The organism is Specibacter sp. NPDC078692, assembly GCF_040686835.1.
Lineage (GTDB): Bacteria > Actinomycetota > Actinomycetes > Actinomycetales > Micrococcaceae > Specibacter.
In genome coordinates this window covers 55,818-112,718 of record NZ_JBFBLV010000010.1, presented here as the reverse complement: position 1 = coordinate 112,718, position 56,901 = coordinate 55,818, and the positions used below count along the sequence as shown (strand labels likewise).

Below are 56,901 nucleotides of genomic sequence, written 5' to 3'. Positions count from 1 at the left end.
ACCGACGATGCCCAGCGCGGTGGTCTCGTCAATGCCGAGCCCGCCCTGAGTGACGGAGTAGTACATGTAGTAGGCAAGAATTCCCTGCATGCCGTAAAAGGAGAACCTTTCCCACAGCTCAACGCTGAAGAGGTTCAGCAGCATCTTGGGCTGTCCGAAAAAGGCGGTGTCGGGGTGTCTTGGGGGAGCCGTTGCCGGATCGGCGGGGCTGTTTTGTGAACTCACTTAAGCAATTTTGTCACTTCTGATGCCGATCGTCACATTTGGGTTTCCAGCAAGAAATAGGGTAGCTGCTCTTTATTGGTCCTCACTGCGCTCTCCCCGGTCCCCTCGAGCGCTAGGCTTAGCCCATATTGGAATCAAACTTTTTAGGAGAGCAAACATGTCAGACATCATGAGCGTCACGGTTGCCGAGATGGGCGAGGACGCTGTGATTTTGGATGTCCGCGAAGACTACGAGTGGGAGGCCGGCCACGTTGACGGCGCCGTGCACATTCCCTTGGAACAGTTGCCGGCGCGCCTCGAAGAGCTCGACCCCGACGTAGACGTCAACGTTATCTGCCGCACCGGTGGACGTTCATTCCGGGCTACCACTTGGCTGGTCCAGAACGGCTACAGCGCCTTCAACGTGGTGGGCGGCATGGGTGCATGGTTCGAAGCCGATAAGCCCATGGTCTCCTCCAACGGTCAAACTCCCCGCGTCCTCTAATTGTCCGCAACCAGCGGACGAAACCACGAAGCTACGCATCTACGAACGAGACAGGTTCTCCATGACATCCGCGCCCTTTGATACAACACTGCCCCTGACCTTTCTTGGGCCGGAGGGGACCTTTACCGAGGCCGCTCTGCTGCAGGTTCCGGGTGCGATCGAGATGGAACGAGTCCCGTCGACCAACGCAGCAGCCGCGCTTGCCAAAGTGCGCAGTGGAGAAGCTTTCGCGGCCATGCTCCCGATTGAAAACTCGATTGAGGGCGGTGTCCCAGCCACGCTGGACGCGATCTCCAACGGAATTGAACTGCGCATCTTGCACGAAGTGGTGGTGCCCGTCAGCTTCGTCTTAGTGGCGCCGGCAGGGGTGACGCTCGCCGATATCAAGGCCGTGGGCACACACCCGCACGCATGGGCCCAGACCCGGGACTGGTTTAGCGAAAACCTGCCACAGGCGGCCCATGTCCCGGCAAATTCGACGGCGGCTGCCGCCCACTCCCTAGTCACTGGCACTGACGCTTTCCAGGCCGCCGTATGCGCACCGCTGGTTGCTCAGCAAACAGGACTGAATATTCTTGCCGCCGCCATCGAAGACAATACGGGGGCCGTCACACGCTTTGTTTTGGTGGGTCAGCCGGGATCGCTGCCGGCACCTACCGGTGCCGATAAAACCACCCTTGCCATTCCGCTCCCCGAGGATCACCCCGGCGCGTTGATGGCCATCCTGGAGCAATTTGCCAGCCGTGGAGTGAACCTGAGCCGCATTGAGTCCAGGCCAACCGGGCAGTTCCTAGGTCACTACACCTTCAGCGTTGACGTTGACGGGCATATCAACGACGCCCGGGTAGCCGATGCCTTGCGTGGCTTACACCGGGTCAGTTCCGACATTCGTTTCCTGGGCTCTTACCCGCGTGCCGATCGGCAGCCGCCGGCGATCCGCTCCTACAACTCGGACGCGGCATTTGCCGACGCCGCGTCCTGGGTCGAATCTCTCATCTAGTCGCTTACCTGCTCACACACCTGGGAAACAGTACGCTGACGAGGGTTCCTTCTCTGTCTGTCTGGCTTTGTCTGGCCAGCCCGGGCGAAAGAATCGCTGCGCCGCGACTCTTTCGCCCGGGCACCGGCACGCCTATGCTTGGCCTATCTCCACAAGGTGACTTCTGTGCAAGGTCACTTGCCGGAGATGGAAAAGTTGCTCCCAGCAGGGAAGAGGCGAGTCAATCATGGATCCGCAGGTAGAAAAGAACAGCAGCCAGGACGGCACCATTGTGAACCCTGGCAGCAGTTCAGGCCGGGACACGTCCGTCGGTGACGAGGGCGACGACGCCAATGAGTTGCGCTTTGACGAAGAGGAACGCCTCATTAAGGAACAGTCGCAACGTCCCGAAACTGACTAGAGCGAACTTCCCCAGGCTGCCCGTGCCGTGCCGTGCCGTGCCCTGCCTAGGCCGGGTCGTTTGGTGCAGCCACGCGGACCAGTACGGCCTTGTGCTCCACGCTGACTCGCACACTGGTGGCGGGGCCGGAAGGATCCCCGTCAATTTGAGTTTCGACAGGCATGACAGTGCGGATGGTCAGATTCTGGGAACGGTAAAAATCAATGACGGGCAGGTGGTTCTTGTGTTGGAACACCACTTTTCCCGCCATCGCTAGCCAACCGAAGGCGCTGCGGGGGCTGATTACCACCACGTCCAGGACGCCGTCGTCGATCAGAGCTCCCGGAACAAAATCGATGCCGCCGGGGAGCAGCCCACAGTTGGCAAACAGCACGGAACGGACCTTGCGCTGCTGAGCGGGCTCGTTGTCGAGCGTGATGCTGACCTTCTTGCGTCGCCCGGCCATGTGGCGCAGACCGGCTTCGCTATAGGCGAGCCAGCCCACGTGCTCCTTGAGCTTGGAATTGGTGTCGTTCATGACATCCGCGTCCATGCCCAGGCCGGCTATCACCATAAACGAGTGCTTTGATTCGGCTCCTGTCACGGCGTTCTCGATCTCCATGAGTCCAGCGTCAATGTGGCGTTGGTGGCCAAAGAGCGCAATTTGCACGCAGGCGGCCATGTCGGTTGCATCGAGACTTAGATTGCGTGCCAACAGATTTCCAGTGCCCAACGGCACGATTCCCAGGGGGATTTCCGTGTGTCGCAGGGTCTGACCCACAGCGCGCACGGTGCCGTCGCCGCCGCCCACAATAACGACGTCGGCCTTGGCACCCAGCGCAGCTTCAGCCATAGCGAAACCTGGATCCTCCGCAGTGGTTTCGAAGAAGAGCGGGGCCGGCCAGCCAGCTTTGGAAACGGAGCGGCTGATGAGGGATTTGGCCGCCTCGGCACCATTTTTAGTGGGGTTATAGATGAACGCCACTTGCTGTTTAGCGATGTTGATCTTGTGGGGAGAATCGGCCACGGCACTGCGAGTGTGCTTTTGCGCGAGCTTGCGCACACCCACCCAGCTCGCGGCGGCAGCCAGCACAATAATGGCCACAATGATGACGGCAAGGAGTTCGGTTTGCATGATTCTCTAACCATAGCGGCTGAAGTTGCATTGATTGGATAGGCTTAGGGCGTGATCGATGTACGAGACCTCTGCGAAAATCCTGAAATTTACCGTGCCAGCCAGCGTGCGCGTGGTGCTGATCCGTCGGTGGTGGACGCCATCATTGCTGCCGACGCCGCACGTAAGTCCGCGATCACCTCTTTTGAGGCGTTGCGGGCTGAGCAAAATGCGTTTGGCAAGAAGGTGGCCAAGGCTAAGGGCGAGGAAAAGACCGCCCTGCTGGCCGAGGTGAAGGAGGTGGCTATTGCCGTCAAGAGCGCTTCGGCTGCTTCCGACGCCGCTGCCGCGGAGCAGGACGCTTTGGTGCGCAGCATTCCCAACCTGGTCTCTGACGGTGTTCCCGAAGGTGGCGAGGATGACTTCGTCGTGGTCAAGACCGTGGGTAGCCCGCGTGAATTCCCCGACTTTGAGCCCAAGGACCACCTGGAAATTGGTGAACTCATTGGCGCCATCGACATGGAACGCGGCGCCAAGGTGTCCGGTTCACGCTTCTACTTCCTCAAGGGAGTGGGCGCACGCCTGGAAATGGCGCTGCTGCAAATGGCCATGGATCAGGCCATCGAAGCCGGCTTCACACCCATGATCACCCCTACCCTTGTTTTGCCCGAAACCATGGCTGGTACCGGCTTTGATGTGGAGCACGACGCCGAGATCTACCGTCTCGCTGACGACGACCTCTACTTGGTGGGCACCTCCGAGGTAGCTCTGGCCGGTTACCACGGGAACGAAATCATTAACGTTGACGAGCCCGTCCGCTACGCCGGTTGGTCCTCCTGCTACCGCCGTGAGGCCGGTTCGCACGGTAAGGATACCCGCGGCATCATCCGCGTGCACCAGTTCAACAAGGTGGAAATGTTCGTTTACACCTCAGTTGAAAAGGCTGCCGAAGAGCACCAGCGACTGCTTGCATGGGAAGAGGACATGCTCGCCAAGGTTGAGCTTCCCTACCGCGTGATCGACACCGCCGCCGGAGACTTGGGCATGTCCGCCGCCCGCAAGTTCGATTGCGAAGCTTGGGTCCCTACGCAGGACGCCTACCGCGAGCTGACCTCCACCTCTAACTGCACCACGTTCCAGGCGCGCCGCTTGAACATCCGCGAACGTCAGGTTGCCGAAGACGGTGGCAAGGGCAGCACCCGCGCTGTCGCCACGCTTAACGGCACACTGGCCACTACTCGCTGGATCGTCGCCATTTTGGAACATCACCAGAACGCCGATGGTTCGGTCACTGTTCCGGTGGCCCTGCGCAAGTACCTCGGCGGCATGGAAGTATTCCCGGTCCTATAAGACTTTTGCGGTCTGTCCACACACCATGTGAACGTCGGATTAATACTCACACTGTGCAAACAGCTGTGGACATTAACCCGGCGTTCACGGCATTAACAGGTGGAATATGTGGCATTTTTCCCTGAATCTGTTTAGCTGGATGTATGACAATGACAGTAAATACTGCAATTGCCGGCATCGATGACCGGTCCACTGCAAGCCCAAAGTACTTAGTAGCCCTAGATGTAGACGGAACGTTGGTTGATCACGACGGTGTTATGAGTGATTCCGTCCGCACCGCGGCAACGGCCGTGGTCGACGCTGGTCACCACGTCATCATCGCCACCGGCCGCTCACTCGGAGCCCTGCTGCCCATCGTGGAGATGATCGGCATGCGCACCGGGTATGGGGTCTGTTCCAACGGTGGTGTGACCATTCGCTTGGACCCCACTCTGGAGAACGGCTACGAGGTCATAGACCGTGTGACTTTCGATCCGGCTCCCGCCCTGAATACTCTGCGTGACAAGATCCCCGGGGCTCGCTTCGCGTTGGAGGACGCTGAGGGAAACTTTCTGGCCACCTCCCGTTTCCAGGACGACAGCTTTGGCATTGAGGCCCGCGGTGTGGACTTCGAGCACCTGTTGAACACTGATGCTGTGCGCGTTGTGGTCAATAGTGCTGAAGCCAGCACGCAAGAATTCTCAGACGCCATCTCCGCCGCTGGCCTGAGCGGAGTCACCTACGCCATCGGTTGGAGCGCCTGGCTCGACATTGCCGCGGCGGGCGTCACCAAGGCTTCCGCACTTGAGGTGGTGCGTTCTTCACTGGACATTGATCAGTCGCTAACAGTGGCCATGGGCGACGGCTCCAATGACGTTGAAATGCTTCGGTGGGCTGGCCGCGGTGTAGCCATGGGCCAGGCTGAGGACAATGTGAAGGCCGCAGCCAACGAGGTAACCGCTTCTGTGTACGACGACGGTGCTGCCACCATCTTGCGTAGCCTGCTCTAGTCCCCACGCCTCGCAACCTCAGGGCGGGCCCCTCTCCGCACAGCCAGTTTTCCAAGAGCAGAAATGGCTGCTGCCATTGGGGTATGGCACGTGCCTCGCTCGAGGCTCCAGTGCGGAGGGTTGCCACCTCGCGGGCATTATACGACGTCTCGCCGCTTGAAAAAACCGTCAGGTAGGCTGGAAGAGGAATATGGACGATTAGTGAACTACCGACATGGAGGTACGTGCTCATGACCACCAATTCTCAGGGAACAGTTGATCCCCTTGATTTCAGTGCAGTATTCAAACGGGATGAAGGCAGCGGGCCGAAGGCCACGTTCTACATACCCTCTGACGTAGCCGGCACACAGGCCGACAAGTCCGCGAACATTCTCAAGAGCCACATCAAACTAGCTTCCGAACAATTCGTGGAATCTGGGATGAGCAAGTCGGACACCGAAGCTATATTCGCACCCATCGCCGACCTAGTCGCCGATTCATCGTATTGGAGGCTGCAGAGCCGGGGGCTCGCGGTGTTCGTTGCTCCCGACTTCCACTTGGCGGTGAGGATCCCGCTCGAAGTAAGTGAGTCTGTGACGGTCGCCGACCACTTTCAGGTTCTACCCTTAGTCCCCATCTTGGAAAATGACGGCAAGTGCTACATCCTGGCCCTGGCGAAAAACTCGCTGCGACTCTTCGATGCGACCCGTAACAACATCGAGGAGCTGCCGCTCGGAACGATCCCCGAATCTTTTGATGCCGTGATCGGCGAGCTTCCCGAACAATCGCTGCAGTCGCGCGCAATCGGCGGCGGGGACTCGGCCTTCTACGGTCAGGGCGGATCGGGTGAAACGGAGACCATGCTCACCGAGAAATTCATTCATGCCGTAGGTAAGGCGGTCGGCGATGAACTCGGGACCGCGCGGTCGCAACCACTCGTTCTGGCCTCTGTTGCGGAGTATCTGCCGATCTTCCGCGACGCCAGTTCATACCCTGCGGTCCATGGCCAGGTGATCGCGGGCAATCCTGAACATAAACATCCGGATGAGTTGCGCTCGGCAGCGTGGAAGCTGCTGCGTGAAAGCGAAGCCGCCCGCGATTCTGCAGAGCGTGAGCGCGCCCTATCATTGGTTCACAACGGCAAGGGCGCGTTGGATGTTGCTGAAATCGCGCGGGCAGCGGACGAAGGCCGAGTCGATTCCCTGTACCTGCCACGTGACGAGAAACGACTGACTTCACCAACAGTGCGCGAGTTGGTGAACCGAGCCGTCCTGTCGACCGTGCGAACATCCGGCACCTTGCGAACGCTGGGCGAATGGGACCGTGACGATGAGGTAATGGCCACTCTGCGGTACTGAGAGGGAGCCGCGGAGATCCTCAGGATCCGTGCCGACGTTACCGTCCCCAGGGAGACAAAGGCGGCGCACCCCGCAAAAGGGGAGCGCCGCCGTCGTACTTCATAAAAGCCGCAAAAAACTAGTGCTTGGTGTCCTCGAAGCGCTTGATGGAGGCTTCCAACTCGGCTTCTGCAGCTGCACGGTCGGCCCAGCCCTCAGCCTTGACCCACTTGCCGGGCTCCAGATCCTTGTAACGGGTGAAGAAGTGCTCGATCTCCTTGACCAGGAATTCATCCACGTCGGACAGTTCCTGGATGTGGTCAAAACGCTTGTCATCAACAACACACAAAACCTTGGCGTCGCCGCCGCCGTCGTCGGTCATGTTGAAGACAGCGATGGGGCGCGCATCCACCACTACACCGGGATGCAGATCGTAGTCCTGCAGCATTACGAGGGCGTCCAGCGGGTCGCCATCTTCGCCGAGAGTGTTGTCGAAGAAGCCGTAGTGAGTGGGGTACTGCATCGAAGTGAACAGCACCCGATCCAGGCGGACGCGCCCGGTCTCGTGGTCAACTTCGTACTTGACGCGTGATCCGCGGGGGATCTCGATGGTGACGTCGTGCTTCATCGTTAGGCTCCTCAAATGATGGGGTGTGCGCGGCCGGACACGGCTCTGCACGGAAAATCCGTCTAGTATGAGGATATAGGCGCTTTCGTTGCGCTAAAAACCCGCCCGGACTTTTCGGGCGCAATAATGCCCTTTTTAGTCCGATCGCGTGAGCCCGGACCACCTGCCTCGAAGGAACCGCCTGCTTCATGGGACGCACGTCAAAAGCTGTGACGAGCGGCTTGCTCATCTGCGCACTGGCCGCCGTAACCGTGCCGGCCGGGCTGCACCTGATCCCCGCATTCCTGCCCCAAGACCCCGCCGCTGTGGCAGTTATCCCCGCGGCCCAGCTGGCGCCCACCGGCATCAGCACGCTCACCGGAATTGACCCGCTGTCCGCGACGGCGCCGCTGCCGGACGCGGCTCAGCTCTCTGCTGATCTGACAAAAGCCCTAACGTTCGATGGCGAGGGCACCTTCAGCATGTATGTCGCCGACGCCTCTTCCGGGACGCCGCTGTTTTCCCAGGACGGGCAGACGGCGCGGATTCCGGCGTCGAACCTAAAATTGCTGACGGCCGCGGCAGCGCTCAAGACGCTGGGTCCAGATACGCACTTCACAACTGAAGTGTTGGCGGGCTCCAGTGCCACGGAAATTGTCCTGCGGGGCGGCGGAGATACCATGCTCGCCGCGGGGGAAAGCGATCCGGAGGCCGTCATGGGTCACGCCGGGCTCGCCACCCTAGCGCAGCAAACAGCCACGGCGTTGAGCAAGGCAGGAGTCGCCGGGCCCGTCACGCTGACCTTGGATGACACTGTCTTTACCGGCCCTTCGCTCAACCCCAAATGGACCAAAGGAGATGTGGACGCTGGAGAGATCGCGCCCATTTTCCCGATCGCCCTGAACGCAGGCCGGTTTCACCCTGAGGTACTGAGCGGCCCCCGCCCGCAGGATTCGGCGATGACCACCGCGCAGGCCTTTGCCGATGCGCTCGCAGACGCTGGTGTGGCCACCACGGAAACCATTGGCCGCGGTACTTCCACCGGCGCGGTTCTGGCCTCGGTTGAATCGGCCACCGTGGCTGGGCAGGCGCAGTACATGCTGGCTGAATCAGATAACTATGTGGCGGAAGCGTTAGGCCGGATGGTGGCGGTGAAAATGGGTAGTGAGGCCAGCAACGCAGGAGCCGTGGCCGCGGTCCGCCAAGTGGTGGAACAGCTGGGGCTGCCCATGAACGGGGTTGTCAGCACCGATAATTGTGGCCTCGCCGAAGGCAACTTGATCAGCCCCGAACGCCTTGTTCAGATGGTCTCGCTCATGCTGGCAGACCCCTCTTCTGATGTGGGTCAGGCCTTGGCTGGGCTGCCTATTGCCGGGCTGAGTGGTTCCTTGTCCCAACGCTTCGTGGCTGCTCCGCAACTGGATGGGGCGGGGCTGGTCCGTGCCAAGACCGGGTCCCTGAATGAGGTGACAGCACTGTCTGGTTACGTCATCAACTCCCACGGCCGGCTGCTGGTCTTCTCGATCCTGGGCAATGGGCTCACCGGCGGTGCCGCTGCGGCACGCCCCGTGGTGGACGCCGCGGCGGCGGTCCTCGCCGCGAGCTAGCCTGCGAGCTAGCCTGCGAAGGCTTTCTCCAGGGCCTCGCCACGCTGTGTCAGGAAGGTGGCCACGGTGGCGGACTTGTCCGTGATGTCATCCTGGCTCAAGCCATCACTGGCGGGGATGGACGCTGTGATGGTGGTCAGCAGCGATTGGGCAGTTCCGTCACCGAACACCTGCTGGTAGAGCTCTTGGTACGCGGACTTGTAGAGCGTCTGGAATGTGGCGGAGGCCAAGAAGCGGGTCTTGAGTGCATTGCCACCCATTCCGCCTCCGACCCTATTGGTAGCGCCCTTACCGCCGCCGCCCATGGACAAGGACTCATCCGGGCTGGCCGTGGCATTGCCGCTCAGAGCCAGATTCAGGTCCCAGGAGATGACGGAGATTTTCTTGGTGGTCAGGTTGTAGCTGAGGTAATAGTTTTGGCCAGGTCCAGCCATGTCATCGGAGTTGGCCAGCAGATTTTGGGTTGCCGTGTACTTGGCAAAGGAAGCTACATCAACCCAGTTGGCTAGTTCGGCGTCAAAGGTGGCGTCATCGGCTTCATCGAGCCACTTCAAGAAGCTGACAATGAGCGTTGCATCCTGGGAGTCTTCCTTGTTTAGCTGCTTGAACTGGTCCTTGTACGTTGCCAGATCATCGCCCTGGTAGCTGAAGCTGGAATCGGCGTCGGCCTTGAAGACCACGCTGTCACCGTCGTCAATGCTTTCCCCGTATTGCTCATCGGGGTTTTCCAGCAAGAGCCGGGTCTGCGTTGCGGACCCGTTGACCGAATAAGTGGTGTAGGAATAACGCTGGGTGGGCTGCCCCGTTGCCGCTGTGACGGACAGGGCCACCGCTTCATTGATAACAGGGGTGCCGGGGCGCAATGCCAGTTCGGTCAGACCGTCATATTCGGTGCCGTCAACATATTTATCAAAGCGGATCAGCAACGGCAACGACGCCGGATCATCTGCCGAAATGTCCGATGAAGCACCCATGCCGCCGCCTGGAGCGCCGCCTGCTTCGCCATCTGGACCTCCGGCCATGTCGGTTGGCATGTCGGTGGGCCTGGTGCCGTCCCCTCCCGGGCGAATGCCGTCGCCGGGAGTGCCGGCCATGTCGGTTGGCATGGTGCCATCCCCGCCCGGGCCCATTCCGCCGTCGCCACCTGGACCTCCGGCCATGTCGGTTGGCATGTCGGTTGGCATGGTGCCGTCACCGCCCGGGCCCATGCCGCCACCGCCGGGAGCGCCGTCTTGCGTGCCGCCCAGTCCACGCAGAGTGGAGTTGCCCTTGAGTCTTACGCCAACATTTTCAATCAAGGTGCCGTCGATGGTGATGTCGGCGCTGATCCACGCCTTATCGGAGTCCGTTTCATAAGCTGCGATCATGGCGTCGTAGTCATCGTCATCCCAGGAGAGGCTGACGGAGTGAGGCACCGTGGCATCGAAAAGCTCTACGGCCCCGGTGATGGAGGTTCCGCCCTTGCCGGTCACTGCCGTTTCGCCGGAGCCGGAGCAGCCAGCCAGTGATAGGGCCAGCACGGCTGCCGTGGCGCTGAATAATTGTGCTTTCTTGCGGAACGTTTTCAGAAGTGGCGTTTTGGCCATGGTTGGGTCCTTGCTGCCTTGCGGCGGTTGAAATTCAGGGGCCGGGAGGTGCGCCGAGACTAGCGCCGGCCCGGACCGCCGCCGGAGGTGTATTCCCCGGCAATTGCTGTCATTACTTCCGTGGCTCCTGTGGTGGAGCCGGTACCCAGGCCTGCTTTCACATCGGCAGTGCCGCCGGTCAGGACGGTGTACGTTTCACCAGCTGCCATGGTGGCGCTGGAGAAGACGATCGAGGACACCGTCTTGGTCGTGACGAACGTCGCCACTACGGCACCTGTTGAATTGGCGATGTGGATAATCGTGCCAGCGCTCACAGGAGAGTCAAAGGTGATCTGAACGCCTGATTGGGTTGAGGTCTCGCTAGGTGTGACAGCCATTCCAGAGCTACCAGCCGCTGCAATGGTGCCGCCGGTCACACTCAGATCGCCGTTCACATCGAGGGCGCCGTTACCGTCATTGCTTGGCCCGTTGACAACCACTGTGCCGCCGCTGATCGAGGCGGTGCCATTGGAATCAATGCCATCTCCTTCGGCGTTGATGGTCAGTTCGCCGCCGGTGATGTCCAAGGAGAAATCACCCACCGTATCCATGGCGCCGCCGCCGCCCATGCCGCCCACTGGGGCACCTTGCGGAGCGCCTTGTGCTTCTGCTTCTGCGCCGCCAGCTGCGGTATCAGTGGTGGTGCTGGAGCCGCCAGAGGCATTGAGGCCGTCGTCGTTGGAGGTCACGTTGACTGTGCCGCCGGAGATGGCGATGTGGGCTGCTTCCAGACCCTCCTCAGATTTGGAAACCGTGACGGTTCCAGCGCTTATGGTCAGCGAGGTGGCGGCCTTGACGCCGTCGTCACCAGAAGCCACAGTAAGTTTTCCGCCAGCTACGAGCAGCCAGCCACGATTTGCATCGCTGTCATTGCTGGCCTTGAAGCCATCCCCGCCTGCCGTTACGTCATAGCTGCCGTCGAGCAGAACGGTGTAGTCCTTGCCCATGATGCCGTCGTCGACAGCCTTGACGGTGACATTCCCCGTGGCCAGCACCAGGCCGTCCTTGGTGACAATGCCATCGTTGTAGTTGCCATTGACGCTCAGCGAGCCGCTGCCGGCAATGGTCAGGTCCGCTAATGAGTACACGGCCGCGTTGGCGGCATCCGTTCCGGTATCGGCATAGCTAGAGGCATCGCTGAGCGTGTTGGTGGTGCCATCCTCCAGGAAGAGGAGCACCTCATTGGCGCTTCGAATGTCAACGGCAGATCCGGTTGAACTTGTCATCGTGGCATTGTCTAAAACGATGCGAACCACGTCGTCTCCTGCGGCAACCACTAGTTCACCAGCGCTGAGCTTTCCCGACACTCGGTAGGTGCCGCCGGCGCTGATGGTGATCTTGTTTCCGTCAACAGCAACTGCGGCAGCGTCATTTCCGGCGGCGCTGCTGGCACCATCAGCCATGCTGATGGTGGTTTCTTTTGCCACATCCCAAGAGAGATCGTCTTCGTCGAAGTGGGTGCTCTCGGCGATGCTGCTAGCTAGTTCTGCCGCCGTTCCCGAGGTGGCCACGCTGGGAGCTGACGCCGTGGAGCTGGAGGAAGCATCCGCCGTCGAACTTGTTGATTGGGCTGAACAACCGGCCAGGGCCAAGGCGAGGGCGAGTGCTGCCACAGAGGTGGCGCGGTGTGCTCGGGAGAAGACGTTCATTGCTTGGTTCCTTACGGGTTCGGGGGATGCGGCATGTTGTGCAGCAGTGTGCGGTGCCAGCGGTTGGCGGGCAGTTCCGGCTTGAGGGTTGCCAAGCCGGTGGCGAATTTTGAGATTCGGGAGGGGCGGATGCCGTTCATCCACAGGTATTTGTCGAGCTGTCCAGGGGCGGATCCCGATTTGGTTTCCACCACGAGTTGATCGCGCATGACCAGGGGATTCGCTCCGGGCAGCGACCATGCGACGTCCACATCGATCGTGGCCCGGCTGTTGGAGTCCGGCAGGTACAAGGTGATCCGGCCGTAGACGGTTTCCAGGACCGGGGCCAAGTTTTCCGGTAGTGGCTGGCCGGTGCCGCCCAGGGTTTCGGCGATATACGCGGCGCCCTCATCGGTGATGGTGGAGCGATCCGCGAGGTTGTAGGGGATGCGTTCCTTGACGGTGACGTTGCGCGAACCCTCCGTTTTGACTTCCAGGAAGCTGACGCCGCTGTCCAGATAGCTGCGGGTACGGATCTTGTAGCGCCGCCGTCGGCCGTAGGCGGCCAAGTGGTAGCTCGCAAGGTCAGGGGTGTCGAAGTACACCGAATCGTAGGGGAAGATCTGGCGGCCATTGGCGTCCAGGACCTGCATCTGTGCATCGAACTGCTCGAAAATTTTGGTGAACTTCTCGGTGGGGACCAGGTATTTCCGATCGATGCGTTGTTGCAACGCAGCCTTGAGGTTCAGTTCTTCAAGATCAATGGTGGGCAGCTCTCCTAGCCGGTTACTCAGGGGAGTTTGGTAGCTCACCGTCACTAGGCACCGACCTGGTCAAAACTCCGGCCCTCTGCCGCTGGCAGCTGCTCTTGGAGCGGGCCCCGTGGTGCGGTGGTCAGGGTGTGCAGCTTGCGGGCCGGATCAACTGAGAAGCGCACATCCACCTGGGTTTTGTCGTTGACCAAGTCAAGACACTGGACAATGACGGTGTGCACGGTGCCGCCGAGGACCTCTTCGAGCCTGGCTGTGAGAACATCCGAGTCGCTGATGGCCTGGTCAAGGATCACAGTTTGCTGCCGGTAGCTGGGAAGCACCATGGCGCTGTCACCAATGAACAGAACAAGGAGAATCAGGGCCATCAGGGACAGTGAGATCCATACGGGTTCAACGCCCAGACCGGCAATCAGGCCCAGGGCCAACGCGGAGAAGTAGTAGGCCACCTCGTGCTGTGACAGTTCCGTGGAACGCAGACGGATGATGGACAGAACACCGAACAAGCCAAGGCCCAGGCCGACGCCGGCTCCCGACCCTGAGAGCGCGGTGGCAACTGCCAGCACGCCAACATTGATGGCGAGATAGGAGACCACCAGATCTCTGCGCCGGTGGCGGCGCAGGTACATGCCAAAGGTCATTACCGTAATAGCCACAAGATCGGCTGCTATAAAAATCCAAGCGTTCATGGTTCACTCCATATTCATGTTCAAGGGGTTCTACTCTCTAGATTTCCGCGCTAACCTGTGCTGAATCTGTGCTGGTGGGCAGCTGGGCTTGTGAATGTGAAGATGTTGGCCGATTCAGTTGCGGGCCGGAGGACACGGCGTCACGGGTACGGAACAGAAACCGCTTTTGTATGGCGAAACTCAGGAGGAACAGCACCAGTTCGGTCAGTAGTTTGGCCGGGAAGGTAGCCAAGCCTGCCTCGGTAAAGCTCAACAGAAGTCCATAGCTGGCGCCGAGCAGAAGGACCACCAAGGCAAAGTAACGCCCTGCTGATATGCGCAGCGGGAGGGACCTGCCCTCGGGGAATACCATGCGGCGGTTGACGGAAAAATTGACGCCGGCGCTGATGGTCCGGGCGCCTGCCACAGATATCCACAGGGATCCGGTGGCGGCCATCAGGAGCAGGAACGCTACCGTGTCAACCAGAAATCCCAAGAATGACGAGCCGGAGAACTTCAACAACGGCGCGTAAATACGCAGCGAATCCCGCAGCGGACGAAAATGCGAGGACTCATTTTTATCCAGATAAATGGTGGCGATGGGCACGCTGTCCAGACAGAACCCCAGGGACCGGGCCTCGAGGAGAACATTGAGTTCATATTCGTAGCGGTTCCCTCGGATGGACTGCAGCCAAGGCAGCAATTGTGCAGGGTAGCCGCGCAGCCCGGTCTGGGTGTCCCGCAACCAGGTTCCTGTGGCCAGTGCGAAGAACAGCCGGGTGGCTCTGTTTCCGATGCTGCTGCGCAGGGGCACCTGACCACTAAAGAGCCGTTCGCCCAGAACAATGCTCTCGTGGGCCCGCACCCGCTGCGCCACCTTGAGAATGTCCGCGAGTGAGTGTTGACCGTCCCCGTCGGCGCACACCACATGGTGCCCCGGGTAGTTGGCCATAATGTAGCCGAAGCCGGTCTTGAGGGCTTGGCCCTTGCCATGGTTGTTGGTGTAGCCGATCACGGTGGCGCCTGCCGCCTGAGCCTGGGCAAAGACCGGTTCGAAGGCGGGGCCGCTGCCGTCATTGACAATCAGGATCTTCAACTCTGCCTTGGCCTTGGCCTGTTTCAGGTTCCGGATCAATGAGGGGAGTTGAGCATCGGGCTCAAAGGACGGAATCAAGATGATCATGGTGCACCTACCTAGCCACATAGAGAATGTCGGAGGTTCCGCGTTCCTGGTTTTTGCCCAGTGGGTTGTTCACGAGCGAGCCGTTGAAATACATGGTTGAGGAGCCGCCACCGTCAAGGTTGTAGGCAGTAACGGCGCCCAAATCGAGCATGATCTGGGCCAGCTCCGTCATGGTGACGCCTGTGCTGTAGCCGGCGGATCGACCGTCCACCACCACAAAAACCAGGTGATTGGGGGCAATGACGCCAATGGCTGTCCGTGGCTGCAACCCCTGAATGGAGTGGTTGCCGAAGTTGGTGTCAACCTCTATGGCGTCAATGCCTGCCTTGACGCCGCCGTTTTCAAGCAGGGAGGGGCCAAAGGAGAGCGTGTTCCAGACGCCGGCGGCAAGGAGTGTGGCGACGTCCGTAGCAGTTTCGTCGTAAACCTCAACGGTGCCATCACGGTAAAAGGCGAGTCCTTCGCGGGCGCCTTTGTCACGGAAACTGACGCCGTTGCGAATCACGATTCCGGTGTCGCGGAAGCCGTAGTAGTCACCGTTCACGGCGAAAATCGCATCCTTGCCCGCGGCAATGACTGATGGTTTTTCAACGATGTTCTCGCCAAATTTGTTGTCCGCGAAGGCCGATTTCAATGCTGTGGCGTCCGTCAACTTCAGCGTGGCCGTGAAATAGCTCAGTGTTGACTCACCAGTGCCGTCGGTGACCTTCTCAATGGTCATTGCGGCGTTGTTGGAGGTAAATCCGTTGTTGGTGACCACAGCCGCTGTGCCTGCGGAACTGCTGCTGGCGCTCGCAGTGCTGCCGGTCTGGGACGCGGCGGCGCTGGCCTCATACGCGTCGACGTCGTTGATTTCGGTATGTTCCACCACGAACCGGTCCAGGGCCCAGGCCGTGGCCCCGCCGGCGGATACCAGCAGGCCCAGAGCGCCGCCAAGCACCGCGCGTCGAGTGGGGGTTTTCTTGGCGTCGCTACCGGCCGACGCGGCCAAGGGGTGGTCCGTTGAGGGAGGAGAAGTAGTCATACTACTTTTTTAGTGGGCTACTCTGTGCCCCCAACATGGTCTTTCTTGTGCCGCAGCTGTGAGCCTTAGTCGGTGGGCATGTGGAGAGGCAAGGTGATGGTGAAGCGAGTTGCCCCTGCCGTGCTTTCCGCCGTGATAGTTCCCTGGTTTGCGTGTGTCAGGGCTTCAACGATGGCTAGACCCAACCCGGAGCTGTTGTCGCCGTTGCCGCTGGTACGCGCCGGATCTGCCCGGCTAAAGCGCGTAAAGAGATTCTCGAGGAACTCTTCCGGGATGCCTTGGCCATTGTCTGCAATGGCCAGCTTGGCCACGCCAGCATGGGCGGCGAGACTGACACTGACGTGCGTGCCGGCTGCGGTGTGCTTGGCCGCGTTGGAGAGCACATTGATCAATATCTGCCGCACTTCAGATTCCACGGCGAAGACCAGCACGGGTTCCTCGGGGAGTTGCAGCGAGAACGAATGATCAGGAGCGGCAACTTTACTATCTTGCGTGGTCTCCATGAGCAGATCCGTTAGATCCACCGAGGCGGGGTCTTCGCGCTGGCCTTCATCGAGCCGGGCCAGCAGGAGCAGATCCTCTACGAGAGCTGACATGCGCCGGGATTCGCTATCAACCCGGCGCAACGCCGATGTCCCTGAAGGGGTCAACTTTTCACTCAGGAGCACAAGCTCGGTGTATCCGCGAATAGATGTCAGCGGTGTGCGGAGTTCGTGGCTGGCGTCGGCCACAAATTGGCGCACCTTGACCTCGGCCGCGTGACGGGCGGCAAACGATCGGGTCAGGTGGTCCAGCATGTTGTTGAAGGCCACCCCCACGTCCCCAATCTCGGTGCCCGGCGCGGAGGCCATGGCTGGGATGCGTACCTTGATGGCTGCTTCGCCAGAGTCCAGCGGAAGCGTGGCCACCGTGGTGGCCACGGAGGAAAGCTCATCGAGCGGGCGCAGCGACCTTCTCACAATGATGGTGCCGACGAACCCGATCAAGAGCAATCCTGCCAGCGAAACGCTGACAGTGGTCCACGCCAGCGAATTCAGAATTGAGTCCCGCTCTGAGGTGGGGAACCCCGTCACGAGCTCACCCCCGGCAGAGCTGGAAGCCGGCGTTGACAAGAGCCGGTACGTTCCTGTGGAAAGGGTCATTTCCGCGGTCTGCCCCGAGGGAACTGTGCCATGTAACTTTTGCAGATCGGAGGCAGTCAAGGCCACGGTGGAACCATCCTCTTGAACTACTGACGACGAGCTCAAAGAACCTGGAATCAAGAGTGCCCGCAACGTTCCTGGCCGTTGCCCCCGGGTATCCAGCGGGTTGGGCTCGGTGAAGGAAAGTGGGGGAACATCATTGGACCCGGGAGATAGTTTGGGTGGTGGCCCATTGGGACCGAAGGCGCGCGAGGCAACCTCCTGGAGGTTGCGATCCAACGCGGCGGTTAGATAGTTATTCATGGCCAGATGGCTGACGATCCCCACCGTGGCGCAAATGGTAGCCAACAGCACCAGCACGGCAACCACCAACTTGGTACGTAAGCGGTGACTCTTACGTTGCCGCCCGGGTGTCGTCACGAGGCGGCCGGCTTCAGGACGTAGCCCACGCCACGGACCGTGTGAATCATGGGTGAGCGGCCGGCGTCGATCTTCTTGCGCAAATAGGAAATATAGAGTTCAACGATGTTGGCTTGACCGCCAAAATCGTAATGCCACACTTGATCGAGGATTTGCGGCTTGCTCACCACGCGCCGAGCGTTTTCCATCAGATACCGCAACAGCTCCCACTGTGTGGCGGTCAGATCGATGTCGATCCCACCGCGCGTCACCTCCCGAGTATCAAAGTTCAGGACCAGATCACCCACCACAATCTCGGCATTGTCAGAGGAAGCGATGCCGGAACGTTGCACCAGCCGGTGTAGGCGCAGCATGAGCTCCTCCATACTGAAAGGTTTGGTGACGTAATCGTCGCCACCGGCGGCAAGCCCGGCAATCCGGTCGTGGACGCCATCACGGGCAGTGAGGAAAAGGGCCGGGATCTTAGGTGCAAATTCCCTGATCTTCCCCAGTAATTCAATCCCGTCCATGCCGGGCATCATGACATCGAGCACCACTACGTCAGGGCGGAAGGTGCGTGCCGTACGCAGCGCATCTGCTCCATTGCTCGCCGTGGCAACATCCCAGCTGGACATACGCAGACCCATGCTAATCAGTTCCGTCAAACTAGCCTCGTCATCCACCACGAGTGCGCGGATGGGGCTGCCGTCAGGATGGGATAACTGCGGAAGGTCTATGAAGGAATTCCGCGGGGTGTCGGTCATGAACTCGGCTTTCTTGTCATTTTTTGTTTCAAGTTTCTCATCAAGAAGGTATGTAGTGGCGTGCTGTGATTGGCTTCCCCCCCCTAGTTCTGCGTGAGCGCAACGAGGCCCACAATGAACTCACTATGACTTAGTCTGGCCGAGGTTTCCATGCGCCATCCAACTCATTCCTGTGCCGGAGCTGTGAATCCGGGCAAACTCTTGACGGCGGCACGTGAGCTGCGCGTCAATGCCTTCCGGCCAGCAGAAGTACAGGCACATGTGATCTGATGGTAAACATGAGCCAGAACAGCAGCGCCGCATCCGGAACGCCGTCAGCCCCCGCCATGGTCAATTGGGAACTAGCCGCAAAAACGGCAGCCAATTTAGCCCCTGCCGGGCCGGATTTGAGCGGCTCGGAAATCTCCGCTGCAGTGGAAAACCTGCGCCTCATGGCCGAAAAATCGGTGCCACACGTGCATGAGATCAGCCGTCTTGAGGCAGCGAAAGACCTCCACGACTCCGAGGTTCTGATTGTGGACAGGGCATCCTGGGCCAAAGCCAACACGCAGAGCTTTGCCGTCATGATGGATCCCGTACTGCGGGCGCTCGCAGCCAAACAGGCCGATTCTGCCAAGGGGTCCGGGCCAACGCCGGGCAGCCCGGGTGCCGCTTTCAGCGCCACTGTGACGGGGGCTCAATTAGGAGGCGCCTTGGCGTTTCTTTCCAGCAAGGTTTTGGGCCAGTACGATCCCTTCTCCGCACTCGGGCAGAGCGACCCCAACGCTGCCCGCCCCAACTCCGCCCACTCCAACGCTGCCCACTCCAACGCGGCGAAGTCCGGCGGCCGGCTGCTGCTCGTGGCGCCGAACATCATCACCGTAGAACGCGATCTGAAGGTGGATCCGGCCGATTTCCGGCTTTGGGTATGCCTGCATGAACAAACTCACCGGGTGCAATTTGCGGCGGCGCCTTGGCTGCGTCACCACATGATTGGTGAAATTGAGAAGCTCGGCACCTTGCTGGTGGGCGACTCCGAGAAATTCGGCGAACGTCTTCTCGAATCCGCCAAATCGCTGGGCCGCAAGCACGATTCCACAGCCGATTCCACCCCGGAATCCTCCCGTGGCAGTGTTTTGGACCTCCTCCAGGATCCCGCGCAAAAAGCGGCGTTGTCGCACTTGACGGCCGTCATGAGCCTCTTGGAGGGACACGCCAACGTGGTCATGGACGGCGTGGATAAGAGCATCGTCCCCACTGTGCGCACCATCCGCCAACGCTTCAATAGCAGGGGCAAGGACCGCGGTGTGATTGAAAAGTTCATCCGGAACCTGATGGGGCTGGACGCCAAAATGCGCCAGTACAGTGACGGAGCCAAATTTGTCCGCGACACCGTGGCCGTGGTCGGCATGGACGGCTTCAACCAGGTCTGGAACCAGGTAGAGAACCTGCCCACCGAAGCAGAAATTCACAACGCCCGCCTCTGGGTTGACCGGATGGGCCTGTAATGAGCCCCCGCGGCCGGCTCGATCCCACCGTGGGCAAGGCCCGGGCCATGGTCGGCGCCCTGCTCGGGATAAAAACCACGGGCAAGAACTTAGCCGTTGAGAACCCGCCGCTGATCCTGGTGGGCTGTAGCGGCGGTCCTGATTCCCTCGCCTTGGCGGCCGTCTGCGCGTTCTTTGCCACACGAGGGGAAGTACGGGTGGGTGCCGTGGTGGTTGACCACCAGATGCAAGCGGGCAGTGCCGAGGTCGCTCAAGCCACCGCCCATCAGTTGCAGGAGCTGGGCTTGGACCCCGTGGTGGTCCGGACCGTGGATCTGAAGCACGACGGCGGTGGACCGGAAGCCGCAGCCCGTGCAGCCCGCTTTGACGCACTCGAGGCGACGGCCCACGAATTGGGCGCCTCACACGTCCTCTTGGGCCACACCCTCGACGACCAAGCAGAATCAGTCCTCTTGGGCCTCGCCCGAGGCTCGGGAACTCGTTCCCTCGCTGGCATGCGCGAACGCCGCGGCATATACCTGCGCCCCTTTTTGGGGCTGCGCAGGGATGAGACATTGGCCATATGCGAGGCCTTGGCTCTGACGCCGTGGCATGATCCCGCCAACCAAGACCGAGCCTATTTACGGGTTCGGGTGCGCAATGCGGTGATCCCCTTCCTCCACGAGGAACTTGGCCCCGGAGTGGCAGAGTCCCTGGCCCGCTCCGCCACCATTTTGGGTTATGACGCCGACTTCCTGGATCAACTGGCCGAGGCAGAGTTTGCCAAACTGGCCGAACGTAGCGCGGAAAAAGGCCCAGATGCGCACATCGCCCTGCCAGAAGACGAGCTGAGGGTATTGGCTCCGGCCCTGAGGACGAGAGTGTTGGCGCTGGCCGTCGTCGAACTTGGGGGAGTGCAGCCGAGCCTTGAACGGCTCGGCGCGGCAGAAAATTTGCTGGCCCGGAAAGGGTCGGCGGGGCCGGTGCAATTGGCCGGAAAAGTCAGTGCTTGGCGGATTTCCCGGAATCAAAGTGTTCCCCACGAAGGCCGCAGCTATGGGAAGCTAGTTCTTAGGCGCAGCACCTAGGCGCACACAGCAGCAACAAAAGCAGCAACAAAAATGCACTAAAAACCAGTACCGATCCTTCACAAACAGGAGTCATGGGTGGATTCACAAGACGTCCAAGCCGATCTTAAGCATGTTCTTTACACCAAGGAACAAATCCAAACACGCGTAGCCGAACTGGCCGCGCAGATTGATGCGGACTACGAGGGCCGCGACGTCCTTCTGGTGGGTGTTCTCAAGGGCGCCGTCATGATCATGGCGGATCTGTCCCGTGCCCTGCACAGCCACGTCACCATGGACTGGATGGCAGTGTCCTCCTACGGTTCCGGCACCCAGTCTTCGGGAGTTGTCCGGATCCTGAAGGACCTCGAAACCGACCTCATGGGCAAGCACGTCCTCATTGTTGAAGACATCATCGACTCGGGCCTGACCCTGTCATGGCTGCGCGCGAACCTCATGTCCCGTGGCCCGGCCACCGTGGAAATTTGCACGCTGCTGCGCAAACCAGCTGCCGCCAAGGTGGAAATCGACGTCAAGTACGTTGGTTACGAGATCCCGAACGAATTTGTTGTTGGCTACGGCCTGGACTTCGCCGAGAAGTACCGCAACCTGGACTTCATCGGCACGCTCGCACCGCACATTTACGAGTAAGAGAAGCGTTCCAACGCTAGAAATGCCGCCGCTGCTTACTTTCTGCCAGGGTTTAAACCACGGCAGAAAGTAAGCGCGGCGGCATTTGTTGCAAATAACGTTATGCCCTCAGGGAACTAAAGGGCATTCCCGTGCGTGTAGCAAGGCGAACGGTGTAAAGCTATAACTTGGGAACGTGTCGGAAGCGTCCTGTACGAGTATGAATTGGTTGAGCGGGAGGGACGAGGCCTAGCCTCGAACACATGAAAGTCAAAAAACTCTTCAAGGGTCCATTTATCTGGATCATTGTGGTTGTGGTGCTCATTAGCGCCGGTCTGTTTACCCTGACCGGTACCAATCAGAGCCGCATTGGAACCTCTGACGGCCTAGAGCTGCTCACGAGCGACAAGGTGGCCTCCGCCAAGATCTTCGGTTCCGAAGGTCGGGTGGACATGATCCTCAAGGACAACTTTGTCAATGCCGACGGCAAGGACCAGGGCAAAAACGTCCAGTTCTTCTACGGCAACTACCGGGCCACCACGATGCCTGAGCTTATTGACAACGCCAAAATGACGAAGTTCGACGACCAACCGGCGTCCAACAACTTCTGGTCCAGCATCTTCTCCCTTCTGATCCCGTTCGTACTGATCGGTCTGATCTTCTGGTTCCTGTTCTCCCGCATGCAAGGCGGCGGCTCCAAGGTCATGCAGTTCGGCAAGTCCAAGGCCAAGCTGCTCACCAAGGACCACCCGCAAGTCACCTTCAATGACGTTGCCGGCGCGGATGAAGCCGTCGAAGAACTGCACGAAATCAAGGATTTCCTGCAGAACCCCGACAAGTTCACCGCGGTGGGTGCCAAGATCCCCAAGGGCGTGCTGCTGTACGGCCCTCCCGGTACCGGTAAGACTCTGCTGGCCCGTGCCGTGGCTGGCGAGGCTGGCGTGCCGTTCTACTCAATTTCCGGTTCTGACTTTGTGGAGATGTTCGTCGGCGTGGGTGCTTCCCGTGTCCGCGACCTCTTCGAGCAGGCCAAGGCCAACTCCCCAGCCATCATCTTTGTTGACGAGATCGACGCCGTTGGCCGTCATCGTGGCGCCGGCATTGGCGGCGGCAACGATGAGCGCGAGCAGACCCTCAACCAGTTGCTCGTTGAAATGGACGGCTTTGACGTCAAAACCAACGTCATCTTGATTGCTGCGACCAACCGACCCGACGTTCTTGACCCGGCTCTGCTGCGTCCGGGCCGCTTTGACCGCCAGATCCCTGTGGAAGCTCCCGACCGTTTGGGCCGCGAACAGATCCTGCGGGTTCACTCCAAGGGCAAGCCCATGGCTCCCGGCGTTGACTTGAACGCTGTTGCTAAGAAGACGCCAGGTTACACCGGTGCTGACTTGGCCAACGTGCTCAATGAAGCAGCCCTGCTGACCGCCCGTTCCAATGCCCAACTCATTGATGACCGGGCACTGGATGAGTCCATTGACCGCGTCATGGCCGGACCGCAGAAGCGCACCCGGGTCATGAAGGAACTGGAACGCAAGATCACCGCGTACCACGAAGGTGGACACGCGCTGGTTGCCGCAGCCATGCACAACACCGCACCGGTCACCAAGATCACCATCTTGCCCCGAGGCCGCGCCCTGGGTTACACCATGGTGGTTCCTGAGGATGACAAGTACTCGATCACCCGCAACGAATTGCTGGACCAGATGGCCTACGCCATGGGTGGCCGTGTTGCCGAAGAAATCGTGTTCCACGATCCCTCAACTGGTGCCTCGAATGACATTGAGAAGGCCACCGGAACGGCCCGCGCCATGGTGACCCAGTACGGCATGAGTGAGCGCATTGGCGCCGTGAAACTGGGTTCTGGCAACAGTGAGCCGTTCCTCGGTGGCGGCGGTGGGCAAGGTAAGGATTACTCCGAAGCCGTTGCCTCCATGATTGATGAAGAAGTCCGCAAACTCATCGATCAGGCTCATGATGACGCTTACGAAGCGTTGATCGCCAACCGCGACATCCTGGACCGTTTGGCCCTGGAACTGCTGGAACGCGAGACCCTGAACCAGGCCGAGATTGCAGAGATCTTCATCGGTCTGCGCAAGCCTGCCCCGCGCAAGGTGTGGCTGTCCAAGGACTCCCGCCCCGTCTCAGCGCTGCCCCCTGTCATCACCGACAAGGAGCGCCGCGAAGCCCTTGAATCCGGAGCTCCGAAGCCTGAGTCCGTCAGTCCCGAGGATCAGATTGCCAACGCGCACCTGAGTGGTGAACTCGATGCTCCCGGTAACCAGCCGGGTATCGAATTGGGCAAGGGCGATGCCCCGCAACTGCCCGGCCAGCCGTAACACCGGTAGGATCACATCCGTGACTGAATACGACGATGAACAAAAGGTGGACCTACCGCGCATTGAAGCGGCGGTCCGGGAAATTCTCCTCGCCATTGGTGAGGATCCGAATCGCAGCGGACTGCTGGACACACCCAAACGTGTGGCCAAGGCATACGGTGAAGTGTTCGCCGGCCTGCACCAGGACCCTGCGGATGTTTTAGGCACCACCTTTGACATTGCCCACGAAGAGATGGTGCTGGTCAAGGACATTCCGTTCTACTCGACCTGCGAACACCACCTGGTGCCCTTCCACGGCAGCGCCCACGTAGGTTACATCCCGTCGTCGGACGGGCGGGTGACGGGGCTGAGCAAGCTGGCGCGCCTGGTGGATATTTTCGCCAAGCGGCCGCAGGTGCAAGAGCGCCTCACCACCCAGATCGCTGATGCTTTGATTGAACATCTCAAACCTCGCGGCGCCATCGTCGTGGTGGAATGCGAACACATGTGCATGTCCATGCGTGGCGTGCGTAAACCAGGGGCCAAGACAGTCACCAGCGCTGTCCGCGGTCTGCTTCACGAGCCTGCAACCCGGGCTGAAGCCATGAGCCTGATTCTCGGAAGGTAACTGTAAACACCATGGATTCCCTCGCTGCTGCGCCCGGAACGGGCCCTGCCACCTCACCCTTGCCCGTTCTGCGGGCCCGCAAGTCGGTGGCTACCTTTGCCGCACTCCCCAAAGACCGCACCGTGGTCATGGGGATCTTGAACTGCACCCCGGACTCCTTCAGTGACGGCGGCGAGTACGACTCCACGGAAACGGCTATTGCCCACGGTCTGCGCATGTTCTACGGCGGCGCTGACATCATCGACGTCGGCGGCGAGTCCACCCGCCCGGGTGCTGCTTATGTTGACGAAGCCGAAGAGCAGGCCCGCATCCTGCCCGTTATTTCCACGCTGGCCAAGGCCGGCGCACTGGTCAGTGTTGATACCCGGCATGCCTCCACCGCCGCCTTGGCGCTGGACGCCGGTGCCGGGCTGATCAACGATGTTTCCGGTGCCAATGTGCACCCGGACATGATCGCTTTGATCGCCGAACGCCAGGCTCCGTACGTACTCATGCACAGCCGTGGTGACTCACGTTCCATGGATTCACTGACCGAATACACGGACGTCGTTGACGAGGTTGTTGCCGAACTCGCTGAGGTTCGCGAGAAGTTCTACGCCGCAGGAGTCAGAGAAGAGAACCTGATCCTGGATCCGGGCATTGGCTTCTCCAAGAATGCTGACCAGAACTGGGAACTGCTGGCCAACCTGGACCAGGTGGCAGCCATGGGCAACAAGATTCTTGTTGGCACCTCCCGCAAGCGTTTCCTCGGCTCACTGTTGACCAGCGCTGGAAAAGCTGCCGCCCCGAAGGAGCGCGACGACGCTACTTCGGCCACCACGGCCATCGCCGCTGCTCAGGGTATTTGGGGTGTTCGCGTGCACGACGTCGATGCCAGCCTTGACGCTGCCAAGGTCGCCGCACGCTTGGTGCAGGGTAAGAAGAACCGCGAAGCGCGTCTATCCGCGCGCCAGGCCGCCCAGTGACACAGCTGGATACCATCCGCCTAACCCGCGTTACAGCCATCGGCTACCACGGTGTTTTTGAGCATGAGAAGCGCGACGGGCAACCTTTCATTACCGACGCCGTGCTGCACTTGGACATAGGTGCAGCCGCCGCAACGGATGACTTGTCCAAGACAGCAGACTACGGGGCGGTGGCCGAAACCATCGTCGCCATGGTGACCGGGCCAGCTTTTGACTTGATTGAAACACTCAGCGTCCGTATGGCCGAGAGAATTCTGGAAGATTTTCCTGTCGTTCAAGCCGTCGAAGTGACCATCCATAAGCCGAAGGCACCCATTCAGGTCCCCTTTGGCGATGTCAGCATCACGGTCTTGAGGACTCGTGAAGCTGCTGGCACCTCTGTATCGGGATCAGCCGTATCCGGTGCAGCCGTGTCTGGCACCGTGGTTTCGGGCTTGCCATGACTGCTCCCCGTGCGCTGACCCGGGCTATTCTGGCCCTCGGCAGCAATCTGGGTGAGCGTGAAGGCACGCTTTTGGGCGCCGTCGCTGATCTTGTGGATCGTCCGGAAGTACGCCTGCAAAATGTTTCCCCTGTCGTGTCCACGAAACCAGTGGGCGGCCCCGCCGGGCAGCCCGATTTCCTGAACATGGTCATTGCCGTGGACACCACCTTGTCTCCGCTGGACTTGTTGGCTCATTGCCAAGCTGTGGAGTTGGCTTACCACCGGACGCGTGAGGTGCGTTGGGGTGCCCGTACTCTCGACGTTGACATCATCGTTTACGGCGACGTACACAGCGATGATCCGGTGTTGACGCTGCCGCATCCGCGTGCCGCCGAACGAGCGTTTGTGGTGTATCCCTGGTCATTGATGGAAGCTAACGCCACCTTGGACGGGGTGCCGGTGGCACAGCTGGCAGCTGCCGCCGCAGATATGTCCGGTATTTCCCATGTGCCGGACGTACCTCCCACTGTTGTGACCTAGCAGACCCTGCGGGAAGCCCTCAGGCGCGGGAGAATCACTGAGCCTAAAGTCCAAACGGCGAAAAAACCAGTACGGTTAAATGAGCAGTCCCCAAGTGAAGCGATGAGGCAACAATGAGAAGCACAATGCGGACCATCAGGCCCGCGTGGTTGGCAGCCGTTGGTATTGTGCTGGCGGCCATTGGATGGGTGGCCACTTTGCTGACCTCCCGAGCCAGTTTGGCCCTGCCGGTGCTGCCACTAAGTTCCTTGATCACGATGGCTTTGATAGCTGTGGTGTGTCTGGTGTTGGGCCTGCGGGTGCGTCGCTGGCGCGACGGTAAACGGGAAAAGGCTCTTGATCCGCTGCTAGCCGCCCGAACAGTAATTTTGGCGCAGGCCTGCGCTTATGCCGGAGCCGTACTGTTCGGATGGCATGCCGGAATCCTCATCAACCAGATTCCCACCGTGGCCATGCGCAGCGATCTGGCCATCATTTGGGTCATGGTGGCGCATCTGGCTGGCGGACTGGTCATGGTGGCTGTTGGTGTCATGGTCGAACGATTCTGCAAGGTACCACCGGAAGACAGTGATCCCGGTACGTCCAGTACCCGGCCCAAGCGTGAAGGACATGGGGAGGAAGAATTTGCCTAAGCAACATAGCAGCGCCATTGATCCTGACGGAATAGTTTTCTTACCCGTCTCCGAAAAGCTCATGACGGCCCGCTTTATCTCTGCCGGAATTGGTGCCCTCATTTTCTTGATCATCACCGCGGTGCCGTTGGTTCTGCATCTCACGGGTGTCTGGGCGGGCTATCCGGCATGGTTGGCGTGGGCCGCCCCCGCCGTGGTGGTGGTGATCGCCGTATGGGAAATGATTTTGATTCCCCGCCAGGTGCGAGCCATTGGCTACGCGGAACGTGACGAAGACTTGTTGATCCGCGGCGGTATCCTGTTCCACCGGGTCATGGTGGTTCCATACGGCCGCATGCAATATGTGGATGTGACCATGGGGCCGCTGGAGCGGATGCTGGGACTGAGTACCATCCATCTGCACACCGCATCCCCGGGAACCAATGCGTTGCTCAATGGCCTCCCCGCCGCGGAGGCCGGCCGGTTGCGTGAACAACTCACCGCCCGTGGTGAGGCAAAATTGGCCGGCTTGTGAGCGAGCAACTGCCTGAGAACTCCGGCGTACCCGGCGTACCTGACGCACCCGTCAGCTCCGGAGTGCCCGAAGCGCCCGCTGCGCCAGAAGGGTTCACCACCGACAGCGCCGATACCTGGCACCGTGTGCACCCCGTGTCGCCCCTGGTCCGTGGGTGGATCGCTGTGGCAGCCGTCATCTTCATTTTTGGCCGAAACTCCCTCGACTCGCTCTTTTCTGGCGGCTGGGAGAGCGGTGGATCCGTGACCGGCGGAACACCCGTGGTGGTCATCCTCATCGTGGTAGGCGCCGCCGTGATCATTTTCGGTGCGGCATTTTTTCTGTCGTGGCGGTTTACGCGGTACCAGGTCACCGATGAAAACGTGCATATCAACTCCGGCATTATTTTCCGCCAACAGCGCCGCGCGCGCATTGACCGGGTGCAGGCCATTGACGTGATCCAGCCGCTCTTGGCGCGCGCATTCGGCCTAGCCGAGCTGAAGTTTGACGTGGCCGACGGCGGAAAGTCAGCTATCAAGTTGTCCTTCCTCAAGCTTGCGGAAGCCAAGCGGCTGCGCGCGGCAATTCTGGCCCGTGCCGCTGGCGTGGCGTTGGATCCGGATCAGCCCATGAACATCCAAGAGGCCCCGGAAACGCAGGTGCTGGCGTTGGCTCCGCGGAGAATCATTGGCGCCGCATTTTTCTCCACCACCACCGTGTGGGCCGTGATTTTCATTGTGGCGGCCGTTGTGGCTGTGGTGTGGACTGGGGAATTTGCCATTTTTCTCGGTATTTTTCCGCTGTTCATCGGTATCTTTGCTTCTTACTGGAAGACGATTACGAACGATCTAAATTTCCGTGTCGCCACATCGCCCGACGGCGTTCGGCTGCACTATGGGCTGTTGGAAACACGCTCCCAGACCATTCCGCCGGGTCGCGTCCAAGCCGTGAGTATTTCGCAGGGACCTGTGTGGCGCCCCTTTGGCTGGTACAGGGTTCAAGTCAACGTGGCTGGTTATGGTGATGACACCTCCGGCAGTTCCCGCAGTGTGATTCTTCCCGTCGGCACGGAGTCTGAAGTCATGGCTGTTTTGGGCCTGGTATTTCCGGACCCCGGGGTGGAACGGCCCTTTGAGGTTTTTGCAGCCGGCCTGCACGGGGCGGGTGCCGATGAAGGATTTGTGCACTCGCCGCGGGCAGCACGCTGGGTTGACCCCATCTCCTGGCGCCAAAATGCCTTCCGGGCAACGGCAACAGCGTTGCTGTGCCGCCGCGGCCGGTTCTTCCGCAGCTTGCAGGTGGTGCCGCACGAGCGCACCCAGTCGTTGGGATTGCGTCAAGGGCCGCTCATGTCCAGTCTGGGTCTGGTCAGCTTTGAATTGCATTCAACGGTGGGACCGATCCGCCCGCGCGTGCATCATCTTTCAACGGCCAACGGGCTCGCACTCTTCGATGAGCAATCAGCCCGCGCCGCAACGGCCCGTCGCATTCAACGCAGCGAAAAGTGGCTCGAAGTAAGACCGTCACTCCTCAATAAAGAAGAAGAAAAGGAACAATACCTTGCCGATTAAGCCGGGCCGCCTTGGCATTGGAATCATTGGAGCTGGCAAGGTGGGTGCCGTTCTGGGAGCTGCGCTGCGGGGTGCCGGGCACGCCGTCGTCGGTGTTTCCGCGGTGTCCGAAGCATCCTTGGAACGGGCAGAACTGTTGCTGCCCGGCGTTCCAGTCCTTGCGGTGGAAGACATTGTGGAGCGCTCGGAACTTGTCCTGTTAGCTGTTCCCGATGACGCCCTGGCCGATCTTGTGACTGGCCTCGCCGCCACGGGTGCGTGGCAAGCCGGGCAGCTGGTGGCGCACACCTCGGGGCGTTTCGGCACGGGAGTACTGGCTCCGGTCAAGGCCGCCGGTGGCATTGTGTTAGCTCTGCATCCGGCCATGACGTTCACCGGCATGAGTCTGGACCTGGCCCGCCTCTCCGACTGCTGTTTTGGTGTTACCGCTGATCCGGCAATGCTACCCATCGCCCAAGCCCTCGTGGTTGAAATGGGTGCCGAACCGGTAGTTATTGCTGAGGCTGATAGGGTTCTCTACCACGCGTCACTAGCGCATTCGGCGAATCACATGGTCACGCTCGTGGCCCAGGCGGCACAGATTTTGGCGGACATTGGCGTGGAATCGACCAGCCAGGTGTTGGGTCCGCTGTTGCGTGCCGCCTTGGAGAATGCGCTGACATCGGGGGAGTCTGCCCTGACCGGTCCGGTGGCGCGCGGCGATGCTGGCACCGTGAGAGCCCATGCCGCTGCCCTGCGCGAGTACACACTAGACACCTCATCCTCGGACGTGCTGGACGCTTATCTAGCCATGTCCGCTAGCACAGCAGCACGGGCGGCTAAGCGGCGGATGCTTTCCGCGGAAGCGTATCTTGGTATCCAAGCGGCTTTGCGAAACGACGACGAACCCGGCTCGGTCGATCCGGTCACGTAGACGCGCGCATCGCGCAGAGCACCTTCCGAGCAGCATAAAATTTTGGCAATGAACTGGCATTGACGTTGGCATTGAAGAGAGTGAAGAACATGAGCACCGTGTTGGTAACCACCATCGCCGAGCTGCGGGATAAGTCAGCGGCACTGTTGCGTCAGCGAGCTGCGCAGGGCGGGCAGGACTCGGGCCGCGAGCCCGGGACGTTGGGCTTGGTCCCTACGATGGGCGCCTTGCACCGCGGCCATGCAACCCTGGCCCGCGCCGCCGTAGCCGAGAATTCGGTGGTGGTGGCCAGCGTGTTCGTCAATCCCTTGCAATTCGGTGATGCCACAGATTTAGCCCGCTACCCTCGCACTACAGAAGCCGATCTGGCTCTGCTCAGCGAGGCTGGCGTGGACCTGATGTTCGCCCCTTCGGTAGAGGAAATGTACCCAGGCGGCGAACCCATGGTTCGGGTCACGGCAGGAATGATGGGGGAGCTATATGAGGGCGCCTCACGCCCAGGCCACTTTGACGGTGCCCTGACGGTCGTGGCGAAACTGCTGCACACAGCCATGCCCGACGGCGGCCTGCCGTACCAAGCTGGTGCTGGCGGGGACGGTCCCCAGAACATCGCCGAGGATGCTGCCGTTCGCCCGGCCTACCGAGCATATTTCGGCCAGAAGGACGCCCAACAGCTGACTCTGGTCCGCAAAATGGTGGCTGATCTAAACTTCCCGGTGGACATTGTTGCTGTTCCCACGGTGCGCGACGATGACGGACTGGCTCTCTCCAGTAGAAACCGATTCTTGTCTGCGCAAGAGCGGGACTCCGCCTTAGTTCTCTCGCGTGCCCTGCGGCTTCTGAAGCGCCGAGCCGATGCCCATGAGCCACTCGACATTGACTCGGCGCAAGCCCTCGTGGATAGTGCTCCGGGCGTGGAACTGGAATACCTGGAAGTGGTGGATCCGCTGACACTTGCGGTCCGTGCCGAAAACTGTCAGGACACCCCGTTCACAGGGGAAGCGCTGGTCCTGGTTGCTGCGAAGGTGGGCCCGGTACGGCTCATTGACAACATGCCGCTGGGCTGAGCCGCGAATCTCAGCCTGCCCCACCCCGCTCTGCCCCACCCCGCTCTGCCCCACCCCACTTTGAAGGTGCGCTCGGTTAAGACAGAACCATGCGCTACTCAAAGAGCTGCGCATGGTTCTGTCTTAACGGAACGCAGAAGCAAAGTCGTGCAGACGGCTCAGCTGGATTATACGGCGGAAATCAGCGCCGTCACGTCCTCCAAATGGGGGTAGGCGGCCTGGGTGCCCCGCTTGGTGGTTGCCAGCGCGGCTGCCACGGAGGCCTGCCGGGCCGCGTCCACGAGCGAATCGCCCGCAGCCAACCGGGCTGCGACAGCTCCTGTGAAAGCGTCGCCGGCGCCCGTGGTGTCCACGGCGTCCACCTTCGTCGGTGCAATCAGTACCGCAGGCGCCGAGGCGTTGGTGGAATCCAGCACCACAGAGCCAGCCGCACCGAGCGTCACCAGCACCTTGGACAGGCCACGCGCGGCAAAGCTCTCCACGGCCCCGTGCCAGGCTACGGCTGGCGCATCGGATGCCGGCATGGCAAAACCGTCAAGGAAGGCCGAGGCCTCGTGGACGTTGACCAGCAACACATCCACCGACTGGGCCAACTCCTCGGTGATGGGAGCGTACGGCGAGAGGTTCAACAGAACTGTTGCTCCGGCGTCGTGCCCGGCAGCAGCGGCAGCCAGCACGGTCTCCGGGGCCACCTCCAAGCACAGGCAGACCACGGCGGCGTCGGCAAAAACTGCCGGTTCCAGATGGGTGGGCAAGAGCGTTGCATTGGCGCCGGCGGAGATGATGATGGTGTTCTCGCCCTGGGCATCGACCGAGATGACGGCGACACCGGTGGGCTCGGTGACGCGGCGGAGGTGATCGGTATTGACCCCAGAACTGGCGGCGGAGGCCAGCAGCATATCGCCATTGGCGTCCTCGCCCACTGCGCCCAGCAGCGTCACCTGACCGCCCAGCCGGGCCGCGGCAACAGCCTGATTGGCGCTCTTGCCGCCTGGATTCACCGCAAAACCGTTGCCGTGGAGGGTTTCGCCGGGGTTGGGCAACCTATCGCAGTAGATGGTCAGATCGGCATTGAGTGAGCCGGCAACAACTATTTTGGCACTCATGGTGCTACCTCCGCGTCAATAGGTTTGGGCACCAGCAGCGAGGCCGCGAAGGCTGCGCCGGTGAGGGCCAGAGCCACTATGACAACCGTCAGGTAGGAGCCGTGGCCGCCCAGCGGGGCCGTGGCAACCAGAATGGCTGGCAGGACCAGGAAGCTGAGTCCGGCGCCGAGGTTGAAGGCACCAGCGTTCATGCCGGGCAAGAATCCGGGGTTTCCTGCCGGAGACAGAACTACGCCAAGGCCGTTGAGCATGATGTTTACAGTACCGGCGTACATGATGCCCAACAACACGGTGCCGGTGATCATCCAGGCCAAGCTGTGGAGCCCGAGGAAGCCGATGATGGCCAGTGCGGCCATGCTGCCCAGCAGCCCCACCCGCAACATCATGGTGTAGCCAATGACAGGCGCAAGGCGACCTGTGAAGGGACCAACGACCCAGCCCAACAACGCGTAAGGCGTCAGGATCAGCAAGCTCATCTCCGTGGCGCCAATACCAAAGCCGGGGTCTGCGGCCTGCACAAAAGCCGGAACAATGCCGTTGATGACGGCGAAAATGCCCGTCATGGTCAAGGTGGTAGTCAGCAGCGGAGCCCAAGTGGAGCGCTGGCGCAGGTGCACAATTTCAACCATGGGGTGTGAGGAGACCTTCTCCACGCGCCAGAACGCCATAAAAGCGAGCACGGCGAGCAAGGCCAGTGCCAGTGAAGTCACGAGCGGAGCGGTGGTGATGCCACCCACCAGCTTGGTGGCTTCATTTAGGGCAGTGAGCAGGGCGCCCACGGCGATGACGATGAAGAACACGCCCAACCAGTCCATCTTGGTGCCTTCGCCAGGCTTGGATTCGCCGGCCAGGAATACGATCAGCACGGTGGCGATTGCGGCAGTGACCACCATGAGCCAGAAGATGCTGCGGAAGCCAAAGTGCTCGGCGAAGTAGCCGCCCACAAAGGAGTCAATGCCAGCAATTCCGCCATTGACGGCGGTGATCAGACCCATCAAAGCGCCGTACTTCTTGGGGTCCTTGACCGCGGAGCGGAGCATGATCAGGCACAGCGGAACCGTGGGGCCGCTGACGCCTTGGATGATGCGTCCCACAAAGAGCCAGGTGATGTCCGGGGCCATGGCGGAGATGATGGAGCCCACGCCCATCATGACCATCATGCCGATCAGCACTCTCTTGCGGCCGATGATGTCGCTCAGGCGGGGCAGGAACAGCGAGAAGACGGCGGCGGCTGTGAAGAACCAGGTCTGTGACAGGCCAATGGAAGCCTGACTGGCGTTGAGTTCCTCGCCCATGGTGACCAGCGCGGGGCTGAGCATGGAGGCGTTGAGCTGGAAGGCCACGCAGGCCGTCAGCAGCGCCACCATGAGAGCGGTAATGTTGCCGGGCTTGCTCAGCGTCCCGGACTTTGTGGTTGCGAAGCTCACGCGTCGACCTCACCAATATTCACGAGTGCGTCGGTGACCATGTTCCAGAACTTCTTGTGGTCGAGGGTGACGGCAACGCTGGTCTTGCAGTCGGCCGGGGCGGGGGCGCGGAAATCGGCCACGGTCATGCCCAAGGTCAGCGTGCCCGTGAGCTCAATGTCCACGGGAACCTTCTGTGTGGTCATGACGGTGGGGTCAATGACATAGGCGACGGCGCACGGGTCATGGACCGGCGGGTAGTCAAAGCCCTGTGCATCCTTGTACGTCTTGGCGAAGAAATCCATCAGCTCCATGACGAACTTGGCCGGCTTGGTGCCCACGGCATCAATGGCGGCAACCACCTCGGGTGTGGCCAGCGCCTGGTGGGTCAGGTCCAGTCCAACCATGACAACTTCCCAGCCGGCGTTGAACACGATGTGTGCTGCCTCGGGATCGATCTTGATGTTGAATTCGGCCACCGGGCTCCAGTTGCCCACGTGGTAGCCGCCGCCCATGAGGACAACTTCCTTCACGCGCTCAACGATGCGCGGTTCCTTGCGCGCGGCCATGGCGATGTTCGTCAGTCCGGCGGTGGGGACCAGGGTTATGGTGCCCGGTTCGTGCGCCATGATGGTTTCAATGATGAGGTCGACGGCGTGGCGTGGGTCCAACTCGATGGTGGACTCGGGCTGTTCTGGACCATCCATGCCGGACTCGCCGTGGATGTCAGGCGCTGTCTCGATGCTGCGTACCAAGGGGCGGTCGCAACCTGCGGCAAAGGGGACTCCGGTGATGCCGGCAATGGTGCCCACGCTCAGGGCGTTGCGGGTGACCTTTTCAAGTGTCTGGTTACCCACCACGGTGGTCACGGCAAGCAAGTCAATGTTGGGGTTGCCGTGGGCCAAGAGCAGGGCCACCGCATCGTCATGGCCGGGGTCGCAGTCAAGAATGATCTTGCGGGGCTGGGCTGCAGTTTGCTGTTCCATAGTATTTTCTCCACGTCGTTGGGGCGGCTCCGGAGTTTCCCGGTGATGCACAGTAATCAAGTGTGGCACCACAGGAAGTTAACGTCAAGCGCTTAACGCGAGGCACGTTAAGCGCTTGATTCGTTGCGGTTGCAAGGATCTTCCCAGACGCCGGTACGATCGATCCATGCAGCCGCCACCATCAGCCCCCGCCCGCAAAAACGGCAACCGCCGCGTCACGGCGGCCATGGTTGCTGCTAGGGCGGGAGTATCGGCGGCAACGGTTTCACTGGTGACCAATGGCAAGACCGCAGGGCGGGTGTCCGAGGGGACTATCACCAAGGTTGAGCAGGCGGTGCAGGAACTCGGTTACGTGGTGGATTCCCTCGGCAGTTCCCTAGCCAAGGGGCACAGCAACATTGTTATTTTGGTTGCTCCGGACGTTTCAAATCCGTTTTATGCCAAGGTTATTGCCGGCCTGAGGGAAGTCATCGGCCAGCAGTATGCCCTCCTGCTGTCAGTGACTGATGCCGGACAAACGCCGGATCCGGCGGATGTGCGCCGACTGCTGGCCTTGCGTCCCGCCGGACTGCTCATCGATGCCCCCAGCTCACGGTTCCTTGTAGAACTGCAGGCCAGCGAACCTATGGTGTTGTTGGATGCGGCCGGCATTAGTAATGATGTGCCATCAGTAAACTTCGATGTGGCGAGCGGGGCCCGGCTGCTGGCTCAGCACTTAGCTGGCCAGGGGCACCGGAAGATCGCCTACCTTGATAGCACCACCGGCACCGAAACGTTCCGGGTGCGCCGTGCAGCCTTCTGCGACAAAGCCAGAGAGCTGGGCTGTGACGTAGTGGCCGTTGCACAAACAACAATCGATGTTGGCGCGGCGGCGCTAGCCTTCGCCCAGGCATGGCCACAGTGGTCAGTGGCTGGGGTAACCGCCATTGCCTGTGCCACTGATACCCAGGCTTACGGTGTCCTGCAAGAAGCTCGCGTGGTGGGCTTGGCTGTGCCGCAGAGCCTTGCCGTCGCCGGTTTTGATGACCTGCCCTATTCACAGACATCCAGCCCGGGACTGACCACGGTGCACTTGCCAGCCATGGAAATGGGGCGTCTGGCAGGACGGCAGCTGTTGCAGGTCATGGGCGGAGAAAACGTGGCGGTGACACCCGTGGTGCTTGAAGCTACCTTGGTAGTTCGAGGCTCCACCGTCGAAGGGGCCTAGAAAACGGCCTAGCCCGAATGGACACCGGAATCGAAAAGTCCCAGCCGGTATTTCAGCGTCGAAGCCAGCATTGCCACCCAGTGCCGAGCCAGCGCTTGAGCTGCTGGACTGAGGGCTTAAAGCAGGCGCGGAGCGTATACCCAGATTCACCAACTAAGCTGTTAACTCGTGAGCGCAGAAAATACCCTTTCCCCTGAACCCAGTGACGTTTCCGAGCAAATGCTTGTCCGTATGGACAAGCGTGCCAAATTGCTTGAGCGAGGCGAACAGGCCTACCCGGTTGGGGTGGCGCGGACGCACACTCTAGAAGAGATTCGGGCCAAGTACCCGGAGCTGGAAGCCGATACCGCCACGGGTGAGATCGCCGGCGTTACCGGCCGTGTTGTGTATGTGCGCAACAAGGGCAAGCTGTGCTTTGCCACGCTACAGTCCGGCTCAGGCGTCCGCTTGCAGATCATGCTCTCCTTCGCCAATGTTGGCGAAGAGGCACTGGCCAACTGGAAGTCGCTGGTTGACCTTGGTGACCACGTCTTCATCAAGGGCGAGATCATCAGCTCCCGCACCGGTGAGCTGTCCATCATGGCTGCCGAATGGTTCATGGCTTCCAAGGCGCTGCGCCCGCTACCCGTCTTGCACGCAGAGCTCTCTGAGGAAATGCGCGTCCGTCAGCGTTACGTTGACTTGATTGTCCGTGACACTGCTCGCGAACAGGTCAAGAAGCGCTCCGCCATTGTTAAAGCTATCCGCGACACGCTCCACGGTGAAGAGTACATTGAGCTGGAAACCCCCATCCTGCAGCTCATCCACGGTGGCGCCTCTGCCCGCCCGTTCCATACGCACCTGAATGCCTTTGACCAGCCCATGACCTTGCGGATCGCCATAGAGCTGTTCCTGAAGAGGGCGGTAGTTGGCGGCATGGACAAGGTCTTTGAAGTCGGCCGAATCTTCCGTAACGAAGGCGTTGATTCAACGCACAGCCCCGAATTCACCATGCTGGAAGCGTATGAAGCATATGGTGACCAATTCACCATGGCTAAAACCATGCAGCGCATTATTCTCGCCGCTGCAGATGCTGTTGGCTCGCGCATCATTGAAACTGATCAAGGTCAAATTAATCTCGACGGCGAATGGCCTTGGCTGCCCGTCTATGAGGGTCTTTCCAATGCTGTTGGCAAGGAAATTACCCCCGAGACGACAGCTGACGAATTGCGTGCTATTGCGCAAGAGCGTGACATCAAGATTGATTCGGCCTGGGATGCTGAGAAACTAGTCACCGAACTCTTTGGTGAAATTGTGGAGCCTACACTAATTCAGCCCACCTTTGTTTGTGATTATCCGCCGTCGGCGCAACCGCTGGCCCGCCCGCACCGTGACAAGCCCAATCTCATCGAGGCGTGGGATTTGATTATTGGCGGCACGGAGACTGGCACAGCCTTCTCCGAACTGGTTGACCCCGTTATTCAGAGAGACCGTCTCACTAAGCAGTCCCTGGCTGCAGCAGCCGGTGATCCTGAGGCCATGCAGCTGGATGAAGACTTCCTGCGGGCGCTGGAATATGGTGCACCGCCCATGGGTGGTCTGGGGCTGGGTGTGGACCGTTTGGTCATGCTATTCACCGGTGTTGGTATTCGTGAAGCCATTCTCTTCCCCTTGATGAAGCCAGAGCAGGAGTCGTAAATAATATGGAATACGTTGCAGTTATTCTGCCGTCATTGGGTGTTGGGGCAATTTTTTACTTCGCGATGAAGGCCATATTCAATGCCGATCGTGCAGAACGCGACGCATTGGCGCAGGCTGAAAATGAAGTAGATTCCAAGGATGAACAAGGCGTTTAGCGAGTCGCGCAATAACTGAACTTTGACGTGACAGAATTTTCAAACCATAATCGTTTCTGAAGTATTCATTTACACTATGTGAGGCGAGCAATCCCCATGGCACAGAAAATTCACATCACCCTTGTGGACGATATTGACCAGAGCGCAGCCGACGAAAACGTCACTTTCGGGCTAGACGGCATCAATTACGAAATTGATCTTTCCGCGGAGAACGCAGCAGCATTGCGCGAATCATTGTCTGCGTACATTGCTTCAGGGCGCCGCGTTGGTGGCCGTGCAGTGCGGGGTCGTGGTCCTGCAGCACCCAAGGCTGGCAGTGACGTAGCCGCAATCCGCGCATGGGCCCGGGAAAATGGGTACACGGTGCAGGAGCGAGGCCGCATCCAGGCCGAGATCCGTGATGCCTACTACGCGGCTCAGGGTAACTAACAGCGTAACTAGCAACAGAGTTCTTCGTCCTTCCTTAGGGCAGTACGACGGCGGCATCACCTCACCAAGGGGCGAGTTCTAGCGGTCGTTGCAACACCTAATCATTTTGGGAGTTGCAACGACCGTGTCGTCTTTAACGGAAAAGAGCGTTTCACCGAGAGAGTACCTTGGGCTTCACAAGCCATCGGGAGGGCTTAAGTATTCGCCGGCGCAGAAGCAAGAGTTCTTCGATCTGCTTGCGGATACCGGTAGCATCCCCTTGGCTGCGGCGAAGCTGGGCTTGAATAGGCGCACTTGCGACCAGTGGGCCTATCAGGCCAGGAAAGCTGCAGGAACCTCAGTTCGGCAAGTGAAGACTTCTCCGGAGCAGCAGCAAGAGTTCTTCGATCTGTTCGCGACGATTGGCAGTGTGACTGAAGCGGCCAAGGTTCTGGGGCTGAATCGGAATACCTGTTATCAGTGGGTAAGACGGGCAGGACTGGCACGTAAGCGTTCCGAACAGCCCAGCCGGGAGGATTTCCTGCGGCTTCGGTCCGGGGGGCTCACACGCCATGACGCAGCCATGAAGTTGGGCATTCACTCCACCACCGCACAGGAGTGGGATGCCGGGATCCACAGGACAAAGAATGGCCGTATTTATCCCAACGGCCGGGCTGTGGACTATAACAAAGGAATGACTTCTCGCACTAACGCCTCTGGTTCTCCTCGAGCGACGTTGCAACGACTTGAACGCGTCATTGATAGTCGGTATCTGTGCTTGGCCGATCGGGAGGTCATTCACGACATGCTCTCCAAAGGGGCCTCTTTACGAGCAATAGCCACAACCTTGCAGAAAAACGTCTCCTCGATCAGCCGGGAGATCAAGCGCAACAGCAGTCCGGTCAGTGGTTATCGGCCCTATGGTGCACACCGTAGTTCTGTGGTTCGGCGACCACGACCTAAACCGTCAAAAATCCAGCACTGCCCGCGGCTGAAGTCCTTCATTGAAGACGGGCTGCGCAAGCGCTGGTCACCGGAACAAATATCGAACAAGATGGTTCTGGAATTCCCCGACGATCAGGATATGCGTGTGTGCCACGAAACGATCTATCAAGCCCTCTACTTCCAATCCCGAGGTGCACTTCGTCGTGAGGTATCCACAGCGCTGAGAAGGGGTCGGACCCGCCGAATAGCTCGTAAAAACCCGGAAGAACGCACCCCTAGATTCCGGGACCCGATGATCAATATTTCCGAGCGCCCGACTGAGATCGAGGACCGCGCCGTCCCGGGCCACTACGAAGGGGACCTCATCATGGGCGCCTCCAATCAGTCAGCCATCGGAACCCTAGTGGAACGCACCACCCGTTACGTCATGCTCGTGCACCTGCCAGGTGACCACACCGCCGAAACGGTACGCGACGCACTCATCAAGACCATGATTAACCTGCCAGCCCACCTCCGCGGCTCACTGACTTGGGACCAAGGCGTGGAAATGGCCAAACACAAGGCCTTCAGCATCGCCACTGACATGGACGTCTATTTCTGCGACCCCCACAGTCCCTGGCAACGCGGGTCCAATGAAAACACCAACGGTCTCCTGCGCCAATACTTTCCCAAAGGCACGGACCTCAGCATCTACAGCCCCGAAGACCTCGAACACGTCGCCCAGGAACTCAACGCACGCCCACGCAAAACGCTCGGCTGGAGTACACCAGCCGAGCGCATGCGTGACCTACTATTGGAAACCTAACCAACAGCAGTGTTGCAACGACTCCTAGAATCCGCCAGGTGGTGCCGCCGTCGTACTTTAAAAGCCACGGCGGATATGCAGGGAGCAATTTGCTATTTCCCCTGTGGCGAACATGCCCCCACAGGGCCCGGGTACTGCGTAGCATCAAAGTACGCAGTAAAAGGAGTGTGGCGAAATGTTTGAGCGATTTACTGATCGAGCCCGACGTGTTGTTGTGCTGGCCCAAGAAGAGGCCCGCATGCTCAACCACAATTACATTGGCACCGAGCACATTCTGCTCGGTCTCATCCACGAGGGTGAGGGTGTTGCCGCCAAGGCCCTGGAGTCCTTGAACATTTCGCTGGACGGTGTCCGTGAACAGGTTCAGGAAATCATTGGCCAAGGACAGCAGGCACCCAGCGGGCACATCCCGTTCACCCCGCGCGCCAAGAAAGTTCTGGAACTTTCGCTGCGTGAGGCGCTGCAGCTGGGCCATAACTACATTGGCACCGAGCACATTCTGCTCGGCCTGATCCGTGAAGGTGAAGGCGTTGCCGCGCAGGTACTGGTGAAGCTTGGGGCTGATCTGGGCCGTGTGCGCCAGCAGGTCAACCAGCTGTTGTCCGGCTACCAGGGCAAGGAACCTGCCGCCAGTGGCGGTGGCCAGCAGCCCGAAGGTACACCCGCCGGCTCAGTTGTGCTGGACCAATTTGGCCGGAACCTGACACAGGCAGCGCGTGAAAACAAGCTCGACCCGGTTATTGGGCGCGAGCATGAGATGGAACGCGTTATGCAGATCCTCTCGCGCCGCACCAAGAACAACCCCGTGCTGATCGGTGAGCCCGGCGTTGGTAAGACTGCCGTTGTTGAAGGTTTGGCTCAGGCCATTGTGCGCGGCGACGTGCCCGAGACCATCAAAGACAAGCAGCTCTACACCCTTGACCTCGGCTCGCTCGTGGCTGGCTCACGCTACCGCGGTGACTTTGAGGAGCGCCTGAAGAAGGTCCTGAAGGAAATCCGCACCCGCGGCGACATCATCCTCTTCATCGACGAAATCCACACCCTTGTGGGTGCCGGCGCCGCTGAGGGTGCCATCGATGCTGCCTCGATCCTCAAGCCCATGCTGGCTCGTGGAGAACTGCAGACTATCGGTGCCACCACCTTGGATGAGTACCGCAAGCACATTGAGAAGGACGCCGCTCTTGAGCGCCGCTTCCAGCCCATTCAGGTGCCCGAGCCCACGGTTCCGCTGACCATTGAGATTCTGAAGGGCCTGCGCGATCGCTACGAGGCACACCACCGCGTCTCGATCACCGACGGCGCCCTGACGGCGGCTGCCACCTTGGCTGACCGCTACATCAGTGACCGCTTCCTGCCGGATAAGGCCATTGACTTGATCGATGAGGCTGGTGCGCGTCTACGCATCCGTCGCATGACTGCTCCGCCGGAGCTCAAGGCGATGGATGGTGAAATCGCTGCGGTTAAGAAGCGCAAGGAAGACGCCATTGACGCCCAGGACTTTGAGGGTGCCGCGTCGTTGCGCGACGACGAGCAGAAGCTCATCACCGCCCGTGCCGACAAGGAACGCCTGTGGAAGTCCGGAGGCCTCGATGAGATCTCCGAGGTTGACGAGGAACTCATTGCAGAAGTTCTGGCAAACTCCACCGGTATCCCGGTCTTCAAGCTGACCGAGGCCGAGTCCACGCGTCTGCTGAAGATGGAAGACGAGATTCACAAGCGTGTGGTGGGTCAGAATGAGGCCATCAAGTCCATCTCGCAGGCCATCCGCCGGACCCGTTCGGGTCTGAAGGATCCCAAGCGTCCCGGTGGCTCGTTCATCTTTGCCGGCCCCACAGGTGTTGGTAAGACCGAGCTGGCCAAGGCGCTGGCCGAGTTCCTCTTCGGTGACGAAGATGCCCTCATCACCTTGGACATGTCCGAGTACTCGGAGAAGCACACGGTCTCCCGACTGTTCGGTGCACCTCCCGGATACGTAGGCTACGAAGAGGGTGGACAGCTGACCGAGAAGGTTCGCCGCCGTCCGTTCTCCGTGGTGCTCTTCGATGAGGTGGAGAAGGCTCACGCCGATCTGTTCAACTCACTGCTGCAGATTCTGGAAGATGGTCGGCTGACCGACAGCCAGGGCCGCGTGGTGGACTTCAAGAACACGATCATCATCATGACCACGAACCTGGGTACCCGCGATATCTCCAAGTCAATTGCCACTGGTTTCCAGTCCGGCACGGACACGCAGACCGGGTACAACCGCATGAAGGCCCGGGTCTCGGAGGAGCTCAAGCAGCACTTCCGCCCCGAGTTCCTGAACCGTGTGGATGATGTTGTGGTGTTCCCGCAGCTGACCCAGGATGAGATCATCGAGATCGTCGACCTGATGGTTGCACGCCTGGAGGGCCGCCTGGCTGACAAGGGCATGGGCATCGAGCTCACGCCTGCCGCCAAGATTCTGCTCGCTACCAAGGGATACGATCCCGCGATGGGTGCCCGGCCGCTGCGCCGCACCATCCAGCGCGAGATTGAGGATCACCTCTCCGAGAAGATCCTGTTCGGTGAGCTCAAGGATGGCGACATCATCAGCGTGGACGTTGAAGGCGAGGGTGACGACGCTAAGTTCACCTTCGTAGGCAACACTAAGCCGAACATCCCCGAAGCCATCACGGCCTCGGCCTAAGGCTCCAGAAGTTCTGAAGCTCTAGCTCCAACGTTCAAGCTCGACGGCGGCATCCACCCTTTGCGGGGCGGGTGCCGCTTTCGCGTGTGGACGGGCGTGGTGGGCCCACCGCCGCACCGAGAGTTTCGGCTGTACCAACGGTTTCTCTGTCCCAAAGCGCACTGGCGCAGTAGCGGATTCGGGCATAGCTTGGAAGACGTGGGCAACTTCCTGCGTCGCAAAGGCTCGCCGATTCCAGATCGGCTGGTGGCCCATGCCCACAGCTTGCACCGGGGATCTGAAACCGAAAGAACCATGTTCTTTAGCGACGCCGTATTTGCCGTCGCCATGACATTGCTGGTGCTGGACTTGAAACTGTCCGCACTGGATCCAAAGATGTCGGCGGCAGAGTTTCAAGCAGTGCTGGCGGAACAGGCGGAACCGCTGGTGGCGTTCATTCTGAGCTTTATTCTGGTGGGTAGGTTGTGGATGAATCATCACCGGAAATTTGTGGCTATCAAGAACTACGATTCTGCCTTGCAAAGCATCAACCTGATGGCCCTGTTCTTTGTTGTCTTCCTGCCACTACCAACCTCTCTGCTCTTCCAGGCCAGCGCCCAGAGCCCCTGGCCACCCATCATTTATGCGCTGACCATCAGCGGAAGTGTTGTGAGTCTGAGCATTTTGTGGGTCCACGCGCACAGGGCCAAATTGATGCACGGCTGGGTTGATGCGGACTTGTACAGGTTGGTGCTCCACGGCACCGACCCTGTTGTGGCCGTGTTTGTGCTGTCCATTCCCGTGGCATTCATCAGCCCCGAGTGGGCCATGTATTCGTGGCTCCTGATTTGGCCCCTGTCGGTGGTGCACGGGAAGTGGCGGCTGGCGGCATTCAACCGGGCGGTGCAGGTCCAGCAACGCGGTGCTTCAAGGAATGACGTTCAACGGTCATAGACTAAAACGGTGAGTTCACAAATTACTACCCCCGTCATTGTCCTCCGGCCTGCCCGCACGGCAGACGTTCAAGCGATCAAACGCCTCGTAGCACCGCTGGCGGAGCGACGAATCCTGATCTCCAAGGAGTCGGTCACGTATTTCGAGGCCATCCAGGAATTTCTCATTGCCGAAATTGACGGAGAGATTGTTGGCTGCGGTGCACTCCACGTCATGTGGGAAGACTTGGCCGAAATTCGGACCCTCGCCACGGCAGATTCCTGGCGCGGCAAGGGAGTTGGCCGCGCCATCGTGGAGAAACTGCTGGACAGTGGCAGGGCCTTGGGCGTCAACCGTGTCTTCTGCCTGACCTTTGAGGTGGACTTCTTTATCCGCAACGGGTTCACCGTCATGGCCAATCAGAGCCCCGTCGATCCTGAGGTCTACTCAGAGCTGCTACGTTCCGCCGATGAAGGCGTGGCCGAATTCCTGGACTTGGCACGGGTCAAACCCAACACACTGGGGAACACCAGGATGATCTGCCAACTCTGATTCTCTCTGGAGTCTCCCTACCATCTGCGGTTTTCTCCGGGTAGTGTTCAAAGTGGGCGGCAGTGACGCCCGTCCGCCGCAAACCGCTGTGATTCGGAGAGTTTCTATCATGAAAAAGCTCATCAATGATCCCAAGGCAGTACTCAATGAATCGGTGGAAGGGTTCGGTCAGGCGCATGCCGACCATGTGACCGTCCACCCTGATCCTTTGTTTATCACACGCAAAAATGCGCCCCGGGAAGGGAAAGTGGGCCTGGTGTCCGGAGGTGGCAGCGGTCATGAGCCGCTGCACGCAGGCTACGTAGGCTTCGGCATGCTCGATGCCGCAGTCCCCGGCGCCATGTTCACCTCACCCACACCGGACGCGATCATCCCGGCCACCATCGCCGCCAACACAGGCGCCGGGGTGGTGCATATTGTGAAAAACTACACCGGTGACGTGCTGAACTTTGAGACGGCCGCTGAGATGGCCGAGGCGGAGGGCGTCAGTGTCCGCACCGTCCTCGTGAACGACGACGTCGCCGTGGAAGATTCGCTGTACACGGCCGGTCGCCGCGGTGTGGCCGGAACCGTTCTGGTGGAGAAGATCGCCGGCGCTGCGGCAGAGCGCGGGGACAATCTCGACGCCGTCGCCGCCATTGGTCAGCGCGTCGTGGACAATGTGCGTAGCATGGGTGTGGCACTGTCCGCCTGCACGGTTCCGCACGCAGGTGTCCCCAGTTTTGAGCTTGCCGATAACGAGATTGAGATTGGCATTGGCATCCACGGTGAGCCCGGGCGTCGCCGCATTCCGATGGAAAATGCGGACGCCATCACCGATCACTTGCTGGAACCGATTCTGGCGGACCTTAAGCCAAGCGCAGGCGAGAAGGTGCTCCTGTTCGTCAACGGCATGGGCGGCACCCCCACCAGCGAGCTGTACATCGTTTACCGGCACGCAGCCAAGGTGCTCGAAGCAGCAGGACTGGTGGTGGAGCGTTCACTCGTGGGCAACTACATCACGGCACTGGAGATGCAGGGTTGTTCCATCTCGATACTGCGTTTAGATGATGAAATGACCGAATTGTGGGACGCTCCGGTGAACACTCCGGCGTTGCGATGGGGGATGTAAATGAGCCAAATTCTTGACGCTGCCTGGGCTGAGCGCTGGTTGCGGCTCTCCGCCGCGGTGATCGCGGAGAACCGAATGGCCCTGATTGAATTGGACCGGGCCATTGGCGACGGTGATCACGGTGAGAACATGGACCGTGGCTTTAGCGCCATTCTTGAAAAGCTCGACGCCGAGCCGCCCGCCACCCCCGGTGCCGCCTTCAAACTGGCGGCCATGACCTTGATGTCGAAGGTGGGAGGGGCTGCGGGACCACTGTATGGCACGGCGTTCCTGCGTGCCGGAACGGCTGTTGGTGACGCCACCGAACTGGACGGGAGCATCCTCGCGGAGGCTCTGGCCGCAGCGCGGGATGGCGTGGTTGCCCGCGGTAAGGCTGAGGTGGGTGACAAAACCATGATTGATGCGTGGAGTCCTGCCGTCGACGCGGCTGCCGCCGCGGTGGCTTCCGGAGCGGACCCGATGGCCGTATTGGAGGCTGCCGCGACGGCCGCCGAGGCAGGGGCGCTCTCCACCGATCCGCTGATTGCGCACAAGGGCCGGGCCAGCTATTTGGGGGAGCGGGCCATTGGGCATCGCGATCCCGGCGCCGCCTCATCGGCACTCATTCTGCGTGCCGCCGTTCATGCTGCCCAGGACGCAGCATGAGCGTGGGGCTGGTGATCGTCTCGCATAGCGAAAAGCTGGCGGCCGGAGTGGTTGAACTGGCGGCCCAGATGGCCCCCGACGTGCTCTTGGTTGCCGCCGGAGGAATGGACGACGGCGGCATTGGGACTTCGCTGGAAAAGGTCATGACCGCGATGGGGCTGGCGGATACCGGTGCCGGTGCCGTGGTGCTGACCGACCTCGGCTCGGCTGTCATGACCGCCGAATCTGCCTTGGAGTTCTTGGGGAGTCCGGCAACTGTACTGCTGGCCGATGCGCCGTTGGTCGAAGGGGCCATTGCGGCAGCGGTTTCAGCCCAGTCGGGCGCTTCGGCTGACGTTGTGTGCAAGGCTGCCGAGACGGCGCTTGCCCGCACCAATCCGGTGGTCGGGCCCCAGGATGTCGGGCCCCAAGAGGCCGGGACCGATAGTGCCGTGACGGCACTACTCACTTTGATCAACCCCATGGGGCTGCACGCCCGTCCGGCGGCATCCTTGGCTGGTGAGCTGGGAGCCATGGATGTGGAGATTGAGATCAACGGTGTGGATGGGCAGTCGGTCATGATGCTGATGACGCTCGGCGCAGCGCAGGGCACTGAGCTCAACGTTTCAGCCACGGGTCCTGATGCGCAGCGCGCCGTGGACCTGGTGCGTAGCCAAGTGGAAGCCGGCTTCGGGGAGATCTGAGCCCGCTGCGAGCGGCTCCCTCGCAGCGCTCTATCCCGGCAGGTGGTAGCCGGTTTCGGAGAGTTGGGCGAGGCCGTCGACGACTAGGCCAGCGAGAGCGCGCTCAAGCTGGGGCGCGTGGGTGTTCAGCTTGTGCAGTTTGCCCAATTCAGGGGCCACCTCGGCGTGGAGCTTGGCCGCCTCCGCATCCCACAAGAGGTCGGCATGGATGGGCGAACTGGCTGCCCGCAATACTGCCATGACAGCACCGCGCACTTGTCTGTCCGTGCCGGCCCAGGGTTGACCTTTCGGGATGTAGGTGGGCTCGGGCTGGCCGGCGGCAATCCAGGCGCACTGCTCGAAGACTGGGCATTGCCCGCACTTGGGGCTGCGGGCTGAGCAAATGACAGCGCCTAGTTCCATCACGGCGGCATTCCAGAGGACCGATTCGGCGTCGTCCTCGGGCAGCAAATTCGTTGCCAGCGTGGTCTCAGCAGCCGTAAGAGCCGGGGCTGGAAGGGCTTGGCCGATGATGAGTCGGGCGTGCACGCGGCGAATATTGGTGTCCACCACCGTGGTGCGGCGGCCAAAGGCGAAGGCGGCAACCGCGGCAGCCGTGTACGTGCCAACGCCGGGAAGCGCCAGAAGTTCCGGGTAGTTGTCGGGGACGGCGCCGTCGTGCTTATCAACAATTTCCGCGGCTGCAGCATGCAAGCGCAAGGCTCGCCGCGGGTAGCCGAGCTTGCCCCAGGCGCGCAGCACATCGGCGGCCGGCGCTGCGGCGAAGTCAGTAGGGGTTGGCCAACGCGCCAGCCATTGCTCCCACACCGGTTGCACCCTGACCACCGGCGTTTGCTGGAGCATGATCTCGCTGACCAGGACTCCCCACGCTGAACAGTTGCGGCGCCACGGCAGGTCCCTGGCCTCGTGCTGGAACCAGGTATTGATGATTTCGTGCAGAGCGGCCGGCGGAACCTTGGGTGAAACAGCGACGGTCATGGGTTTCCTTGCGGCATGGAAGGGTGGGCGCAGTGGAGCAGTAGATTCGACGGCGGTGGAGCCTGGGTCGATCACGCACGCTTTAGCGCCTCCAGAGTATGTTCTTCCTCCCAGCGAAGGCAATTGCAACAGTGGTATCCACTGCCGCGTCGAGGCAGGAGCGGGGGGACGCTCCTGCTCGGCTAATAAGTGAACTTGGACGTTGGCAGATCTCCAGTAAAGCAACATGAAAGGAGTATTAGGTGGATGGACTTCATGGTTCCCTCAGCACAAGACACCGCTGACCAGATCGGTGAGCACTTGAGGCAATGCTGAATCATGCTGGGCCTGAGCCAAGCGCTAGCTGCACAGGGGGCTAATATTTCCCTTCCAGCGCTGCGTCGAATTGAGCGCGGGGATTCGGGTGTGAGTCTGGGCCGACTCCGAGCCCACACGCTGGACGCAAATGAGCGAAGAGAGCCGGTGCATGAGTCCATCGGCCGTATTGGCTCCAGAGGGTTCATCGCAAGGAGTGTGCTCTTACAGGAGCTGATAAGGGCCACGGCAAGATGGTTGACGGCGTGGTTGGTCGGGGTAGGCCCCTTGCTTCGCTAGGCTTGAGTTTATGGGCACAACAGGCAACTCCGGACGCGGCAAGGGATCCTCTTCCGCGCCTGCGGGTAAGTCTGCGGGTAAGTCTGCGGGCAAGCCCGTGGCTAAGCCCGTGGCGAGGCCAGCAGGCAAAGCTACCGGGAAGCCCAAAGTTTCCGCCAAGGTGTACCGACGGCGCCGCATCGTAGCGGGCGTGATGGCACTGCTGGTCATTGCCGCTTTAGTGGTTGGCGGATTCTTTGTGGCGGGATTGTTTGGTGCCAACGCCCAAGATGACACCCAGAGCGGTGCGGCAGGGAACAGTAGTACCGAGCAAGCCAAGCAGCCTGCAAAGGTGGGGACACCGCCGTCGGCAGTGTGCGACGAGGCCGGGATCAAGGTCAGCGCCAGCATGGATAAGGAAAGCTACGCCGCCGAAGAACTGCCTGTCATGACATTGCAAGTGACCAATTCCGGCAAAGCCCATTGCGATATCAACGTGGGCACGAGCCAGATGGAATTCGTGATCACCAGCGGCGATGACATCATTTTCAACTCCAAATTTTGCCAAACAGAAGCCACAGATTTGGTAAAAAATCTGGCCCCGGGCGCATCGGAAAAAGCCAATATGGTGTGGCACCTGAAACGCACGGCACCGGAGTGCGCCAAGGTGGTCTCTGAACCAGGCCGTGGCGGGGCCACTTACGTCCTTGTGGCGACGTTAGGGAAATGGTCTAGCCAGAAGGTACCGTTCACACTGCAGTGACGGAGAACCTGCAGTAATGAAACCGGCCTTAGCTGCGTGTGCAGTCTGGGCAACGGCCGCCGGTGGCAGTTAGAGGAAGCGGTCCAAGAGGCTGGCCTCGGCGATGCGGGAGAGGCCTTCACGCACATTGCGGGCCCGCAGCTCGCCAATGCCATCAACCATCATGAGTTCATCAATCGTGGCTGCCATCAGATTCTGCAGGCCACCAAAGTGGTCAACAAGACGCCCGGCAATGGCGCGCGGGACAGCCTTGAGGCCCGAAACCAGACGGTAGCCGCGCGGCTGAATGATGGCATCGAGAGAATCATGGCCAGTGACCAGGCCAACCACGCCAGCAATCAAGCTCAGGTCAATAAGATCGGCCTGATCGATCTCCTGCAAGGCAGCAACAGCTGCATCAACATCTGTTGTTTCCGGGTCAGTGTAGTCGCGGATCACCATGTCAGCGCCGGAGCCGCGCGTGGTGGAAAGCTCTTCTAGCTGGAGCGACAGCAGCCGTCCGTCAACGCCGAGTTCCAGCACGTACTGGGCGATCTCCTCGGAAATGCGTCGCACCATCTCGTGACGCTGCAAGGTGACAGCCACGTCGCGGACCGTGACCATGGCCTCGATTTCAAGTGCCGACAATGAACTGGTCACCTGATCCAGCCGGGCCCTGTACCGTTCCAAAGTGGCCAGTGCCTGGTTGGCTCGTGCCAGCACCTTTTCTGACCCTTCCAGTACGTAGCGCAGGCCGTCAACGTAAAGGGCAATGATCTGCATGGATTGGCTGACGGAAACTACCGGGACGCCCGTCTGGATAGCGACTCGTTCAGCCGTACGGTGCCGGGTGCCGGACTCTTGGGTTTCAATGCTGGGGTCCGGGACCAATTGCACTGCCGCCCGGATGATCTTGGTGACGTCCTTGTCGCAGACAATGGCGCCATCCATTTTGGCCAGCTCTCGAAGACTCGTGGGGGCAAAGTCTATGCCGATTTCAAAACCGCCAGAGCACAGGCTGTCAATGGTTTTGTCGGAACCGAGCACAATGAGTGCTCCCGTGCGGCCTCGAAGAATGCGTTCCAAACCATCACGCAGCGGAGTACCAGGCGCGACACGGGCAAGCGTGGCTTTCAAGGCCTCTTCGGGGCTGCGAATCATGGGCGGTTCCTTCTTTTCAAGCGCGGGAATCCGCACAAGTCACTGACTCTATAATACTGGGCGCCCTACACCTTTCTGGCTCGCAGCGCTGCTGGACGCGCGCATCTTGACCTATCCGTGTCTTTTCGACCAATAAAAGCTCCTAAAGGTGCAGCAGCAGCTCCGTTGCCTCGGCTATGTGCTCGATCTGCTTCACCGTGAAGTCTGGGGGAATTGGGCCGGGACCGGCAGTGCTTAGCGGTACCAGTGCGTGGGTGTAGCCCAAACGGCTGGCCTCTTGGATGCGTTGATTGATCCCTGGCACCGGGCGCACCTCGCCGGCCAATCCCACCTCACCGAAGGCAACCATCTTGGGGTGGACAATCTTGTTGGTCTTTGCCGAAACAATGGATAACGCCACCGCCAGATCCATGGCCGGTTCACTCAGTCGTGCTCCGCCAACCGTGGCCACAAAACTATCGTCAGCGTCCAACCGCAACCCGGCCCTCTGCTGCAGGACGGCTAACAACATGCCCACTCGAGTGGAATCCAGACCGCTGACCGTGCGCCGCGGCTGGGATCCCAGAGCCGGGGTCAGCAGCGCCTGTACTTCGGCGAGCAAGGGACGGCGTCCTTCCATGGTGACGGTGATGCAGGTCCCGGAAACGGGTTGCGAGGTACGGGAAGTGAAGAGGCCGCTGGGATCGGCCAGCCCTTCGATGCCGCTGTCCGTCAAGTCAAAGCAGCCCACCTCATCGGTCTGCCCGTACCGGTTCTTCACGGCACGCAACAGGCGTAGACGGGAGTGGCGTTCGCCGTCGAACTGGCAGACAACGTCCACCAAATGCTCCAGTAGACGGGGTCCGGCAATGGAACCGTCCTTGGTCACATGGCCCACGAGGAGAGTGGTCATATTCAGGCGTTTGGCGGCGGCAATGAGCGAGGCCGCCACCTCGCGGACCTGCGACACCCCGCCAGCGGCACCGTCGATCATGGCGCTACTGAATGTTTGCACCGAATCCACGATCAGCAAGGCCGGCTGTACCGCTTCAACCTGGCCCAGTGCGGTGCCAAGGTCCGTCTCGGCACCCAGATACAGGGTGTCCGCGACGGCGCCAATGCGTTCGGCGCGTAGCTTCACCTGGGCTGCTGATTCCTCACCCGTCAGATAGAGCACCTTCTGCGGTGCCTGGCCATGGTCATTGCGGGCAAACTTTGCCGCCACATCCAGCAACAGCGTGGACTTGCCGACGCCGGGTTCCCCCGCCAGCAAGATGACGGCGCCGGGCACCATGCCGCCGCCCAAGACGCGGTCCAGCTCGGGTATGCCCGTCAGATTGTGGGCAGCCTGGGAGGCGTCGACCTCGGAGATCAGCTGGGCCGGCCGCACCACCGTGGTGGCAGCGGTGGTCCTGACGGTGACAGTACCGATCTCTTCCAGGGTGCCCCAGGCCTGACATTCGCCACAGCGTCCCACCCATTTAACGGCGGTCCAGCCGCATTCCGTGCAACGGAAGTTCTGTCCCGAGTTAGTTTTTGCGTTCTTTGTTGCCATGGTTCCAGCCTACTGCCGGGGGCTGACACTGGCTGGCTAGATGGCTGGCGCAGCGAGGGGAGATGGCTGGGTGCTCCCGGGGCGCACCGGGGCACACGGGTGAGGTGCCCGGCGTCGAACTTTCAGGGGCGGCTAGAGATCCGGCAGCACGGAGCGGGCCTCGGAAGGCTCCATATCTGCAGCCTCCAGCAGGTCCACCATGAGGGTTCGGAACAGCAGCACCACCGCTTCGCCCTCCATGCGCGTAATTTCCAGCGTGGAGGGGTGCAGGCGGGTGGCGATATCGGCCAGGGCGTCCCGAGCGTGGCTCAAAGTGGAACGGGACTTGGTGTCAGAGAGGGCCGCGCCCAGCTCATCCACAGCGGAAGCGGTCTCGCTGAGGACATCGGCCAGGTGCATGGATCCGGCGTCGGACAACGCTGCATTGTTGATGACACTGGCTAGCCGCCGAGCCAAGACCCGGCTTGAACGCATGGCGTAATCCACCCGCACCATCAGCTTCGCCAAGCCCTCCACTTCCTCCCGGTGACGGCGGTACATGGGTGAGAGTCGGGCGATTTCAACGGAACCGTGCAGGCCCTGGCGCATGGCGTCGATGCGGGTTTGCTGGCTGCGGGCGCGGACCAGGGCATGCCACGCGGTAGTGGAATCGTTGTAGGAAACGGCGGAGGCGCACTCCCGCAGGACGAGGGAGAGCTCGCTGAGGACTTCCTTGAGATCGTCCTTGGGCTCGCGGCGTGGATCCCGGGGGAGCAAGAATGTGGCAGCTAGCGCGAAGCAGCCGCCCACAACCGCGTCTAGGCTGCGCGTAAACGGTCCGCCAGTCGGGATGGGCAGCAACACCACAAGGAGGGATTGCAAGGCCAACTGGGTGGTGAAAATGGCGCCGCTGTCCAGGAATCGAGCCAACAGGATGGATAGGAACAGTACCAAGGCTGCCTGCCAGATGCCGGCACCGAGCCAATGCAGCAAAAGATCACCAACGGCAATGCCAATAGTGCAACCCAAGCCGACTTCCAGCACTCGGCGCAGGCGCGGGTCCCGCGAGAATCCCAACGCAATAATGGCACTGGTGGCCGCAAACAGGGGGCCTTGGTGGCCCAGCACCAATTCCGAGAAGTAGTAGGCGGACACGGCGCAGACGGCCATCACCAACGCCGGCAGAACAGAGTTGACGCTTCGGCGCAGGCCCAAGCGGGCGCGCCGCTTCAGGAAAATGACTGTTTCGGCAGAGCGGGTTGACGGTGCCTGGGCTGACTCTGGCATGGTGCCTAGTCTATGCGCCAAGAGCGGCCACCCGGTTGCAGCTACTGGCTGCTACCGGGTGGCCGCTCCCTGATTAGTGGATGATGCGCTTGGTCTGTGTGCTCAGTCCAGATCTTCGTTGAAGCGTGCCATGACAGCTGCGAATTGGCGGACCTCGCTCACCTCCCACTGGGACAGCCGGTCGAACAGTTTTTGGCGGGAACTATCCTGTGCCATTTCGAAGCGTTCGTAGGCTTCGGGAGTCAGCGCCACAATCATCGCCCGCCCGTCAGCGGGATCTGCCCTACGGGTAATCAGTCCCAGCCCTTCCAGCTGTTTCAACAGACGGCTGACGACGGCCTTGTCGGCGTCCAGAATCTGCATCAGCGTTAGCTGATGCACGGGGCCGCGTTGGGAGAGGACCATCATTGCCGAAAAGCCCATTGGCTTGAGCTCGGGATGGATGATTGCCGCTCGGGTGGCAATGCTCTTCCTGGCTCGGACCAGCAACGTTCCAATTTGTTGCTGGACGGACTTGACAGCCTCGGCAATGCTTTCCTCGTTTACTTCCGCACCGACTGTGTTGGCCGTTTTTTTCGTTTCATCCGGTGCGACGCCGCCTGATGCGCTGGGGCCGGTCATTTGCGAGCCGTGAGTTCTTCAGCGTTTGGCGTGAGCGCCACGGAGGCTTCACTGACATCGACCAGCACCTGCTCGGCTTCCTGCACGAGGGAGAGGGCGGTGGCAGCTTCGGCGTCGCTCTTGGCGCGTTCCTCACGGGTCTGGCTGCTCAGCTCGAGGTTTGGCAGGAAGGCAATGGCGAGGATTGTCAGAATACTCAAGGGTGCGGCGATGAAGAATACATGTCCCACGGCATCTCCGTAGGCCGATTCGATAATGATGCGCACTGAGTCCGGCAGGCTGTGCACGGCAGGGATGTTGCCGCTGGCCAGAGCCGTAGCAATGTCCTTGCCCTTTTCGCCAAGCCCGGCGATTGCTGCCTGAAGTTCGGCAGATTTGCCGGCCAATAGGTCCGCGACCTTCGTGGCCATGAGGGCGCCCAGAACCGAGACGCCGATGGTGCCGCCCAAGGAGCGGAAGAAGGCGATGCCCGAGCTTGCTACGCCGATTTCCTGTGGGGTGACAGCGTTCTGAACGATCAGCACCAGGTTCTGCATGACCATGCCCAGGCCTGCGCCAAGGATGAACATGTACAGGGATACCAGGATGAAGTTGGTGTCGTAGTGAATGGTGCTGAGAGCAAAGAGGCCCACGAGCTGCAGGATTGAACCCACCACCATGATGGCCTTCCACTTGCCTCGTTTGGAGATCATGGCACCGGCAATGGTGGAGATGATCAGCAGGCCGGCCATCATGGGGATGGTCATCAGACCTGACTGGGTGGCATTGGCGCCGCGGGCAAGCTGCATGTACTGGGCTAGGAAGACGGAGGTTCCGAACATGGACACGCCTACCGAGATGGAGGCGATTACGGACAAGGTGAAGGTGCTGTTCTGGAACATGGTCAGCGGCAAGATCGGCTCGGCGGACTTGAGTTCCACGATAACGAAGGCAATCAGTGCCACGATGGCGCCGCCCACCATCAAGAAGCTAGGCGTACTAAGCCATTCGAACTGGGTTCCAGCTAGTGTTACCCAGATCAGCAGCAGCGAGACGCCAGCGGTCAGAAGGACGATGCCCGCATAGTCAATGGAGACCTTGCGTTTGGGCTGAACCGGCAGACGCAGGGTCTTTTGAATCAAGATGATAGCGATCACGGCAAACGGCAGAGCAACGAAGAAGTTCCAGCGCCAGTTGATGGCGTCCGTGATGAAGCCGCCAATCAGTGGGCCACCCACGGTTCCCAGTGCCATGACGGCACCGAACAGGCCCATGTACTTGCCGCGCTCGCGGGGAGAAATGATGTCGGCCATGACGATCTGGGTCAAGGCCGTCAAGCCACCGGCACCGAGGCCCTGGAAGACGCGCATGGTGATGAGCATCGAGGTGTCTTGGGAGAAACCTGCAATGGCTGATGCGATGACGAAGATCAGCAATGACAGTTGCAGGAGCAGCTTGCGGTTGGTCAAGTCAGCGAGTTTGCCCCAGATGGGGGTGGAGATGGTAGTGGCCAGCAAGGTTGCGGTAACCACCCAGGTGTAGGCAGTCTGGCTGCCATTGAGGTCCGCAAGGATGACGGGCAGTGAAGTGGAGACGACGGTTCCGGCGAGGATCGAGACAAACATGCCCATGAGTAGGCCCGTCAGTGACTGCATCACCTGACGGTGGCTCATCCCTGATTCGCTCAGCACAGGAGCTGCCTTCGCGATGGATATTTTCTGAGACAAAAAAGCTCCAAAAAGTGAAGAAAATGGTTGATTGGTGTCAACTATATATAAGTGGTTGCTTCAGGACAACTACTTTTGAAGTGAGCTGCGTCAAGTTCCTAGGGCTCCGAAGGTGATGATGCCTCAAAAATGTTCTGAACGTGACCGACATCGCACATGATTTAGGAGAATCCGCGGATCGTTAACCCTCCGTTCACCTAAGCGGGGCCATGGCTTTACCTCGGCCTCCTACTCTCGAAGAGTAATGAATCGAAATGCAACCCATCGAAGAGGTAAAAGCGTGAAGTCACTTCACATTGGCCGCGTGGCAGCAGTACTCACCGTCGGCGCACTGGCACTTACAGCATGCGGCACGGACAACGTAGTGGAATCGGGCAACGGCGGCAGCTCCTCTGCACCTGCCGGGCCCTCCGTTACCGGAACCTTGACCGGAACGGGCGCCAGCTCCATCTCAGCAGCCATGGATGCTTGGAAGGCCGGCTTCGAGTCCACGAACTCCGACGCCAAGATCCAGTACTCCCCTGAAGGCTCCGGCGCAGGCCGCAAGGCCCTCATTGCAGGCGCAGTACAGTTCGCTGGCTCCGACGCTTACCTGAAGGACGAAGAACTCGCCTCCGCCCAGGAAAAGTGCGGCCCCGATGGCGCCATCAACATCCCTTGGTACATTTCCCCGATCGCTGTGGCGTTCAACATTGAAGGCGTCAAGGAGCTCAAGCTTGACGCCGACACGATCGCCAAGATCTTCCGCGGCGACATCAAGAACTGGAACGACGAAGCCATCAAGGCCGCCAACCCGGACGCTACACTGCCGGATCTGGCCATCACCCCCGTGCACCGCTCGGATAACTCGGGCACCACAGAGAACTTCACCGACTACTTGGCAGCAGCTGCCTCCACGGTCTGGACCGACAAGAAGTCCGGCGACTGGCCTGCAGCACTCCCGGGTGAGAACGCCAAGGGCACCTCAGGTGTCGTCAAGACCGTCACCGAGACCGCTGGCGCCGTCACCTACGCCGATGACTCAGCCGTCACCGACGCACTGGGCAAGGTTGCGCTGAAGGTTGGCGACGCATTCGTTCCTGTTTCTGCAGATGCAGCAGCCAAGGCCGTTGACGCGGCAACGATCGTTGAAGGCCGTTCGGCTAACGACCTCTCCTTGAAGTTGGACCGCGCGACCACCGTTGCTGGTGCTTACCCGGCCATCCTCGTTTCCTACGGTATCTTCTGCGCTCACTACCCTGATCAGGCGACCACCGACCTGGTCAAGGCCTTCGGCAGCTTTGTCCTGAGTGATGAAGGTCAGAAGCAGTCCGCAGAAGCCGCCAAGAGCGCGCCCCTGTCGGCTGAACTGGCTACCAAGGCCAAGGCTTCGATCGATTCCATCAGCGTCGCAAAGTAAGCGTCAGTAACTAAGCTTCAATAGAAAGTACTGAATTGTCCACCACAAAGCTCGTACCCAAAACGGGAGCTGGGCAAGCCGGGTCAGGCCGCATCGGAGATAAAGTTTTCTCCGGTGCGGCCTTGACCGCGGGTGCGCTGATCGTTGCCGTGCTGTTTGCCGTGGCCCTGTTCCTGGTTGTCCAGGCCCTGCCGACTTTTGGCGCGGCATCTGCCGACATCACCGGAGGTGAGGGGTTCTTCTCCTACATCTTCCCGATTGTCATTGGTACTCTGATCGCCGCCACGATCGCCTTGCTCATCGCTACGCCCATCGGAGTGGCGGTTGCGCTGTTCATCTCGCACTACGCTCCGCGCAACTTGGCGCGTGTCTTGGGCTATGTGGTGGACTTGCTGGCTGCTATCCCCTCGGTTATCTACGGTGCTTGGGGCGCGAGCTTTCTGGCCTCCTCGCTCAAAGGACCGTACGCCTGGCTGGCCGAGAACGTCGGTTGGATTCCGATTTTTGCTGGACCTGCTTCCGGTACCGGAAAGACCATTTTGACGGCAGGCATTGTTCTTGCCGTCATGGTACTGCCCATCATTGCCTCATTGACTCGGGAGATTTTCCTGCAGGCACCCATGCTGCACCAGGAAGCGGCGTTGGCTTTAGGTGCTACCCGGTG

55 protein-coding genes (2 of these 55 running past the window's edge) are annotated in these 56,901 nt (G+C 60.3%); 35 read left to right on the top strand and 20 right to left on the bottom strand.

Going from position 1 to position 56,901, the window contains the following annotated elements:
* A protein-coding gene (locus AB0O97_RS09515) for a peptide MFS transporter (RefSeq protein WP_363842274.1) crosses the window boundary here: on the bottom strand, positions 1-225 show its 5' portion. It extends 1,254 nt beyond the left edge of the window; 225 of the gene's 1,479 nt are visible here — the first part of the coding sequence; it begins with the start codon at positions 223-225; its stop codon lies beyond the left edge, outside the window.
* A gap of 157 nt (positions 226-382) precedes the next feature.
* Here AB0O97_RS09515 and AB0O97_RS09510 point away from each other — a divergent pair, with 157 nt between their 5' ends.
* The 3 genes from AB0O97_RS09510 to AB0O97_RS09500 all read left to right on the top strand — a co-directional run bounded on the left by AB0O97_RS09510 (position 383) and on the right by AB0O97_RS09500 (position 2,109).
* A complete protein-coding gene (locus tag AB0O97_RS09510) occupies positions 383-709 on the top strand; it encodes a rhodanese-like domain-containing protein (RefSeq protein ID WP_363842277.1) in 327 nt (108 codons plus the stop codon).
* Positions 710-770: 61 nt separating this feature from the next.
* Positions 771-1,709 carry a prephenate dehydratase gene (pheA, locus tag AB0O97_RS09505; RefSeq protein WP_363842280.1) on the top strand — a complete coding sequence of 313 codons (939 nt, stop codon included), beginning with the start codon at positions 771-773 and terminating at the stop codon, positions 1,707-1,709.
* Between the two features lie 226 nt (positions 1,710-1,935).
* Positions 1,936-2,109, top strand: coding sequence for a hypothetical protein (locus tag AB0O97_RS09500; protein ID WP_363842283.1), 174 nt, complete (start codon positions 1,936-1,938; stop codon positions 2,107-2,109).
* 46 nt (positions 2,110-2,155) lie between these two features.
* On the opposite strand, the gene AB0O97_RS09495 is transcribed toward AB0O97_RS09500, so the two are convergent.
* Positions 2,156-3,223 carry a diacylglycerol kinase family protein gene (locus AB0O97_RS09495; RefSeq protein WP_363881980.1) on the bottom strand — a complete coding sequence of 356 codons (1,068 nt, stop codon included), beginning with the start codon at positions 3,221-3,223 and terminating at the stop codon, positions 2,156-2,158.
* A gap of 51 nt (positions 3,224-3,274) precedes the next feature.
* Here AB0O97_RS09495 and serS point away from each other — a divergent pair, with 51 nt between their 5' ends.
* From serS to AB0O97_RS09480, 3 genes are all read left to right on the top strand, one after another.
* Positions 3,275-4,552: a serine--tRNA ligase gene (gene serS / locus AB0O97_RS09490; RefSeq protein WP_363842288.1), complete on the top strand. Its 1,278-nt coding sequence runs from the start codon at positions 3,275-3,277 to the stop codon at positions 4,550-4,552.
* A gap of 143 nt (positions 4,553-4,695) precedes the next feature.
* A complete protein-coding gene (locus tag AB0O97_RS09485) occupies positions 4,696-5,541 on the top strand; it encodes an HAD family hydrolase (protein ID WP_363881978.1) in 846 nt (281 codons plus the stop codon).
* 230 nt (positions 5,542-5,771) lie between these two features.
* A complete protein-coding gene (locus tag AB0O97_RS09480; protein ID WP_363881976.1) occupies positions 5,772-6,878 on the top strand; it encodes a hypothetical protein in 1,107 nt (368 codons plus the stop codon).
* A 118-nt stretch (positions 6,879-6,996) separates the two neighbouring features.
* Here AB0O97_RS09480 and AB0O97_RS09475 read toward each other — a convergent pair whose 3' ends face one another.
* Entirely contained in the window at positions 6,997-7,485 is a 489-nt protein-coding gene (locus AB0O97_RS09475) for an inorganic diphosphatase (protein ID WP_363842294.1), read from the bottom strand.
* A 188-nt stretch (positions 7,486-7,673) separates the two neighbouring features.
* Here AB0O97_RS09475 and dacB point away from each other — a divergent pair, with 188 nt between their 5' ends.
* Positions 7,674-9,071, top strand: a complete 1,398-nt coding sequence (dacB, locus tag AB0O97_RS09470) for a D-alanyl-D-alanine carboxypeptidase/D-alanyl-D-alanine-endopeptidase (RefSeq protein ID WP_363881975.1) — start codon at positions 7,674-7,676, stop codon at positions 9,069-9,071.
* A gap of 8 nt (positions 9,072-9,079) precedes the next feature.
* Here the strand turns inward: dacB and AB0O97_RS09465 are convergent, their stop codons facing one another.
* From AB0O97_RS09465 to AB0O97_RS09430, 8 genes are all read right to left on the bottom strand, one after another.
* Positions 9,080-10,657, bottom strand: a complete 1,578-nt coding sequence (locus AB0O97_RS09465; protein ID WP_363881973.1) for a CotH kinase family protein — start codon at positions 10,655-10,657, stop codon at positions 9,080-9,082.
* A gap of 59 nt (positions 10,658-10,716) precedes the next feature.
* Positions 10,717-12,345, bottom strand: coding sequence for a carbohydrate-binding domain-containing protein (locus tag AB0O97_RS09460; protein WP_363881971.1), 1,629 nt, complete (start codon positions 12,343-12,345; stop codon positions 10,717-10,719).
* Between the two features lie 11 nt (positions 12,346-12,356).
* Positions 12,357-13,136: a polyphosphate polymerase domain-containing protein gene (locus AB0O97_RS09455; protein ID WP_363881969.1), complete on the bottom strand. Its 780-nt coding sequence runs from the start codon at positions 13,134-13,136 to the stop codon at positions 12,357-12,359.
* A 5-nt stretch (positions 13,137-13,141) separates the two neighbouring features.
* Positions 13,142-13,783: a DUF4956 domain-containing protein gene (locus tag AB0O97_RS09450; protein WP_363881967.1), complete on the bottom strand. Its 642-nt coding sequence runs from the start codon at positions 13,781-13,783 to the stop codon at positions 13,142-13,144.
* A gap of 37 nt (positions 13,784-13,820) precedes the next feature.
* Positions 13,821-14,945, bottom strand: coding sequence for a GtrA family protein (locus AB0O97_RS09445; RefSeq protein WP_363881965.1), 1,125 nt, complete (start codon positions 14,943-14,945; stop codon positions 13,821-13,823).
* Positions 14,946-14,952: 7 nt separating this feature from the next.
* Entirely contained in the window at positions 14,953-15,969 is a 1,017-nt protein-coding gene (locus tag AB0O97_RS09440; protein ID WP_363881963.1) for a phosphodiester glycosidase family protein, read from the bottom strand.
* A 65-nt stretch (positions 15,970-16,034) separates the two neighbouring features.
* Positions 16,035-17,531, bottom strand: a complete 1,497-nt coding sequence (locus AB0O97_RS09435; protein ID WP_363881961.1) for a HAMP domain-containing sensor histidine kinase — start codon at positions 17,529-17,531, stop codon at positions 16,035-16,037.
* A complete protein-coding gene (locus tag AB0O97_RS09430) occupies positions 17,528-18,274 on the bottom strand; it encodes a response regulator transcription factor (protein WP_363881959.1) in 747 nt (248 codons plus the stop codon). Before AB0O97_RS09430 ends, AB0O97_RS09435 begins: the two co-directional genes overlap by 4 nt.
* A 269-nt stretch (positions 18,275-18,543) precedes the next feature.
* On the opposite strand from AB0O97_RS09430, the gene AB0O97_RS09425 reads away from it, so the two are divergent.
* The 13 genes from AB0O97_RS09425 (at position 18,544) to AB0O97_RS09365 (ending at position 30,988) form a co-directional block, all read left to right on the top strand.
* Positions 18,544-19,761 carry a zinc-dependent metalloprotease gene (locus tag AB0O97_RS09425; protein WP_363881957.1) on the top strand — a complete coding sequence of 406 codons (1,218 nt, stop codon included), beginning with the start codon at positions 18,544-18,546 and terminating at the stop codon, positions 19,759-19,761.
* Complete coding sequence (gene tilS, locus AB0O97_RS09420; protein ID WP_363881955.1) at positions 19,761-20,828, top strand: tRNA lysidine(34) synthetase TilS; 1,068 nt, start codon at positions 19,761-19,763, stop codon at positions 20,826-20,828. Before AB0O97_RS09425 ends, tilS begins: the two co-directional genes overlap by 1 nt.
* Positions 20,829-20,906: 78 nt before the next feature.
* Positions 20,907-21,458 carry a hypoxanthine phosphoribosyltransferase gene (hpt, locus tag AB0O97_RS09415; protein WP_363881953.1) on the top strand — a complete coding sequence of 184 codons (552 nt, stop codon included), beginning with the start codon at positions 20,907-20,909 and terminating at the stop codon, positions 21,456-21,458.
* A gap of 242 nt (positions 21,459-21,700) precedes the next feature.
* Complete coding sequence (gene ftsH, locus AB0O97_RS09410) at positions 21,701-23,776, top strand: ATP-dependent zinc metalloprotease FtsH (RefSeq protein WP_363842311.1); 2,076 nt, start codon at positions 21,701-21,703, stop codon at positions 23,774-23,776.
* 19 nt (positions 23,777-23,795) lie between these two features.
* Positions 23,796-24,383: a GTP cyclohydrolase I FolE gene (gene folE, locus AB0O97_RS09405; protein ID WP_363842314.1), complete on the top strand. Its 588-nt coding sequence runs from the start codon at positions 23,796-23,798 to the stop codon at positions 24,381-24,383.
* Between the two features lie 11 nt (positions 24,384-24,394).
* Positions 24,395-25,348 (top strand): dihydropteroate synthase, encoded by a 954-nt coding sequence (folP, locus tag AB0O97_RS09400; RefSeq protein ID WP_363881951.1) that lies wholly within the window; start codon positions 24,395-24,397, stop codon positions 25,346-25,348.
* The gene (folB, locus tag AB0O97_RS09395; RefSeq protein WP_363881949.1) at positions 25,345-25,791 is read left to right on the top strand and encodes a dihydroneopterin aldolase; all 447 of its coding nucleotides are present in this window, start codon (positions 25,345-25,347) and stop codon (positions 25,789-25,791) included. The genes folP and folB overlap by 4 nt, the downstream gene beginning before the upstream one ends.
* Positions 25,788-26,312 (top strand): 2-amino-4-hydroxy-6-hydroxymethyldihydropteridine diphosphokinase, encoded by a 525-nt coding sequence (gene folK, locus AB0O97_RS09390; RefSeq protein ID WP_363842323.1) that lies wholly within the window; start codon positions 25,788-25,790, stop codon positions 26,310-26,312. Before folB ends, folK begins: the two co-directional genes overlap by 4 nt.
* Before the next feature lie 113 nt (positions 26,313-26,425).
* Positions 26,426-26,944, top strand: a complete 519-nt coding sequence (locus AB0O97_RS09385; RefSeq protein ID WP_363881947.1) for a DUF3180 domain-containing protein — start codon at positions 26,426-26,428, stop codon at positions 26,942-26,944.
* A gap of 61 nt (positions 26,945-27,005) precedes the next feature.
* A complete protein-coding gene (locus tag AB0O97_RS09380) occupies positions 27,006-27,458 on the top strand; it encodes a PH domain-containing protein (RefSeq protein ID WP_363842894.1) in 453 nt (150 codons plus the stop codon).
* Positions 27,455-29,008 carry a PH domain-containing protein gene (locus tag AB0O97_RS09375; protein WP_363881945.1) on the top strand — a complete coding sequence of 518 codons (1,554 nt, stop codon included), beginning with the start codon at positions 27,455-27,457 and terminating at the stop codon, positions 29,006-29,008. The genes AB0O97_RS09380 and AB0O97_RS09375 overlap by 4 nt, the downstream gene beginning before the upstream one ends.
* A complete protein-coding gene (locus tag AB0O97_RS09370) occupies positions 28,998-29,921 on the top strand; it encodes a DUF2520 domain-containing protein (RefSeq protein WP_363881943.1) in 924 nt (307 codons plus the stop codon). The genes AB0O97_RS09375 and AB0O97_RS09370 overlap by 11 nt, the downstream gene beginning before the upstream one ends.
* An 89-nt stretch (positions 29,922-30,010) precedes the next feature.
* On the top strand, positions 30,011-30,988 hold the full coding sequence (locus tag AB0O97_RS09365; RefSeq protein WP_363881941.1) for a pantoate--beta-alanine ligase: 978 nt from the start codon (positions 30,011-30,013) through the stop codon (positions 30,986-30,988).
* Positions 30,989-31,155: 167 nt separating this feature from the next.
* On the opposite strand, the gene AB0O97_RS09360 is transcribed toward AB0O97_RS09365, so the two are convergent.
* The 3 genes from AB0O97_RS09360 to AB0O97_RS09350 are packed head-to-tail and all read right to left on the bottom strand — an operon-like array spanning position 31,156 to position 34,486.
* A complete protein-coding gene (locus AB0O97_RS09360) occupies positions 31,156-32,094 on the bottom strand; it encodes a ribokinase (protein WP_363881939.1) in 939 nt (312 codons plus the stop codon).
* The gene (locus AB0O97_RS09355; protein ID WP_363882016.1) at positions 32,091-33,461 is read right to left on the bottom strand and encodes an MFS transporter; all 1,371 of its coding nucleotides are present in this window, start codon (positions 33,459-33,461) and stop codon (positions 32,091-32,093) included. Before AB0O97_RS09355 ends, AB0O97_RS09360 begins: the two co-directional genes overlap by 4 nt.
* A gap of 56 nt (positions 33,462-33,517) precedes the next feature.
* Positions 33,518-34,486, bottom strand: coding sequence for a nucleoside hydrolase (locus AB0O97_RS09350; protein ID WP_363881937.1), 969 nt, complete (start codon positions 34,484-34,486; stop codon positions 33,518-33,520).
* Between the two features lie 166 nt (positions 34,487-34,652).
* Between AB0O97_RS09350 and AB0O97_RS09345 the strand changes: the two genes are divergently transcribed.
* The 11 genes from AB0O97_RS09345 (at position 34,653) to dhaM (ending at position 46,257) form a co-directional block, all read left to right on the top strand.
* The gene (locus tag AB0O97_RS09345; protein ID WP_363881935.1) at positions 34,653-35,693 is read left to right on the top strand and encodes a LacI family DNA-binding transcriptional regulator; all 1,041 of its coding nucleotides are present in this window, start codon (positions 34,653-34,655) and stop codon (positions 35,691-35,693) included.
* A 168-nt stretch (positions 35,694-35,861) separates the two neighbouring features.
* Complete coding sequence (lysS, locus tag AB0O97_RS09340; RefSeq protein WP_363881933.1) at positions 35,862-37,370, top strand: lysine--tRNA ligase; 1,509 nt, start codon at positions 35,862-35,864, stop codon at positions 37,368-37,370.
* Positions 37,371-37,375: 5 nt separating this feature from the next.
* The gene (locus AB0O97_RS09335; protein ID WP_363842350.1) at positions 37,376-37,528 is read left to right on the top strand and encodes a hypothetical protein; all 153 of its coding nucleotides are present in this window, start codon (positions 37,376-37,378) and stop codon (positions 37,526-37,528) included.
* A gap of 96 nt (positions 37,529-37,624) precedes the next feature.
* Positions 37,625-37,957: an Lsr2 family protein gene (locus AB0O97_RS09330; protein WP_363881931.1), complete on the top strand. Its 333-nt coding sequence runs from the start codon at positions 37,625-37,627 to the stop codon at positions 37,955-37,957.
* A gap of 673 nt (positions 37,958-38,630) precedes the next feature.
* On the top strand, positions 38,631-39,686 hold the full coding sequence (locus tag AB0O97_RS09325; protein WP_363882014.1) for an IS30 family transposase: 1,056 nt from the start codon (positions 38,631-38,633) through the stop codon (positions 39,684-39,686).
* A gap of 175 nt (positions 39,687-39,861) precedes the next feature.
* Complete coding sequence (locus AB0O97_RS09320; protein ID WP_363881929.1) at positions 39,862-42,354, top strand: ATP-dependent Clp protease ATP-binding subunit; 2,493 nt, start codon at positions 39,862-39,864, stop codon at positions 42,352-42,354.
* Positions 42,355-42,648: 294 nt separating this feature from the next.
* The gene (locus AB0O97_RS09315; RefSeq protein ID WP_363881927.1) at positions 42,649-43,287 is read left to right on the top strand and encodes a TMEM175 family protein; all 639 of its coding nucleotides are present in this window, start codon (positions 42,649-42,651) and stop codon (positions 43,285-43,287) included.
* A 9-nt stretch (positions 43,288-43,296) separates the two neighbouring features.
* A complete protein-coding gene (locus AB0O97_RS09310) occupies positions 43,297-43,818 on the top strand; it encodes an amino-acid N-acetyltransferase (protein ID WP_363881925.1) in 522 nt (173 codons plus the stop codon).
* 109 nt (positions 43,819-43,927) lie between these two features.
* The gene (dhaK, locus tag AB0O97_RS09305) at positions 43,928-44,929 is read left to right on the top strand and encodes a dihydroxyacetone kinase subunit DhaK (protein WP_363881923.1); all 1,002 of its coding nucleotides are present in this window, start codon (positions 43,928-43,930) and stop codon (positions 44,927-44,929) included.
* Entirely contained in the window at positions 44,930-45,574 is a 645-nt protein-coding gene (gene dhaL, locus AB0O97_RS09300) for a dihydroxyacetone kinase subunit DhaL (RefSeq protein WP_363881921.1), read from the top strand.
* Positions 45,571-46,257 (top strand): dihydroxyacetone kinase phosphoryl donor subunit DhaM, encoded by a 687-nt coding sequence (dhaM, locus tag AB0O97_RS09295; protein WP_363881919.1) that lies wholly within the window; start codon positions 45,571-45,573, stop codon positions 46,255-46,257. The genes dhaL and dhaM overlap by 4 nt, the downstream gene beginning before the upstream one ends.
* Positions 46,258-46,287: 30 nt before the next feature.
* Here dhaM and AB0O97_RS09290 read toward each other — a convergent pair whose 3' ends face one another.
* Positions 46,288-47,235 (bottom strand): A/G-specific adenine glycosylase, encoded by a 948-nt coding sequence (locus AB0O97_RS09290; RefSeq protein WP_363881917.1) that lies wholly within the window; start codon positions 47,233-47,235, stop codon positions 46,288-46,290.
* 318 nt (positions 47,236-47,553) lie between these two features.
* Here AB0O97_RS09290 and AB0O97_RS09285 point away from each other — a divergent pair, with 318 nt between their 5' ends.
* Positions 47,554-47,829 carry a helix-turn-helix transcriptional regulator gene (locus AB0O97_RS09285; RefSeq protein ID WP_363881915.1) on the top strand — a complete coding sequence of 92 codons (276 nt, stop codon included), beginning with the start codon at positions 47,554-47,556 and terminating at the stop codon, positions 47,827-47,829.
* 10 nt (positions 47,830-47,839) lie between these two features.
* Positions 47,840-48,571: a hypothetical protein gene (locus AB0O97_RS09280; RefSeq protein ID WP_363881913.1), complete on the top strand. Its 732-nt coding sequence runs from the start codon at positions 47,840-47,842 to the stop codon at positions 48,569-48,571.
* 69 nt (positions 48,572-48,640) lie between these two features.
* On the opposite strand, the gene disA is transcribed toward AB0O97_RS09280, so the two are convergent.
* The 5 genes from disA to AB0O97_RS09255 form a co-directional block, all read right to left on the bottom strand.
* Positions 48,641-49,711, bottom strand: a complete 1,071-nt coding sequence (gene disA / locus AB0O97_RS09275; RefSeq protein ID WP_363881911.1) for a DNA integrity scanning diadenylate cyclase DisA — start codon at positions 49,709-49,711, stop codon at positions 48,641-48,643.
* 142 nt (positions 49,712-49,853) lie between these two features.
* Positions 49,854-51,245 (bottom strand): DNA repair protein RadA, encoded by a 1,392-nt coding sequence (radA, locus tag AB0O97_RS09270; protein WP_363881909.1) that lies wholly within the window; start codon positions 51,243-51,245, stop codon positions 49,854-49,856.
* A 132-nt stretch (positions 51,246-51,377) separates the two neighbouring features.
* Positions 51,378-52,511: an FUSC family protein gene (locus tag AB0O97_RS09265; RefSeq protein WP_363842386.1), complete on the bottom strand. Its 1,134-nt coding sequence runs from the start codon at positions 52,509-52,511 to the stop codon at positions 51,378-51,380.
* A 102-nt stretch (positions 52,512-52,613) separates the two neighbouring features.
* Complete coding sequence (locus tag AB0O97_RS09260; RefSeq protein WP_363881907.1) at positions 52,614-53,132, bottom strand: MarR family transcriptional regulator; 519 nt, start codon at positions 53,130-53,132, stop codon at positions 52,614-52,616.
* A complete protein-coding gene (locus AB0O97_RS09255; RefSeq protein WP_363882012.1) occupies positions 53,129-54,784 on the bottom strand; it encodes an MDR family MFS transporter in 1,656 nt (551 codons plus the stop codon). Before AB0O97_RS09255 ends, AB0O97_RS09260 begins: the two co-directional genes overlap by 4 nt.
* Before the next feature lie 334 nt (positions 54,785-55,118).
* On the opposite strand from AB0O97_RS09255, the gene pstS reads away from it, so the two are divergent.
* Positions 55,119-56,237: a phosphate ABC transporter substrate-binding protein PstS gene (gene pstS / locus AB0O97_RS09250; protein WP_363842392.1), complete on the top strand. Its 1,119-nt coding sequence runs from the start codon at positions 55,119-55,121 to the stop codon at positions 56,235-56,237.
* Between the two features lie 35 nt (positions 56,238-56,272).
* Positions 56,273-56,901 carry the 5' portion of a phosphate ABC transporter permease subunit PstC gene (gene pstC / locus AB0O97_RS09245; protein ID WP_363842395.1) on the top strand. 319 nt of this gene lie beyond the right edge of the window, so only the first 629 of its 948 coding nucleotides appear in the window; it begins with the start codon at positions 56,273-56,275; its stop codon lies beyond the right edge, outside the window.

What these genes read in the sequence shown, in the direction of transcription:
- AB0O97_RS09365 (WP_363881941.1), top strand. Translation starts at nt 30,011, where the DNA reads ATGAGCACCGTGTTGGTAACCACCATCGCCGAGCTGCGGGATAAGTCA.
- AB0O97_RS09465 (WP_363881973.1), bottom strand. Translation starts at nt 10,657, where the DNA reads ATGGCCAAAACGCCACTTCTGAAAACGTTCCGCAAGAAAGCACAATTA.
- AB0O97_RS09320 (WP_363881929.1), top strand. Translation starts at nt 39,862, where the DNA reads ATGTTTGAGCGATTTACTGATCGAGCCCGACGTGTTGTTGTGCTGGCC.
- AB0O97_RS09480 (WP_363881976.1), top strand. Translation starts at nt 5,772, where the DNA reads ATGACCACCAATTCTCAGGGAACAGTTGATCCCCTTGATTTCAGTGCA.
- dhaK (WP_363881923.1), top strand. Translation starts at nt 43,928, where the DNA reads ATGAAAAAGCTCATCAATGATCCCAAGGCAGTACTCAATGAATCGGTG.
- folP (WP_363881951.1), top strand. Translation starts at nt 24,395, where the DNA reads ATGGATTCCCTCGCTGCTGCGCCCGGAACGGGCCCTGCCACCTCACCC.
- AB0O97_RS09460 (WP_363881971.1), bottom strand. Translation starts at nt 12,345, where the DNA reads ATGAACGTCTTCTCCCGAGCACACCGCGCCACCTCTGTGGCAGCACTC.
- AB0O97_RS09430 (WP_363881959.1), bottom strand. Translation starts at nt 18,274, where the DNA reads ATGACCGACACCCCGCGGAATTCCTTCATAGACCTTCCGCAGTTATCC.
- dhaL (WP_363881921.1), top strand. Translation starts at nt 44,930, where the DNA reads ATGAGCCAAATTCTTGACGCTGCCTGGGCTGAGCGCTGGTTGCGGCTC.
- AB0O97_RS09475 (WP_363842294.1), bottom strand. Translation starts at nt 7,485, where the DNA reads ATGAAGCACGACGTCACCATCGAGATCCCCCGCGGATCACGCGTCAAG.
- AB0O97_RS09280 (WP_363881913.1), top strand. Translation starts at nt 47,840, where the DNA reads ATGGGCACAACAGGCAACTCCGGACGCGGCAAGGGATCCTCTTCCGCG.
- AB0O97_RS09355 (WP_363882016.1), bottom strand. Translation starts at nt 33,461, where the DNA reads ATGGTGGCGCTGCTGACGGCCTGCGTGGCCTTCCAGCTCAACGCCTCC.
- AB0O97_RS09360 (WP_363881939.1), bottom strand. Translation starts at nt 32,094, where the DNA reads ATGAGTGCCAAAATAGTTGTTGCCGGCTCACTCAATGCCGATCTGACC.
- AB0O97_RS09285 (WP_363881915.1), top strand. Translation starts at nt 47,554, where the DNA reads ATGCTGGGCCTGAGCCAAGCGCTAGCTGCACAGGGGGCTAATATTTCC.
- AB0O97_RS09380 (WP_363842894.1), top strand. Translation starts at nt 27,006, where the DNA reads ATGACGGCCCGCTTTATCTCTGCCGGAATTGGTGCCCTCATTTTCTTG.
- AB0O97_RS09265 (WP_363842386.1), bottom strand. Translation starts at nt 52,511, where the DNA reads ATGCCAGAGTCAGCCCAGGCACCGTCAACCCGCTCTGCCGAAACAGTC.
- AB0O97_RS09290 (WP_363881917.1), bottom strand. Translation starts at nt 47,235, where the DNA reads ATGACCGTCGCTGTTTCACCCAAGGTTCCGCCGGCCGCTCTGCACGAA.
- AB0O97_RS09325 (WP_363882014.1), top strand. Translation starts at nt 38,631, where the DNA reads ATGACTTCTCGCACTAACGCCTCTGGTTCTCCTCGAGCGACGTTGCAA.
- AB0O97_RS09425 (WP_363881957.1), top strand. Translation starts at nt 18,544, where the DNA reads ATGGTAAACATGAGCCAGAACAGCAGCGCCGCATCCGGAACGCCGTCA.
- AB0O97_RS09315 (WP_363881927.1), top strand. Translation starts at nt 42,649, where the DNA reads ATGTTCTTTAGCGACGCCGTATTTGCCGTCGCCATGACATTGCTGGTG.
- AB0O97_RS09510 (WP_363842277.1), top strand. Translation starts at nt 383, where the DNA reads ATGTCAGACATCATGAGCGTCACGGTTGCCGAGATGGGCGAGGACGCT.
- AB0O97_RS09440 (WP_363881963.1), bottom strand. Translation starts at nt 15,969, where the DNA reads ATGACTACTTCTCCTCCCTCAACGGACCACCCCTTGGCCGCGTCGGCC.
- dacB (WP_363881975.1), top strand. Translation starts at nt 7,674, where the DNA reads ATGGGACGCACGTCAAAAGCTGTGACGAGCGGCTTGCTCATCTGCGCA.
- tilS (WP_363881955.1), top strand. Translation starts at nt 19,761, where the DNA reads ATGAGCCCCCGCGGCCGGCTCGATCCCACCGTGGGCAAGGCCCGGGCC.
- AB0O97_RS09260 (WP_363881907.1), bottom strand. Translation starts at nt 53,132, where the DNA reads ATGACCGGCCCCAGCGCATCAGGCGGCGTCGCACCGGATGAAACGAAA.
- radA (WP_363881909.1), bottom strand. Translation starts at nt 51,245, where the DNA reads ATGGCAACAAAGAACGCAAAAACTAACTCGGGACAGAACTTCCGTTGC.
- ftsH (WP_363842311.1), top strand. Translation starts at nt 21,701, where the DNA reads ATGAAAGTCAAAAAACTCTTCAAGGGTCCATTTATCTGGATCATTGTG.
- AB0O97_RS09350 (WP_363881937.1), bottom strand. Translation starts at nt 34,486, where the DNA reads ATGGAACAGCAAACTGCAGCCCAGCCCCGCAAGATCATTCTTGACTGC.
- folK (WP_363842323.1), top strand. Translation starts at nt 25,788, where the DNA reads ATGACTGCTCCCCGTGCGCTGACCCGGGCTATTCTGGCCCTCGGCAGC.
- AB0O97_RS09495 (WP_363881980.1), bottom strand. Translation starts at nt 3,223, where the DNA reads ATGCAAACCGAACTCCTTGCCGTCATCATTGTGGCCATTATTGTGCTG.
- AB0O97_RS09445 (WP_363881965.1), bottom strand. Translation starts at nt 14,945, where the DNA reads ATGATCATCTTGATTCCGTCCTTTGAGCCCGATGCTCAACTCCCCTCA.
- AB0O97_RS09345 (WP_363881935.1), top strand. Translation starts at nt 34,653, where the DNA reads ATGCAGCCGCCACCATCAGCCCCCGCCCGCAAAAACGGCAACCGCCGC.
- AB0O97_RS09385 (WP_363881947.1), top strand. Translation starts at nt 26,426, where the DNA reads ATGAGAAGCACAATGCGGACCATCAGGCCCGCGTGGTTGGCAGCCGTT.
- AB0O97_RS09485 (WP_363881978.1), top strand. Translation starts at nt 4,696, where the DNA reads ATGACAATGACAGTAAATACTGCAATTGCCGGCATCGATGACCGGTCC.
- AB0O97_RS09450 (WP_363881967.1), bottom strand. Translation starts at nt 13,783, where the DNA reads ATGAACGCTTGGATTTTTATAGCAGCCGATCTTGTGGCTATTACGGTA.
- AB0O97_RS09255 (WP_363882012.1), bottom strand. Translation starts at nt 54,784, where the DNA reads ATGAGCCACCGTCAGGTGATGCAGTCACTGACGGGCCTACTCATGGGC.
- AB0O97_RS09500 (WP_363842283.1), top strand. Translation starts at nt 1,936, where the DNA reads ATGGATCCGCAGGTAGAAAAGAACAGCAGCCAGGACGGCACCATTGTG.
- dhaM (WP_363881919.1), top strand. Translation starts at nt 45,571, where the DNA reads ATGAGCGTGGGGCTGGTGATCGTCTCGCATAGCGAAAAGCTGGCGGCC.
- disA (WP_363881911.1), bottom strand. Translation starts at nt 49,711, where the DNA reads ATGATTCGCAGCCCCGAAGAGGCCTTGAAAGCCACGCTTGCCCGTGTC.
- AB0O97_RS09330 (WP_363881931.1), top strand. Translation starts at nt 37,625, where the DNA reads ATGGCACAGAAAATTCACATCACCCTTGTGGACGATATTGACCAGAGC.
- pheA (WP_363842280.1), top strand. Translation starts at nt 771, where the DNA reads ATGACATCCGCGCCCTTTGATACAACACTGCCCCTGACCTTTCTTGGG.
- AB0O97_RS09335 (WP_363842350.1), top strand. Translation starts at nt 37,376, where the DNA reads ATGGAATACGTTGCAGTTATTCTGCCGTCATTGGGTGTTGGGGCAATT.